47 protein-coding genes, 1 tRNA gene, 5 pseudogenes and 2 riboswitches (2 of these 55 only partly in view) are annotated in these 57,316 nt (G+C 61.3%); of the genes and pseudogenes, 30 read left to right on the forward strand and 23 right to left on the reverse strand.

What is annotated here, in order from left to right; all coding sequences use genetic code 11:
• Positions 1-523: pseudogene (locus tag HCN58_RS00250) on the reverse strand (adenylate/guanylate cyclase domain-containing protein); its annotated part reaches 338 nt to the left of the window's first position; the annotation flags it as partial.
• A gap of 680 nt (positions 524-1,203) precedes the next feature.
• Here HCN58_RS00250 and HCN58_RS35475 point away from each other — a divergent pair.
• A pseudogene (locus tag HCN58_RS35475) lies at positions 1,204-2,376 on the forward strand (serine hydrolase domain-containing protein).
• 249 nt (positions 2,377-2,625) lie between these two features.
• On the opposite strand, the gene HCN58_RS00260 reads toward HCN58_RS35475, so the two are convergent.
• On the reverse strand, positions 2,626-3,402 hold the full coding sequence (locus HCN58_RS00260) for a molybdopterin-dependent oxidoreductase (protein ID WP_171577394.1): 777 nt from the start codon (positions 3,400-3,402) through the stop codon (positions 2,626-2,628).
• Between the two features lie 323 nt (positions 3,403-3,725).
• On the opposite strand from HCN58_RS00260, the gene HCN58_RS00265 reads away from it, so the two are divergent.
• Complete coding sequence (locus HCN58_RS00265; RefSeq protein WP_235983281.1) at positions 3,726-4,346, forward strand: DUF5666 domain-containing protein; 621 nt, start codon at positions 3,726-3,728, stop codon at positions 4,344-4,346.
• A 178-nt stretch (positions 4,347-4,524) separates the two neighbouring features.
• Here HCN58_RS00265 and HCN58_RS35480 read toward each other — a convergent pair.
• The 6 genes and pseudogenes from HCN58_RS35480 to HCN58_RS00295 all read right to left on the reverse strand — a co-directional run.
• Positions 4,525-4,727: pseudogene (locus HCN58_RS35480) on the reverse strand (tyrosine-type recombinase/integrase); the annotation flags it as partial.
• Positions 4,728-5,411: 684 nt separating this feature from the next.
• A complete protein-coding gene (locus HCN58_RS00275; protein WP_171577395.1) occupies positions 5,412-6,557 on the reverse strand; it encodes a mandelate racemase/muconate lactonizing enzyme family protein in 1,146 nt (381 codons plus the stop codon).
• Positions 6,558-6,589: 32 nt separating this feature from the next.
• Positions 6,590-7,579, reverse strand: coding sequence for a Bug family tripartite tricarboxylate transporter substrate binding protein (locus HCN58_RS00280; protein WP_171577396.1), 990 nt, complete (start codon positions 7,577-7,579; stop codon positions 6,590-6,592).
• A 114-nt stretch (positions 7,580-7,693) separates the two neighbouring features.
• The gene (locus HCN58_RS00285) at positions 7,694-8,971 is read right to left on the reverse strand and encodes a lipase family protein (protein WP_171577397.1); all 1,278 of its coding nucleotides are present in this window, start codon (positions 8,969-8,971) and stop codon (positions 7,694-7,696) included.
• Positions 8,972-9,125: 154 nt separating this feature from the next.
• Positions 9,126-10,109 carry a Bug family tripartite tricarboxylate transporter substrate binding protein gene (locus tag HCN58_RS00290; protein WP_171577398.1) on the reverse strand — a complete coding sequence of 328 codons (984 nt, stop codon included), beginning with the start codon at positions 10,107-10,109 and terminating at the stop codon, positions 9,126-9,128.
• Complete coding sequence (locus tag HCN58_RS00295) at positions 10,075-10,791, reverse strand: HD domain-containing protein (protein WP_235983321.1); 717 nt, start codon at positions 10,789-10,791, stop codon at positions 10,075-10,077. The genes HCN58_RS00290 and HCN58_RS00295 overlap by 35 nt, the downstream gene beginning before the upstream one ends.
• A 95-nt stretch (positions 10,792-10,886) precedes the next feature.
• On the opposite strand from HCN58_RS00295, the gene HCN58_RS00300 reads away from it, so the two are divergent.
• Positions 10,887-11,783, forward strand: a complete 897-nt coding sequence (locus HCN58_RS00300) for a LysR substrate-binding domain-containing protein (RefSeq protein ID WP_171577400.1) — start codon at positions 10,887-10,889, stop codon at positions 11,781-11,783.
• Between the two features lie 486 nt (positions 11,784-12,269).
• Here the strand turns inward: HCN58_RS00300 and HCN58_RS00305 are convergent, their stop codons facing one another.
• A complete protein-coding gene (locus tag HCN58_RS00305; RefSeq protein WP_210265816.1) occupies positions 12,270-12,449 on the reverse strand; it encodes a hypothetical protein in 180 nt (59 codons plus the stop codon).
• A 10-nt stretch (positions 12,450-12,459) separates the two neighbouring features.
• Between HCN58_RS00305 and HCN58_RS00310 the strand changes: the two genes are divergently transcribed.
• Positions 12,460-13,098, forward strand: a complete 639-nt coding sequence (locus HCN58_RS00310) for a hypothetical protein (RefSeq protein ID WP_171577401.1) — start codon at positions 12,460-12,462, stop codon at positions 13,096-13,098.
• A 370-nt stretch (positions 13,099-13,468) separates the two neighbouring features.
• On the opposite strand, the gene HCN58_RS00315 is transcribed toward HCN58_RS00310, so the two are convergent.
• Positions 13,469-14,896 carry an FAD-dependent oxidoreductase gene (locus tag HCN58_RS00315; protein WP_171577402.1) on the reverse strand — a complete coding sequence of 476 codons (1,428 nt, stop codon included), beginning with the start codon at positions 14,894-14,896 and terminating at the stop codon, positions 13,469-13,471.
• Positions 14,897-15,213: 317 nt separating this feature from the next.
• On the opposite strand from HCN58_RS00315, the pseudogene HCN58_RS00320 reads away from it, so the two are divergent.
• The 3 genes and pseudogenes from HCN58_RS00320 (at position 15,214) to HCN58_RS00330 (ending at position 18,863) form a co-directional block, all read left to right on the forward strand.
• A pseudogene (locus tag HCN58_RS00320) lies at positions 15,214-16,291 on the forward strand (transposase).
• Positions 16,292-16,919: 628 nt separating this feature from the next.
• Positions 16,920-17,165, forward strand: a complete 246-nt coding sequence (locus tag HCN58_RS00325) for a hypothetical protein (protein WP_171577403.1) — start codon at positions 16,920-16,922, stop codon at positions 17,163-17,165.
• A gap of 486 nt (positions 17,166-17,651) precedes the next feature.
• Complete coding sequence (locus tag HCN58_RS00330) at positions 17,652-18,863, forward strand: ABC transporter substrate-binding protein (protein ID WP_171577404.1); 1,212 nt, start codon at positions 17,652-17,654, stop codon at positions 18,861-18,863.
• A 520-nt stretch (positions 18,864-19,383) separates the two neighbouring features.
• Here HCN58_RS00330 and HCN58_RS00335 read toward each other — a convergent pair.
• On the reverse strand, positions 19,384-19,881 hold the full coding sequence (locus HCN58_RS00335; protein WP_171577966.1) for a hypothetical protein: 498 nt from the start codon (positions 19,879-19,881) through the stop codon (positions 19,384-19,386).
• A gap of 1,212 nt (positions 19,882-21,093) precedes the next feature.
• Entirely contained in the window at positions 21,094-21,405 is a 312-nt protein-coding gene (locus HCN58_RS35250; protein WP_210265818.1) for an SAM domain-containing protein, read from the reverse strand.
• A gap of 440 nt (positions 21,406-21,845) precedes the next feature.
• Here HCN58_RS35250 and HCN58_RS00345 point away from each other — a divergent pair, with 440 nt between their 5' ends.
• Positions 21,846-22,493, forward strand: a complete 648-nt coding sequence (locus HCN58_RS00345; protein ID WP_171577405.1) for a hypothetical protein — start codon at positions 21,846-21,848, stop codon at positions 22,491-22,493.
• A 956-nt stretch (positions 22,494-23,449) separates the two neighbouring features.
• Positions 23,450-23,758, forward strand: coding sequence for a hypothetical protein (locus HCN58_RS00350; RefSeq protein WP_171577406.1), 309 nt, complete (start codon positions 23,450-23,452; stop codon positions 23,756-23,758).
• Between the two features lie 419 nt (positions 23,759-24,177).
• Here the strand turns inward: HCN58_RS00350 and HCN58_RS00355 are convergent, their stop codons facing one another.
• Positions 24,178-24,369 (reverse strand): CsbD family protein, encoded by a 192-nt coding sequence (locus tag HCN58_RS00355; protein ID WP_171577407.1) that lies wholly within the window; start codon positions 24,367-24,369, stop codon positions 24,178-24,180.
• 436 nt (positions 24,370-24,805) lie between these two features.
• Positions 24,806-24,881, reverse strand: a tRNA-Ile gene (locus HCN58_RS00360).
• 171 nt (positions 24,882-25,052) lie between these two features.
• On the opposite strand from HCN58_RS00360, the gene HCN58_RS00365 reads away from it, so the two are divergent.
• The gene (locus HCN58_RS00365) at positions 25,053-26,018 is read left to right on the forward strand and encodes a TAXI family TRAP transporter solute-binding subunit (protein WP_171577408.1); all 966 of its coding nucleotides are present in this window, start codon (positions 25,053-25,055) and stop codon (positions 26,016-26,018) included.
• Between the two features lie 151 nt (positions 26,019-26,169).
• Here HCN58_RS00365 and HCN58_RS00370 read toward each other — a convergent pair whose 3' ends face one another.
• Complete coding sequence (locus HCN58_RS00370; protein WP_171577409.1) at positions 26,170-27,381, reverse strand: ABC transporter substrate-binding protein; 1,212 nt, start codon at positions 27,379-27,381, stop codon at positions 26,170-26,172.
• A gap of 169 nt (positions 27,382-27,550) precedes the next feature.
• Between HCN58_RS00370 and HCN58_RS00375 the strand changes: the two genes are divergently transcribed.
• Both HCN58_RS00375 and HCN58_RS00380 read left to right on the forward strand, forming a co-directional pair.
• A complete protein-coding gene (locus tag HCN58_RS00375; RefSeq protein WP_171577410.1) occupies positions 27,551-28,663 on the forward strand; it encodes a molybdopterin-binding protein in 1,113 nt (370 codons plus the stop codon).
• A 13-nt stretch (positions 28,664-28,676) separates the two neighbouring features.
• On the forward strand, positions 28,677-30,626 hold the full coding sequence (locus HCN58_RS00380; RefSeq protein WP_171577411.1) for a molybdopterin biosynthesis protein: 1,950 nt from the start codon (positions 28,677-28,679) through the stop codon (positions 30,624-30,626).
• Positions 30,627-30,679: 53 nt separating this feature from the next.
• Here HCN58_RS00380 and HCN58_RS00385 read toward each other — a convergent pair whose 3' ends face one another.
• Both HCN58_RS00385 and HCN58_RS00390 read right to left on the reverse strand, forming a co-directional pair.
• Positions 30,680-32,059: a sensor histidine kinase gene (locus HCN58_RS00385; protein ID WP_311966751.1), complete on the reverse strand. Its 1,380-nt coding sequence runs from the start codon at positions 32,057-32,059 to the stop codon at positions 30,680-30,682.
• Complete coding sequence (locus HCN58_RS00390) at positions 32,046-32,738, reverse strand: response regulator transcription factor (RefSeq protein WP_171577412.1); 693 nt, start codon at positions 32,736-32,738, stop codon at positions 32,046-32,048. Before HCN58_RS00390 ends, HCN58_RS00385 begins: the two co-directional genes overlap by 14 nt.
• A 446-nt stretch (positions 32,739-33,184) precedes the next feature.
• Between HCN58_RS00390 and HCN58_RS37005 the strand changes: the two genes are divergently transcribed.
• Together HCN58_RS37005 and HCN58_RS00400 are read left to right on the forward strand one after the other, a co-directional pair.
• The gene (locus HCN58_RS37005; protein WP_171577413.1) at positions 33,185-33,628 is read left to right on the forward strand and encodes a hypothetical protein; all 444 of its coding nucleotides are present in this window, start codon (positions 33,185-33,187) and stop codon (positions 33,626-33,628) included.
• Between the two features lie 73 nt (positions 33,629-33,701).
• Entirely contained in the window at positions 33,702-34,832 is a 1,131-nt protein-coding gene (locus HCN58_RS00400; RefSeq protein WP_171577414.1) for an FAD-dependent monooxygenase, read from the forward strand.
• 338 nt (positions 34,833-35,170) lie between these two features.
• On the opposite strand, the gene mobA is transcribed toward HCN58_RS00400, so the two are convergent.
• On the reverse strand, positions 35,171-35,788 hold the full coding sequence (gene mobA / locus HCN58_RS00405; RefSeq protein ID WP_311966752.1) for a molybdenum cofactor guanylyltransferase MobA: 618 nt from the start codon (positions 35,786-35,788) through the stop codon (positions 35,171-35,173).
• A gap of 37 nt (positions 35,789-35,825) precedes the next feature.
• Positions 35,826-36,716: a formate dehydrogenase accessory sulfurtransferase FdhD gene (fdhD, locus tag HCN58_RS00410; protein ID WP_171577415.1), complete on the reverse strand. Its 891-nt coding sequence runs from the start codon at positions 36,714-36,716 to the stop codon at positions 35,826-35,828.
• A gap of 193 nt (positions 36,717-36,909) precedes the next feature.
• Between fdhD and mobB the strand changes: the two genes are divergently transcribed.
• From mobB to HCN58_RS00425, 3 genes are read left to right on the forward strand one after another with little or no spacing between them, the layout of a single operon-like run.
• Positions 36,910-37,437 carry a molybdopterin-guanine dinucleotide biosynthesis protein B gene (gene mobB, locus HCN58_RS00415; protein ID WP_171577416.1) on the forward strand — a complete coding sequence of 176 codons (528 nt, stop codon included), beginning with the start codon at positions 36,910-36,912 and terminating at the stop codon, positions 37,435-37,437.
• Positions 37,438-37,445: 8 nt separating this feature from the next.
• Positions 37,446-38,702, forward strand: coding sequence for a molybdopterin molybdotransferase MoeA (locus HCN58_RS00420; protein ID WP_171577417.1), 1,257 nt, complete (start codon positions 37,446-37,448; stop codon positions 38,700-38,702).
• A 41-nt stretch (positions 38,703-38,743) separates the two neighbouring features.
• The gene (locus HCN58_RS00425) at positions 38,744-38,974 is read left to right on the forward strand and encodes a sulfurtransferase TusA family protein (protein ID WP_171577969.1); all 231 of its coding nucleotides are present in this window, start codon (positions 38,744-38,746) and stop codon (positions 38,972-38,974) included.
• Positions 38,975-38,996: 22 nt separating this feature from the next.
• Here the strand turns inward: HCN58_RS00425 and HCN58_RS00430 are convergent, their stop codons facing one another.
• A complete protein-coding gene (locus HCN58_RS00430) occupies positions 38,997-39,434 on the reverse strand; it encodes an EamA family transporter (protein ID WP_171577418.1) in 438 nt (145 codons plus the stop codon).
• A gap of 84 nt (positions 39,435-39,518) precedes the next feature.
• A riboswitch (Fluoride riboswitch) is annotated at positions 39,519-39,577 on the forward strand.
• Positions 39,578-40,440: 863 nt separating this feature from the next.
• Here HCN58_RS00430 and crcB (HCN58_RS00435) point away from each other — a divergent pair.
• From crcB (HCN58_RS00435) to HCN58_RS00470, 9 genes are all read left to right on the forward strand, one after another.
• On the forward strand, positions 40,441-40,839 hold the full coding sequence (gene crcB, locus HCN58_RS00435) for a fluoride efflux transporter CrcB (protein WP_235983284.1): 399 nt from the start codon (positions 40,441-40,443) through the stop codon (positions 40,837-40,839).
• 16 nt (positions 40,840-40,855) lie between these two features.
• On the forward strand, positions 40,856-41,287 hold the full coding sequence (gene crcB, locus HCN58_RS00440) for a fluoride efflux transporter CrcB (protein WP_171577419.1): 432 nt from the start codon (positions 40,856-40,858) through the stop codon (positions 41,285-41,287).
• Positions 41,288-41,289: 2 nt separating this feature from the next.
• Entirely contained in the window at positions 41,290-41,631 is a 342-nt protein-coding gene (locus HCN58_RS00445) for a DUF190 domain-containing protein (protein WP_171577420.1), read from the forward strand.
• A 68-nt stretch (positions 41,632-41,699) separates the two neighbouring features.
• Positions 41,700-41,762, forward strand: a riboswitch (Fluoride riboswitch).
• Positions 41,763-41,855: 93 nt separating this feature from the next.
• Positions 41,856-42,344 (forward strand): cation:proton antiporter domain-containing protein, encoded by a 489-nt coding sequence (locus HCN58_RS35255; protein WP_210265819.1) that lies wholly within the window; start codon positions 41,856-41,858, stop codon positions 42,342-42,344.
• Positions 42,345-42,351: 7 nt separating this feature from the next.
• Positions 42,352-43,065 (forward strand): cation:proton antiporter, encoded by a 714-nt coding sequence (locus tag HCN58_RS35260; protein ID WP_210265820.1) that lies wholly within the window; start codon positions 42,352-42,354, stop codon positions 43,063-43,065.
• Between the two features lie 15 nt (positions 43,066-43,080).
• Positions 43,081-43,335, forward strand: coding sequence for a universal stress protein (locus tag HCN58_RS37320; protein WP_171577421.1), 255 nt, complete (start codon positions 43,081-43,083; stop codon positions 43,333-43,335).
• The gene (locus HCN58_RS36690; protein WP_171577422.1) at positions 43,317-43,499 is read left to right on the forward strand and encodes a universal stress protein; all 183 of its coding nucleotides are present in this window, start codon (positions 43,317-43,319) and stop codon (positions 43,497-43,499) included. The genes HCN58_RS37320 and HCN58_RS36690 overlap by 19 nt, the downstream gene beginning before the upstream one ends.
• Before the next feature lie 205 nt (positions 43,500-43,704).
• Entirely contained in the window at positions 43,705-45,138 is a 1,434-nt protein-coding gene (locus tag HCN58_RS00465; protein WP_171577423.1) for a sigma-54-dependent transcriptional regulator, read from the forward strand.
• Positions 45,131-47,155 (forward strand): sensor histidine kinase, encoded by a 2,025-nt coding sequence (locus tag HCN58_RS00470; protein ID WP_171577424.1) that lies wholly within the window; start codon positions 45,131-45,133, stop codon positions 47,153-47,155. Before HCN58_RS00465 ends, HCN58_RS00470 begins: the two co-directional genes overlap by 8 nt.
• A gap of 208 nt (positions 47,156-47,363) precedes the next feature.
• On the opposite strand, the gene HCN58_RS00475 is transcribed toward HCN58_RS00470, so the two are convergent.
• Positions 47,364-47,684 (reverse strand): hypothetical protein, encoded by a 321-nt coding sequence (locus tag HCN58_RS00475; RefSeq protein ID WP_311966763.1) that lies wholly within the window; start codon positions 47,682-47,684, stop codon positions 47,364-47,366.
• Here HCN58_RS00475 and HCN58_RS00480 point away from each other — a divergent pair.
• The 4 genes and pseudogenes from HCN58_RS00480 to HCN58_RS00495 all read left to right on the forward strand — a co-directional run.
• The gene (locus HCN58_RS00480) at positions 47,590-49,218 is read left to right on the forward strand and encodes an OFA family MFS transporter (RefSeq protein WP_311966762.1); all 1,629 of its coding nucleotides are present in this window, start codon (positions 47,590-47,592) and stop codon (positions 49,216-49,218) included. The two genes, HCN58_RS00475 and HCN58_RS00480, sit on opposite strands and share 95 nt — an antisense overlap.
• Before the next feature lie 324 nt (positions 49,219-49,542).
• Positions 49,543-51,261 carry an NADH-ubiquinone oxidoreductase-F iron-sulfur binding region domain-containing protein gene (locus HCN58_RS00485; RefSeq protein ID WP_171577427.1) on the forward strand — a complete coding sequence of 573 codons (1,719 nt, stop codon included), beginning with the start codon at positions 49,543-49,545 and terminating at the stop codon, positions 51,259-51,261.
• Entirely contained in the window at positions 51,258-54,023 is a 2,766-nt protein-coding gene (gene fdhF, locus HCN58_RS00490; protein WP_171577428.1) for a formate dehydrogenase subunit alpha, read from the forward strand. Before HCN58_RS00485 ends, fdhF begins: the two co-directional genes overlap by 4 nt.
• Positions 54,024-54,431: 408 nt before the next feature.
• Positions 54,432-54,596: pseudogene (locus tag HCN58_RS00495) on the forward strand (winged helix-turn-helix domain-containing protein); the annotation flags it as partial.
• A 289-nt stretch (positions 54,597-54,885) separates the two neighbouring features.
• Here the strand turns inward: HCN58_RS00495 and HCN58_RS00500 are convergent.
• Complete coding sequence (locus tag HCN58_RS00500) at positions 54,886-56,493, reverse strand: AMP-binding protein (RefSeq protein ID WP_171577429.1); 1,608 nt, start codon at positions 56,491-56,493, stop codon at positions 54,886-54,888.
• A gap of 244 nt (positions 56,494-56,737) precedes the next feature.
• A protein-coding gene (gene ku / locus HCN58_RS00505) for a non-homologous end joining protein Ku (protein WP_171577430.1) crosses the window boundary here: on the reverse strand, positions 56,738-57,316 show its 3' portion. The gene runs 306 nt beyond the window's last position; the window shows 579 of its 885 coding nt (coding positions 307-885); its start codon lies beyond the right edge, outside the window; the stop codon is at positions 56,738-56,740.

Consider the following 57,316-nt stretch of genomic DNA (forward strand, 5'->3'; position numbering starts at 1 on the left):
CATAGGTCCGGACCGGAAGGGTGATGTTTTTGAGGTTCTGCTCGCCCAGATCAGCGAACTCAATGCCGGCTTTGCCTCGGACGTGATCATACGCGGAAGACGAGATGCAGATACCACCTGGCTCTGCGATGCCTTCAAGCCGCGCCGCAATGTTTACACCGTCCCCAAAGATGTCATGCGGCTCGACAATTACGTCGCCTATATTGATGCCCACCCGGAAGGCAATGCGATTGTCTTCCGCCTCATCGATCGTAAGTTCGTGAGTGCGGGTCTGGAACTGCATCACAGCTCGAACCGCCTCTACCGCGCTCGCAAACTCCGCCAAGAACCCATCACCTGTGTTCTTCACGATCCGGCCACCGTGCTCTGCGATTGCGGGGTAGACAGCCTCCATTAGGAGCGCCCTCAGCTTGGCGTGCGTAGCCTCTTCGTCATGGTGCATGAGCCGCGAATAGCCCGCCACGTCGGCGGCCAATATCGCCGACAATCTACGCTCGATCCGGGGCGGCCGCTCTTGCACCATGACCTGCAGACCTTTCGACCTGCACGTTCTACGATAAATCCGGCCGCCGCGCCACGACCGCTGAAGCGGGATGACAAGTTGGCGTGGATCGTCCGAAGATGACAATGGTGGCGGCTCCATCAATCGGAACGGCCCCAACTAGTTGTCCCGTTGAGCCCTAAAGAACCCGGGCGTTCTCATAAGACATCTTCGCCCATTGCTCAGCTATCCCAGATGAGGTGATGGCGCCTGTTGGCCCAAAACGCACTTGCCGAGGCGAGCTGATGATGTCGGCTCTCGAGTGCAAAACTGACATCCCGTCCTGGCGCCAACAACTACCGAATTTGACCCAAACCCGACATTGCCGCCGCGGACATCAAGGTTGCGGCCGCGCCCCGTGGCCGTGGGAAACATCGACGACAGGCAATTCGAGCCTGATCATTTTCATCCGGAAGCATATTCCAAGGCGACGACGTCCGATAAGATCATCGCCGGGTCGGGCGAACTCGGCCCTCGTAAAAAGCGGTCCCAGGAGGAGCGTCATGTGTAGGTGGAAAATACTGGCGACGACGGCGCTGGCCGCGATGCTGGTCACTGCAACAGCGGTGCGGCCAGTCTCGGCGCGCGAACTCCAGCCCCTCGCCACGGCAACGCCTGAACAGGTCGGCATGTCGGTGGAGCGCCTTGGGCGCATCACCACAATGCTCAAAAAAGAGATTGCCGACGGCAAGCTGCCGGGTGCGGTGGTCATGGTCGCCCGCAAGGGCAAGATCGTCTATTCGGACGCGATAGGCTTCCAAGACAAGGGCGCGGAAACGCCCATGAAGCTCGATTCGATCTTCCGCATCTATTCAATGACCAAGCCGCTTGTCTCGGTAGCGGCTATGATGCTGGTCGAAGATGGCGTCATCCAGCTCACCGATCCCATCTCCAAATTCCTGCCGGCCTTCAAAGACATGCAAGTGAGCGTGGCAAGCACAGGCGCCGATGGCAAGATCACTTACACGAATGTACCGGCGGCCAAGCCGATCACCGTGCAGGACCTTCTGCGGCATAGCGCGGGTCTCGCCTATGCCGAGATCACCAAGAACGAACCGGTAAAGGCAGCCTACGTCGAGGCCAAGTTCTCCCAGCCGGGCGTGCACGAGTAGGACTCCCGGGACATGACGCCAGCCGAGCAAGTCGCCCGCATGGCAAAGATACCCCTCATTCACCAGCCAACCACGATGTGGGAGTACAGCATGGCCGTCGATATTCTCGGCCGCGTGATTGAGGCAGCGTCGGGCAAGCGGCTTGCCGTTTTCTTGGACGAACGACTGTTCAGGCCGCTCAAAATGGTGGACTCGGGCTTCTGGGTGCCGTCATCGAAGATCTCGCGCGTCGCGCAACCGCTGCCGGTCGACTTGGCTTCAGGCTTGAAGACGAGCGTCCTTGATGTGTCGGCAGAGCCGAAGAATGATTCCGGCGGCGCTGGCGCAGTTTCGACCGCCACGGACTATTTGCGATTCAGCCAGATGCTCCTGAATGGCGGCGAGCTGGACGGCGTACGCCTATTGAGCCGCTCGACCATCAAGCTGATGACGTCAGACCATCTCGGCATGCGCATAGCGGCGCCCTTCCAGCCGGGTGAGCTTCTGCTGGGAACTCCCGGCTACACGTTCGGCCTTGGCTTTGCAGTGCGTCAGGGCGACGGCGTAGCTGGTGTGCCCGGCTCGGCGGGCGAGTTCATGTGGGCAGGTTACGCTGGCACCTTTTTCTGGGTCGATCCCCAGGAAGAGATCGTCGGTGTCTACATGACACAGGCCCCGAGCCCAATTCGCGCCTATTACCGCAAGATGTTCAAGGCCCTCGTCTATCAGGCGCTCGTGGACTGAGCCGGTCACCCTGATGCAAGGCAACGGTTACTCGCTGCCTCGCTACTCAACTGGCCCTTTCGCGGGCAGAAAGACCTTGCCCCAGCGTGACAAGGCAGAAGACAGTACGACGGTACGTCGTCGAAGCCGTGAATTAAGCTGGGCCGGCCTGCGGCAGACGGTTGGCGAAGACTGCGCCTACCGAAGCCGCTTCACTCGCCGGCTCGTCTTCGATGCTTGCCCATCACAGGCGTTGACGGCCTCTTCGGTTTAAAGCCCGCTAAACCAGTTGTAACCTTCATCCTCCCAGTACCCGCCGGTGTAGTTGTTGAGCACGGCAAGCCCGATGACGTGCTTTGGATTTTTGAAGCCGAGCTTGGTCGGAATGCGCAGGCGCATCGGAAAGCCGTATTTCGGCGGCAGGACCTCTCCATCGTACTTGAAGGTCATCTGCGTCTGCGGATGCAGCGCCGTGGCCATATCGATGGAGCTCGAATAGCCTTCGGCGCAGGTGAAATGCACGTACTTTGCCCGCGTGTCGGCTCCAATCCGGCGGAGAAATTCGTGCAGCGGCGTTCCTGTCCACTTTCCGATTGCACTCCAGCCCTCGACGCAGACGAGGCGGGTGATCTGCGTCTCCTGGGGCAGTGCGTAGAGCCGATCGAGCATCCATGGCCGTTTGTCGTCGACCAAACCGTCGATCAAGAGCTTGTAATCGTCTTCGTCGATATCGGGCGCATTCTCCTCGCGATAATACGCATTGAACGGGAAAGGACGTGTGATCGCGGCTTCTGGATAGGACGGTGCCAGTCGGTTCGGGTTGAATAGCCACGCCTGCACGCGATCATTGAAGCGAGACACGATGCGTAGCGCATTCTCAACTGACGGCCCATCAATGATGTCGCATCCTGTTAGAAAGGCGAGTGCGCCAGCGCCTGCGCCAGCCCGCAGGAAGGCGCGACGGGTTGGCTCGGGCAGGAGTTTGGCAACGTCCTTGGCCAGCAGTTCGGCGTCGATCCCGGGAACCGATGATCTCGAATGAGACATCTCTGGTCTCCTCAGCGGCCGCATATTCCAAATCCTATCACCGCAAGCATCACTACGGCGTTGATCTGGGCACCAGCACATCAAGCGGATGAACCGGCTCTTTCGCCTTTGCCAAGCCTGGCCCGCCGAGGGTTGCTTCTCCGCGCTTCCTGGTTCCCGCATGGGGCAACTGTGGTAATCTAGGTCTTGGCAGCTATCAATGCCGCAGGGATCAGCGGAGTTCCTCGAAACCCCTAGCGCGCGAGGATGGAATTGACCCGGGTCGTCTAGGGTCATTCCGGCAGCTGTCCAAACCAGTGCTCCAAATCATCAGGGAGGAAGCGATGTCTCGCACCATAGCGTATTCGCTGCGAATGATTGGTTTTGCCGCTGTGCTGGCGGCGCCCGTAGCATGGGCTCAGGAGGCTCCGCCGGTCCGCGTGCGTGGCACCATCGAAGGTGTCATCGATAGCGCTGGCTACGTGGTTAAGACACGCGATGGAGCCGAACTGAAGGTGACGCTTACCGAAAAGCCGCAGATCGCCGGCATCGTCAAGGCGTCGCTTTCCGATATCAAGGAGGGCTCGTTCGTGGGCGTTACCGCCATGCCCAAGGCCGACGGCAGCTTGAGCGCACTCGAAGTCCACATTTTCCCAGAGGCCATGCGCGGATCTGGTGAAGGACACTATCCGTGGGATCTTCGGCCCCAGAGCACGATGACGAACGCGAATGTTGAACAGATCGCTGCTGCTGTTGATGGGCGCACGTTGACCTTGAAATACAAGGACGGGGAGAGGAAAGTCTTCGTCCCCGCCGATGCCCCCATCGTCGCTTACGTCCCAGGGGACAAGAGCGATCTCAAGCCTGGCGCGAAAGTCCTCATCATCGCGACCAAGCAGCCCGATGGAACATTGCAGGGTCGCGCCTGGCGCGTCGGTCGGGATGGACTAACGCCGCCAATGTGACTGCAGCATGAGCGAGAAGCTCCGCGAGTGAGTAGCTCTTTCTTGTGAAGCCCACGACGGCAATACGTGGACACGGATCAAGCGGTAGCGCCGAATAGCGCGAGAGTTGGTACATCCGGTTTTGGCACAAACCGGTGGTTAGAGGTCGGGCAGAGCATGTCCGCTCTGCCCGGGTATTTCAGACATCGACTTCTTCCGCTATTGCCAGGGCATCATCCACTTCGATGCCCAGATATCTGACCGTGCTTGCGATCTTAGTGTGGCCAAGCAAAGCTGGACAGCCCTGAGATTTCCTGTCCGTCGGTAAATCAGGGTAGCTTTTGTGCGTCGTAGGGAGTGCGTCCCACACAGTCTTGGGTCCAGGCTAACGCCGGCGATCCATGGACGGTCTGGACATTCCGTCGGTGTATTTGATGGAGCCGATGTTCTATGAAGAGCATCCGGACAAATACGAACCGATTGCTTCCGTCGCGGCCACATCACGATTCCGGTTTTTGCGCGATTCAATATCGTCAGGACTCGACAACGCCAGCGGCGATCCGGAAGGAACATACGGTCCTCGTATCACTCTCCAGGCATCCGATATGCCCTACCATGGGTCTCACGGTGGAAAGGCTGGGCTCCGGCCAATTGACCCGACGCCAGCGCTCGACCGCGAACCGAATTTTTGTAGTCATGCAAGGAACTGGGGAAAACCAGAGTGGGCGAGAAAGCTTTCGCCTGGAAAAGAGGCGACACGGTCGTTGTACCCACCTGGACAGCCTTCAGCCACCAGGCGGCGTCAGATTCTCAGCTTTTCTGCCTGTCGGACCAGCCGTTAATGCGAGCGTTCAAGTACTATCGCTCCGGGTTCGCCTAAACTGCAGTTATGGTCACCGTTGACGGGCGGTCGATTGCCCCGTTGATTTAGTCAGATCGGTTTGGCCCCGATCTGGGCTTGAGTTGGCTCGGTTTCGACCAATGCATGCGACCCCTGACTGTTATTGATGTCCACTTTGGGCGGCGGGGTGGCCGCCCTTGCGATACCCATTCCGTGCGATACCTTCCAGAGGCAGTGCATCTTTCCTAAAGATGCTCCGACCAGGAGTCAGTGATCCATGGCTCAAGCTGTTCGGGCTGCAAGTCCAGTCCCGCGCCGGGACCTTCCGGTACCGTGAGCATGCCGTGCCGGGTAACTGATGGTGTGCCGGCAAGGCGCAGGAGCGGGTTGTGCATCATGTCGTACTCCACGAATGGATATGCGGCGCAGGCTCCGCCGCGGCGCGGATCAAGCACAGCCGACATTTGAAGCGAGGCGTGGAAATTTACGGCCGTGCCAAACACATGGGGCATGATGGGCAGATCATAGGCTTGCGCGAGCGCCCAAATTTGCCGAAAGCCGCTGTAACCTCCGCATATCGAAAGATCGGGTTGAAGAATATCGAAGGTACCTGCGGCCAGAAAATCACGAAAGGCACGCACGCTTCCGAGTGCTTCTCCGCCAGCCGTGGCGACCCTGGCGGCGCGCGCAAAGGATTGATAGCCCGGGATGTCCTCCGGTTGAACGGGTTCTTCAATCCAGAGCAGGTCGGCTTCTTCCATGAACCTTGCCGCGCGGATGGCGGCTGCTGCGGTATAGCCCTGGTTGATGTCGACCATGATGCCGATGTCAGGGCCTACCTGCTTGCGAAGCGCGTTTGCCATGATGCCATCGGCTCTCGGCTCAACGCCGCCCCGGGGCTTGACGGCTTTGAAGTTCAGGGAAAGATACTGATCGACCTCGCGTTGATATTCCCGATAGGGATCGGGCTGCATTCGCACGAATGGCCCGCTTGCGTAAGCAAACACCTCGTTGCGTACCGCCCCGCCCATCAGCGCCGCTACGCTGATTCCATGCATTTGCGCAGCAAGATCGTGCAAGGCGATGTCGATGGCCGATATCGCCATCATCGACGCGCCGCGCCGATCATACCCGATGGAGGCGCACATCGATTGAAAGTGGCGGCCATACTCGGCGGGCGACTTGCCCAGGATGAGTCCGGCCAACCGGGCGCGGATGAAGGCGCCGGCGGCGTGCGGGGAATTGCCTGCCTCTCCCCAGCCGGAAAGGCCGCGATCTGTGCGTATCTGGATAAGCAATGCGTCCCGCTTCCGGAACACGTTGAGTGCGTTTCCCATCGGCTCGGCCAGCGGGAAGCTAAGATTGAAACCACGAATGTCGATAATTTTCATAACAGCTCACTGGGTCCACGTGAGGGCAGGGGTCAGCCCGGCTGAATATTTCCCTTCTCGACGATGCGGGTCCATTTTGCGATCTCGTCATCGATGCGTGCCGCAAAGTCCGACGGCGAGCTGCCAACAGAAATAAAGCCGAGTTCCGTTATCCTGAATCGGAGTGCCTCAGTTTTGAAGGCCTTGCCGGCAACCTCGGCAAGCTTGTCGATGATTGGAGGCGGCAGCGCGGCCGGCCCGACGATGCCGAAGATTGGCGTGGCGTCGACCGCCGGCAAGCCGGCCTCGGCCATTGTGGGGACGTCCGGCAACTGTGCGACGCGGTCGCCTCCTGTAACGGCCAGGGCGCGAACCAGACCCTGACGTACCTGCTGTCCGATTGCCGCAACGGTGGCAAACGTCATTTGTACCTGGCCGCCAATCAGATCGGTAATGGCCGGCCCGCCGCCTCGATAAGGCACATGAAAAATATCGATCTCGGCTGCTTGTCGCAGTTGCTCTCCGGCCAAATGAATGGCGGTTCCAAGTCCGGCCGAGGCGAAGTTGATCTTGCCCGGCTGAGCTTTGGCGAGCGCTACAAATTCCTGCAGGCTATTGGCGGCCACAGAGGGATGCACGACGAGAACGAGAGGGGAAGTCGCCAAAAGCGAGATCGGCGCAAAGTCTTTCTTGGTGTTGTAGGGAAGCTTCGTGCGAAACAGGCCAGGGTTAATAACAAACGCGCTGTCGATAATTCCGATCGTCTGGCCGTCGGGGGAAGCGGTTGCGACCGCTTGCGTGCCGACCATGCTGGCGCCGCCACCGCGATTATCCACAATGAAATGCTGGCCCATGTCGCGTTCGAATTCCGGTGCCATCAGCCGCGCAATAATGTCGGAGGCACCTCCCGCGGCATACGGAACGATGATCTTTACAGGTCGTTGCGGATAAGTCTGCGCCTTGGTTGTTCGCAGGAACGGCGAAACAGAAAGCGCGGTTGCCAGCCCCGAGCCGACGATCGTTCTTCGCGTAAATGGCCGCATTGTGCTTCTCCATTGCCCAGGTCTGCTCCCTTGAGCAGCGCGGCGGCTTGAGCCGGACCCGTGGCCCGCGGGTCAAGACCGAACTAGACTATCGCGTGGTTTTCCGGCGTCTCATCAATCGTTGAATTTGAAACCGGGTAAGGGGTCGCCCGGCGGTCCCGGATCGGAAATCGAAGCGCAATTGGACTGCATCGGATTCCCCGCCAGGGCGGCCTGAACGAATGCAAGCTCGTCGGAGTAGGCTGCGTGGACCGTTCCGTTATGGCTCACGCCGGCATAGGCTTTCCAAACCACATGGCTCCCGGCGGCGCAGAGTGCTGCAACCGCGGCATATTGGCGCTGCGGTTGGATCGACTTGTCGGCCAGGCCTGTGGCGAGAAAGACCGGTACCGGCATTCGAACCGGACTCATTTCTATAGCGGCGCTTAGACGATCCGCGATCTCTGGATCTTTCAGGCTGTTTGCCAAAGTCAGGCCGTTGCTGCGAACGACCTGCGCAAGCTCCGCGTTGCATCCCTCTCGGGCGGCCTGCAGCAGTGGCTTCCCCCCTTCAGTAACGAGGTCGTCCGGCCTTATTGCGTCGCTCCCAAGAGCACCGCCGATCATCATGAGAATGGTGATTTGCGGCGGAAGTGAACGCGCAAAACTGTGCTCGCTTGAAGACTTCTTGGCCGCCGCCGGAAACTGGGAAACGACTCCTGTTGCGATCGATGCCTTGATGTTGAGGTCGGGGGCGTAGGAAGCCGCGAGACGCGTTGCGCCGAGCGAGGCGCCGGAGCCTTGCGACTGACCCGTAATGATGATGGCGTTGGCGATCTGTCCGTTCGAATGGTCGAGCGCTGCTCTTGCGGCATCGAGCACCGAGCGTCCTTCTGCTTGCCAGTTGAGATAAGGATGCGGGCCGGGACCGCCAAGACCTTGGTAGTCAGTCGCAACGACGGCAAAACCTTGTTCCAGCCAATTGTTGATGTACTCGCCGTCGCGCGGTCGATGCCTGCTCCAGGATGGGGCGCACCTGTCGGAGACGCCGAGCGTGCCGTGCGCCCAGGCAACAAGCGGCCATCCGCCTTGCGGCGCGGCTCGCTTCGGAAGATAAAGCGTGCCGCTTACCGGAATGATGCCGGATCGCCATCTTGCATCTGTCGAAGTGTACAGGATTCTCCTGGCCGTTGCGGCCGCAACGATCTCAGGCTGATCGGGTATCCCCTCTTCGCGGAGCATGAGACCTGGCTTTTCGGGCAAAGCGCCGGTCCAGCGGTAGAACGGCGACAGATCCTGGTCACCAACGATCGGCCCCTGAGGTAGCGACTCCGTTGCGGCGTGCAGCACGCCCGGATGGGCCGAGGCGCAGAGAGCGAGTGCCGCGACGCTCACACTTGCAAATGCTTTCATCGTTCCGTTCCTCCGCTTTTTTTGGTGCAGCTCGAGAGGCTGCGCTCCTTTGTGACTCGTCGCGTTGCTCTCTTCAGCACTAAGCCCTGCGCGCGTGGCGAGCTACGCATGTCCTCTCGCAGTCGAAAGCCGCGTTGGCAGTCAATCGAGAATCCTATTCCACCTGCAGCCCGATCCGGCGGATGACATCTCCCCACTTGTCCGATTCCGCCTTGAGCAGCGCAGCCGCTTGAGCCGGGCTCGTAGCCCGCGGCTCGAGGCCGACCTTGGCGAACTGAGCCACCGCGTCGGGCTTCTGCAGCACGGCATTGAGTGCGGTGTTGATCTTGCCGACGGTTTCGTCCGGCATCGCTGCCGGACCGTAGAAGGCGAACCATGTTTCGACCTGATAGTTGGGCAGGCCTGCCTCGGCCGAATTCGGCACGTCCGGCAGCAGCGGCGTACGCTGCCGCGACGGGACGACCAACGGTCGCAATTTCCCATCGGCGATGTAGGGCGCCGAGTTGCCGATGGCGTCGACCATTACCTGCAGCCTTTCGCCGAGCACATCGGTCAGCGCCGGTCCGTTGCCGCTATAGGGAACATGGAGCATCTCGAAGCCCGCCATGTTCTTCAGCAACTCGCCGGCAAGATGCAGAATGACGCCGGTCGCGGAACCGTAGGCGAGCTTGGTTGGGTTCGCCTTGCCGTAGGCGATGAGTTCCTGCAGGTTGTTGACAGGCACGCTCGGATTGACCGAGACCACCAGAGGTCCGGTGCCGATCAACCCCAGCGAAGTGAAGTCGTTGATCCCGTCATAGGGTGCGAGCTTGCGCAGATGCGGATTCACCGCGTGGGTAGATACACCGCCGAGCAGCAGCGTGTAGCCGTCGGGTACCGACTTTGCGACGAATTGCGATCCGATGATCGCGCCCGCGCCCGGCCGGTTCTCGATGACGATCGACTGCCCCAGCCGGTCGCGCATACGCTCTGCGATGAAACGCGCGACGACATCGCTGCTCCCGCCGGCCGCATAGGGCACGATCAGCTTGATGATCCGGCTGGGATAATCGCCCTGCGCGCGGGCAAGCCAGGGAGTTGCGAGCGCGCCGAGCAGGCCAAGGCTAGCCCGCCGCGTCAGCCCTCTCGCCGTTGTCATCCTGTCTCTCCCGGTCTTTCGCCGTCCGCAAGGCACGCGGCGTTATTTTTCTGCTTTCGAGCAGGCCCGCCGTTTCCGCCTTGAGCAGGCCGAAACCGCCTGCAATCGACCACCACATGTGATCGGCGCGGTGGACGATCAAGCATTCGAGGCTGCGCTGCATCAGGTCGCCCTCGTAGGAATGGCCGAGTGCGATGTGCGCGATTTCTTCGGGTAGCCCCACTGCGATGCAGACGTGGGCGCCGTAGACCGGATGGCGCAGTGCGGGCGAACCGGCCTGCGACTTGTCCGCTTCCCATCGTCTGCGGTTGGCGGGATCGAACTCCCAGGCCTTGCCGACATCGTGCAGCAGTGCACCCGCCAGAACGATGTCGTGGTCAACAATGGCTTCGGGGAATTCCTGCGCAAACTCGTCTGCGATCGCTATTGAGATTCGGGCCACGCTGCGCAGATGTACCGCCTGGCTGCCGCGCTTCAGCGCGAAGACGCCGGGCATCGCCTCTCCGGGAATGGCGGTGACGCGCGGAAAATCCGTTTCCGCCAATGCATAGGCCCAAGCCTCGACCGCCTTGTGGCGCAGTTCCTCATCATGAATCTGCGCAAGTTCAGGCAGATCCTCGAGCACCGTCGCGCGCAGCGCGTCCGTTACGGGGCGGGGTAGGCGTCGGTCAAGGAAATACATGGACAACCATTATTCGTCTCAACCGAATGTTGCCGCCGCCCACAACATAGTTTCAAATACCGATTTGATCATAGTTTATGCCCTGGAGTTATATAATGGCGATCAGCGTACGGGAGATGGACGTGTTCCGATGCGTGATGCAATCGGGCTCGGTGACCAACGCGGCCATTACCTTGAACATTTCCCAACCGGCGGTCAGCCGTATGCTGCAGCAGGCGGAGGAACGTCTCGGTTTCAGGCTGTTCGAGCGCGAGAAGAAACGGCTGAAACCGACGACCGAGGCGCAGACGCTCTTTGCGGAAGTCGTGAACGTGTTCGCGGCAATCGAGCACACCCAGCGGTTGGCGGCTGAGCTGCGCGACGGTCAGGTGGGGCTCCTGACGCTTGCGACCGTGACCGGGTTCGGTCACACCGTTGTGCCGCAAGCGGTCCGACGTTTTCGCGCCGAACGGCCGAACGTCTCCGTTGTCATTCAAACGTTGACGGGGCCGGAGGTCGTCACCCGCGTCGCCCAAGGGCGAGCTGATCTCGGTCTGACTGTCGGCCCGATTGGGGATCCGTCCCTTGAAAGTACCATTCTCTGCACGACCAAGCTCGGCTGCGTGCTGCCGGTCGGTCACCGGCTTGCGGCTAAGGCTGCATTGAGCGCGCCCGATCTTGCGGACGAGCCGGTGATCTGTCCGGGTCCGCATTTGTCGATCGGGGCCGCGATTGTCATTGCCTTTGCCGAGGCCAATCTACGCTTGCGCATCGCCGTCGAGGCGTCGCAGTCGAATATCGCCTGCGAGCTGGTACGTGCCGGTGCCGGCATCGCGATCCTGGACGGCCTCGGGCTGCTCAGTGCGCGATCTAATGATCTCGTCACGCGTCCATTCGCACCTAGCCTGCAAAGTGTCGCGCGGTTGCTGAAAGGCACAAAACGGCCGGCTTCTCGTCTGGTGGAAGAGTTTGCCGGCGTCGTGCAGAGGGTTACGGTCGAGAGCGGCTTGTAACGAAGCAGAATCTCATCTGGTTGACGGAAGCAATTGCATCGCAATCTCAATCGCATAAAAGTTCGCAGCTTTGTTCTGAGTGGCGCTCCAGCGAGGATACGACTGCGAAGCGAAGCTAGATTCTCCAGGCTTCGGGCGCGGTAGCCGCGATAGCAAATCTGGCTTGGGACCAGCGAACGGCGCGGTCGAACTCAAGGTACGTGCTTTTGAAGCACCGTCACCGCTGCGAGAACTGTTCTCCCGAGAACGCCGCAATGAATTTGCAACGAATTGGGTGCAACGACCGTGACGGAAGCGCCTGCCAAAGGCAATAAAGATCAATAACTTAGATGTTCACTGCGTTCGGGAAGCAGGGATCAAATCGCAACTTGGACCGAATGTCGGTATCCGTGGTTGCGCCTCCAGGATTTTAACCTGCTCGGTAGCTTTCGAAGCCGTAGTTAGATCGTGCAACTCTCAGTCGCCTTTCCGTCAGGCCCCGTGCGTTCAGCCGAACGTGAATGCAAATGCTTCCACGCCAGAGCCGAGAAACTCGATCTCGAACTGTCGATCCATCACGGTCTTCGGCTGACTTACCAGTGGGTACAGGCGCTGTTCGGCCACTTCGCCGTTGCCTTGCTCGTCAACGTCGATTTCCGGGCTTTGGCTTGGCTTTGAATCATGCAAAGCACCACAAATGTCGGCCGCCGCACCCCGGTTTTCAATTATTGTGCTGCCGTTTGCGAACCTGAGCGGCGATCCAGCACAGGATTATGTGCCGGACGTTATTACAGAGGGACTCACGACTGCATTGTCGCGCATCAAAAGCGCCGTCGTCATCGCGCGCAGCACGGCTTTTACCTACAAGGGAAAATCGGTCGATGTAAGACAAGTGGGCAAGAACCTTGATGTACGCTACGCGCTGGAGGGAAGCATGCAGTACAGCGGAGGTAAGGTGTGGGTGAATGCCCAACTGATTGACGCCGAAACCGGTGCTCATCTTTGGGCTGACCAGTTCGACGCAGATAGAGCTGACCTGTTCGATATGCAGGATGAAAATGTCACTCGTCTGTCACGTGTGTTGTCCATCCAGCTTGTCGATGTTGACATTGCGCGGGTCAAGCGGACCCGTTTCGGAAACATGGATGCTCAGGACCTGGCCATGCAGTGCCTTTCCGGCGTAACCAGATCGGGGCCTGATGACGCTGCGGCCAAACGGTTACCTGGTGCTCGGCATCGCGAACAACTTTCTAGCTCGGCCAGACCGGTCATTGGAGGTGGCAGACAAGGCAATTCGCCTCAGCCCGCGCGATCCCTACTTGCCGGGCTTCTATGAGATAAAGGACGAAGCCTATTTTTATAAGGCTAGAGGATAACGCGATTGAATGGCTGCGGCGCCAAATGGCGGCTGCCCCGCGGGGCGATCCCTACCGGTTGTTTTTGTTTGCGTCCGCCCTTGCCCTGAACGGACAGGTGGCTGAGGCACGAGATGCCCTGGCGCGGTATTTGTCGAACAGTAACACTCAGAGCAAGATTATTGCCCCAGTCTCGAGCGCAGCAGCAATCGCTTGCGAACAGTCCAAAATGGCTGGCCTACAACGAGCGCATTTTTGAACGCTTGCGAATAGCCCGGGACGGCTGAGGAATGTGTCTGGCGACTTTTCAATGGTCGAACTGCCATTGGCGAATTAGCATTCCCGAATACGTCACCGATTTACGCCGGCCCTTGCGGGAATTGATACGCGATCCACTGGCATCGGGAACTTGCGCAGCACGCGCGCGATGACCGACGGACGAAACAGTGCGGCTGGCGGGTCGATCATGTGCATGACGCGATAGAAGGCGAGCGCGAGAGAGGTGTCGTGGGCGCACCTTTCGTGAAGCCGGCCGGTGTACCAATGAATGAACGCCATCCCAAGGGGACGTTCCCCCACAGCCTCCTCATGACGGAAATCCTCAGCTGTAGTCGGCCCCCACGCGCTGTCGATGATGTCCACGACCTTGCCGTGAAAGCGCGCGGGCAAACCATCTAGATCGGTTCGCTCCCGCAGGACTTCGTCGAGCACGATTGCCTCGCGCGCGCTCACCGTCATCCCCTGACCGTAGATCGGATTGAAGCTGCAGAATGCGTCTCCCATGACCAAGAGGCGCTCGGGAAACGGCTTCACACGATCGTAGTGACGGCGAATGTTGGTATGGAATTTGTAGGTTGCGATCGGCGTCAGCGGCTCTGCAGTTGCAAGAGCCCGATAGACATCTGGCACCGCGAGAGTCCGTGCAAACTCCAGATATCCTGCTTCGTCGGTCGGCGGGTACACGCCGTGACAGCCGCCGAGCGTGACCAGCCAGCGATTGCCCTCGACCGGAAAGACTGCCGCGAACTTCTTGTCCGGAGCGCGGGGCGAGACCAGCAAGACTTTCCAATCTGTCCTCTCCGGCCCCGGACGATAGAGCCGTGACGCGTACATAACGTCAACCTTCACGCTCGATTCGGCCGGCTTGCCATAACTGAGGGCCTCGAGCCAGTGGGGAGTGCGCGAGCCGCGCCCGCTGGCATCGACGATCAGGTCGGCGATCAAGACCGAGCCATCGTCTGCCTGCGGCCGGATTCGGACGCCGGTCACCCGCTTGCGATCAGGGTCGAAGGCAAGTCCGTCGACGGCGGCCTCCAGGATGCGCACATTCGGCCGCCCGCGCACGCGCTCGGCGATTTGGCATTCCAGGTACGGCCGCGTGAACAGAATGCCGCCGATGCCGCTGTCGAAACGCACCTTCCAAACCCCAAAATGATGCCAGTGAAAATCGCGGCCCATATCACCGGGGACAGCGCCGCCGGCCAGAAGTGCGGGGACCAGGTCGGGAAAGAGCTGTGACAAAATCTCTTGGCCCTTTGCGAGCAAGCCATGCACGTGTTGGCCTTGCGGTACACCTTTACGCGGCTTCGGCTCCGTCGCGACTCCGTCGCGCTCGATCAGCGTGACAGTCTCGAAGTGATCGGCCAGGACGCGGGCCGCGAGCAGGCCGGCCAGACCTCCGCCGACGACGACGGCGTGGTGTCTTGCGCAGGAAGGGTTCCTATGAGCCATCGCACTCTCGTTTATCAGCTGCCGACGAGCACGGATGAGCGGCAGCAACAGTGGCCTCGCCAAAATCGCTAGGCGACCCCGTGATGACAGATGGAGCTTAAGCGCGACCGGTTGGGGCGCGTATGAGGCACCTCACATCATCAGAATATTCAAAGAGGGAACTCGCAGATGACGTACGGCGGGATTGTGAGTTCCGCCGCACATCATGTCCGCTCTACCCAGGGACGACATGATCGCGTGGGTCACCAACGTCTGCTTCGAGGCGTAGAGCCGACCAAGTCGAGCGCGGCCGTTCGCTTTTGACCCAGGCTGTGTGAAAACTCCTTCGATGCTATGATTCTCTTGCTGAATCGGCGGGGGAAGCGATGCAGGGTTTCGTTCAAGTGGCGGATCGCCAGCAGACGATGCTGTTGCCGGAATGCCTCGATGATTGGGTCGACGAGAGCAATTCTATTCGCGCGGCCGATGTTTTGTGGATGCGTTGGAACTGCGCGACCTCGGGTTCGATAGCGTTGATCCTGCGGCGACCGGCCGGCCGGCGTACCATCCTTCGCCGATGCTCGGCTATCTCAACCGGGTCCAATCGAGCCGGCGGGTGGAGCGCGAGGCTGGCCGCAATCTCGAGGCGATGTGGCTGACCGGACGGCTCACGCCGGATCACAAAACCATCGCCGACTTCCGCAAGGACAATGGCCCAGCGATCAAGAAGGTTTGCGCGCAATTCGTCGAGTTGTGCCGCAAGATGGGCCGACTGATGAAGGCCAGCTTTGCCATCGACGGCAGCAAGTCAAGGCCGTGAACAGTCGCGACAACAACTTCACGCAAGGCAAGATCCAGCGCCGCCAGAAGCAGATCGAAGAGAGCGTGGCGCGCTACATGAGCCAACTGGACACCGGCGACCGCCAGACTGCCGCAGGAGAAGAGCCGTCGGAAACGGTGCAACTGACCAAGACGCGGCTTAAGGAAAAGCTGGCGAAGCTCGAAGAAGAAGTGGAACGACTGGCCGCGATTGAAAAGGCATTGCTCGCCTCGCCCGACAACCAGATATCGCTGACCGATCCCGATTGCCGCTCGACGGCAACGAGCGGGCGCGGCTCAGGCATGGTCGCCTACACCGTACAAAGTGCGGTCGACACCACGAACCATCTGATTGTCGCGCACGAGGTCACCAACGTCGGCACCGATCGATCGCAACTGGCGAGGATGGCGCAGGCGGCGAAAGCCGCGCTGCGCAGCGATAACCCGCAAGCCATGCGTGTGCGTCGCGAAACCGTCGAGCATCCGTTCGCCACACTGAAGATGCGGATGGGTGCGACATACTTTCTAATGAAGCGGTTGCCCAATGTCGCGACTGAAATGGCGCTGAACGTACTCGCCTACAACCTCACGCGCGTAATAAACATCGTCGGCATCAAGCCGCTCCTGGTAGCAATCCGGGCGTGAAGAGCTCGTGCCGTTATGCGCATCGTGTGACCGTTCAGGTTCGCTCAGCGTAGCCCGAGGTTGCGCCCGGGTTGACTCCAGACTCGATACACCAAAAATCCGCTCAGACCGTCGTGTCGACGCGGATCGTCCCCGGTTGCATGCAGTTTTTGGACGGAAAAACGTTTTCACACAGCCTGGACCCGAAGCGGACATGCCGACCCTTCCGATTAGTGTCTGCTTCGACCGGACATGGCGAAGTAAACCGCCACTTCCGCCAACTGACCATAGCCTGAAATTTTCGAACCCAGCCGGCTCCGCTGGCGTACGAAAATTACTAGCCCGCAACAAATTCCGCACCTCGTGACATAAAACATTTGACGCGCTGAATTTTCTCTGTGTTTAGATCATGACACTCGTCGCGGGTGAAATTGCCTGCACTCTTGAGGACCGTAATGCGCAACGCACGCACACACATCGCAGAGACCGCCGCCCGCGTCTGGCCACTTATTCGGCTGGCCGATTGGTCGTGCAGGTCCGTGATGACGTGGGGCCCGAATTTTCAGCTCGAGACGGGGCTGATCCGCAAAGCAAGAGTGTAACTCTCGGCGCAGGGCCGCTCCCTCCGCCGAACTGGCAGGAGGGCAAGATGAACGCCCGCAACGACGTCAAGAGACGATCCGATCAGAGCTTGGACGCGAGGCTTGTGGTGGCAGCGGTTCAACTGCGATTTGCCGCGCGGGTTGATGTTCTCGTGGCTCGCTGGCTCGAGCGCTGCGCCACGAACGCCGAGGCCGCACAGCGGTTGTTCAAGACCGATCGGAAGCCCACACGTCAGTTCGGGATGGGCGTGAGCCTTGCCGTCTCATCTCCACGTTGGGATGAGTCCCCATGACGGGGGCAGGCGGCGGGGGTGGGGATAGCTCCAAGATATGGACAGAGGCTGCCCGCATGGCAGCCTCCCTTACTCTATTGCAGTCACCAGTGACCTGATGCGTCCTCAAGCAAGGCACTTCCTCTAGCGCGCGGTTCAATGTCGACTCTCGGACCGGACCTGAACGACTGATCTGACGATTCTGCTTACGCGGGCAAAACAGATCTTCCGGTTGAACCTCTCGAATTCCGAGTTTGGCCCAAATGCGAAGTGCCGGTGGCATTGAGCAAGGTCCGCTTTCAGGGGTAATCCGGAAGACATTTGCTCTCACTGAGTTCTTCTCAGTTTGACCCACACCGGATATCGCGCCCTGTCGCTGCCATGCCGCGCTGTTGCAGGGCGCGGAAGCAAAAGCCGGCGCCCCGCTTTGCAGTGACGCCCTTCCCCTGTACCATCATCCCAAGACGACCGGCATTCAGCGGTCGCTACGGCAAGGGGAGGGTTTTCATGCGTCGCAACATTATCGCCGCGCTCGCGCTCCTGTTGTGGGGAGCGGGGCTGACCGCCTCCGCGGTCGCGCAGCAACCGGTTAAGCTCGGTGTCCTCAACGACCAGACGGGACTGTACGCGGATCTGAGCGGCATGGGCTCAGTCCACGCCGCGCGCATGGCGGTCGAGGATTACGGCGGCAAGGTGCTGGGCCGGCCGATCGAAGTCATCTTCGCCGACCACCAGAACAAGCCCGACATCGGCGCCAACATCGCGCGGCAGTGGATCGAGACCGAGGGCGTCAACCTCATCCTCGACATTCCCAATTCGGCCGTGGGGCTCGCCGTGCGCGAGGTGACGCGCACGCACGACGCCGTTGACATCAACACCGGCGCCGCCACGTCGGATCTTTCCGGAAAAGCCTGTTCCCCGCACGGCGTGCACTGGAGCTTCGACACCTACGGGCTTGCGGCGACGATCGGTCAGGCGTTGGTGAAGCAGGGTGGGGATAGCTGGTTTTTCATCACCGCCGACTACGCATTCGGGCATGCCCTTGAGCGCGACACCTCAGCGTTCGTCGCGGCCGCCGGTGGAAAGGTGGTGGGGGCCGTGCGCCATCCGCTCAATACCGCCGATTTCTCGTCTTTTCTGCTGCAGGCGCAAGCCTCGAAAGCGAAGATCGTCGCTCTCTCGAACGCTGGCGGCGACACCATCAACGCGATCAAACAGGCCGGGGAATTCGGCTTGGGCCGCAGCAGCGATCAGCGCGTGGCTGCGCTCCTGCTGCAGTTTCCCGACACCCACGCCCTTGGCCTCGAAGCGGCGCAGGGCCTGACTGCGAGCGAGACTTTCTTCTGGGACCTCGACGACGCGACCCGCGCCTGGACCAAACGCCTCCTCGCCCGCAACGGCGGGAAGCCGCCAAGCATGATCCATGCCGGGACCTACGGGGCGACATTGCATTACCTCAAGGCGATGGCGGCAGCTGGCACGACCAATGCGACCAAGGTCGTCGCCAAGATGAAGGAACTGCCGATTGACGACTTCTACACCAAGGGCACCGTGCGCGAGGATGGGCGTGTGATGCGGCCTTATTATCTGCTGCAGGTGAAGAAGCCCTCTGAATCGAGATATCCGTTCGATTATCTCAGGCTTCTTGCCACGGTGCCGGCTGAGAAAGCGGCGCGGCCGCTGAGCGAGAGCGCTTGCCCGATGGTGAAGCACCGCTGAGATCGGTCGCGGCGACGTGTCGGCGGCTCGCACGCCGTCGGGCGCCGCTATCATCGATTGTTCTCCGACCTCGAGGGGCCGATCGATGAAGCTTCGGTGTCCGTTCCGCTCGCGCACAAACGGGTTCTGTGGCGAGCGGCCTGCGCCCGGACCAGAGATGGATTTGCGGGTTCGCCTGCGCTCCGCTCGGCGCCCCTGGAATGGCCGGCTCTCGACCAGAGCGGTTCGGGAATGACCGGTTCTGGGCCCGTAGCCGACGTTGCGGCAGGGTTCACCAGCTTCCGCTTTCCGGTGCCCAGCGGATGTGGACCAAGGTAGGTCAACAAGAGCTTGGTTTTGACCCATATCGGAAGTCGGCCTATCGGCACCGATATGACGCCCATTCCGGGCATCGACCTTTTCCAGTATCGGACGTTCATCCGATGTCATGGCTGTTCGGCAGGGGTCTTCGAGACCATAGCCAGCCAGGCATTTTTCATGCCGCCGATGGAGCCCCTCGGCCTGGCGCCAACCGCAGTCGTCAAGACTGCCGAAACGCCACCGCAGCGGATTTTTTCATCTCGGTTACATACTGGCGGGCGGCTTTGCTTATTGCGCGAATAGCTTGCCAAGCCTCGGTGGCTTCCAGCCATGCCTTTGCTTGGCTGAATTTTGTGTACGCCCAGAGAAAGGCTGGAATTTTCATCAGCTTGTCCCGGGTAAGCCTGAACAGGCGCTCGACCAGCACGAGCTTTAGAAGCTCGCCGACGATCAACGTCACAACGCTGCTCACCATCTGACCGGTAGCAGCCAGATAGGCCGCCACCGGTTTGACCGGCTCCAGCATGATCACCGGTACCGAAAACAGCGCCAGCGACGGGTAGGGCCGCAACGACCTGATCCAGGCGCGCAATCGCCTCAGCACGACATGCTTGGCAAGCCAGTCCGAGATCGGCTTGGCGATGGCCATGAAAGCCGCGTCCACCAGGAAATACAGGGTGGCCAGGACATAAGTGGCCGGTTTCAAGATTCGCTTCACTGCCAATTCTCCTGGCACATTCAAACCCCCGAGAGTTCGGATGGTTTCACTTGCCAGTGCGGCGCGGGGTCTCATTTGACGGAAAGGTAGCGCCAGGCATGGCCCTGCGATCCGAGTCCGCTTGCTTGGGAGCAGGGCTATGAGACCGTCCGGTTCTCGAGATAGGCCGGAAGCGGCTCGCCGAGTTGCGAACGGCGCTTTTTGCACCGAGACCGCTGGCACCGAGCTGTAACTCCCGCCGTTCCGAAGCGCTCGACGCCTCTACTCTACCTATCCAAGAACTTTACCAACCGCCGTGAAAGTGACGTCGGTGGCCCCATCCGTGACGCCAAACCGGTCCGGCGTACGCATACACAGGAGGTGCCGCATACACGCGCGGTGCCGCATAGACAGGATATTCATCAACCACCACTCGCGGCGGCGCTACAATGACTGGCCGGCGAACGACGACCGTCTCGGTAGCGATCGGAGCCGGCTCCGCGACAACGACAGGCGGCGCCGTTCTGTACTCGTAGATGTGAGTTTCCCGCTCATAGCTTGGAACGTTGCTATAGGGAGCCACCGGCAGATCGGCGGCCGCTGCCGGCGAGGCAAGAGCTAATGCACTTGCCGCACCCAAGATCGCGTTACGAATGTACATTGTTCCCTCCTTTGGTTCCCTTGTTTGTCGCCCTGTGCAGCAACGCGGAAATCCCCCTGTTAGGTTCATGAATGCGTGTTCGTCCATGACATCCTAGATGGCAAAATTCTAAAGGGCGGGAAGGCCGTTGATCTGCCGTTCGAGCGGCTAATTAAGATCGAGTTGATCATCAACTCAAAGCCAATGGCAATGCGCGCAAATTTCCACTGCGCTGCTCGCGTGCGCCGAGGAAGTGATCGACGGAGCCGTCCGCTTCTGGGCCTCATAGCGGACCGGCTCATCGTTATGCGTCATGTCCGCTGTCTGTACTAATCCTGACATTGGTATTGCCCAGGCTCAATCATCGATCCCTCCCTCAAGCCTTAGGCTTGGCTGGAGGGCTCCAAAAGAGCGAGGTGCGAATTCGCTCACTCAATCCAATATCAATGAATGAGTAGCGCTTGACCGCCGAGGCACGGGTGCTGCGCTTAACTACAGAACTCCGGCACGTCCCATTGGCAGTTCGTGGAAGAATACAGCACTTTCGGTGCAGCAAAGAGTAGGCGCCAATGATGTCGCGCGGCTCCTCAGGGTCAAGCCGCCCGGACAAGGCCGTGGAGCCGACGAGGTCGACGAACATGACCGTAAGCTGGCGGCGTTCCGCGCCGTCCGAGGTTTTCGACGGCATTGAAGCAGCAGAGGGTTCGAATGCGGCCTGCGCCGCGGAAGTGGGCTCGCTGATGGCTGCAAGGATTTTCCGCCCGGTGCCCGAGCGGAATACCAATGTCCTTGAGGTCTTGGTCAGTCAGATGGGGAAGTACCGAGAGATCATTTTCATTTTCGGCAAAACGCTGCGCGTATTGCTCGAAACCGAGTGCATGGAGCCAGTGCGCAATCGACTGCATTGCGGCCACCTATTCTTTCGGTGTGGCCTTAAGCAACCAGCATTATATCCCGATCTTTTCTCGATGGCACCTCATCTGCCCGGTCATTGGTTGACCTTCCGACCCCAATACCGCCGTGCGAGTTTGACCCAACCCGTGAAAGACAGCGACGTTACGGCCGGCGGCGCGTTCACGGCGGCAATGTCCGGTGTTGAACCCAAGGCGGACATTCGCATCAGCGGGACAAGGTTTCACTGAACTGCTATAATGGCGCTCAATCTCCCGAGCCGGGAGGTGCGTCGTGAGCAGTGAGCGCGTGAAGCGGCGCTTAGCGGCTGTGTTGGCGGCGGATGTTGCCGGCTATAGCCGTTTGATGGGCCGCGACGAAGAAGGCACACTCGCGCAGCTCAAGTCGTTCCGGAAGGCGCGCGGCGCGAGCGGAGCGGAGTGGCAGGATGGCAATGCGATATCTCAAGCTGGCAATCCTAGTTTTGGCATATGCGCTGATATCATCGCTCGCGTTTGCGCAAACCTGTTGCCCCGCCGGCTGCGCGCCGGAGGCCAATCGGTGCGTGACCACGGGTCCGCTGTGGACCAGATGCATTCCCATCGCCTGCGCCGCGGATTCTCAAAAATCTTCCGCCGGGTCCTCTGGCCGCACGCGCGAGCACCGAAAAAGCGCGGTGCTCGCCCGCCCGCTGCGCACAGCGCATACTTACGTGGCCCCACGTCAGATCCCCCCGCATTGCCCATTGATGAATCCAACCCAAGCACAGGTCGACGAGGCCGCCAATCAATGCGTTAACGCGTTGACCCGAAGTGCGCAGTTGCGGGATTGCTTTTTCGAGGACGATGCCGGCAGGGCCGAAGACAAACGAACTGGCCTGAGCTGCCCCGATCGTCAAGCTGCGCTGGCTAAGCAGTGTCTAAAACGCTGCGCCGACTACGCATCAGATACGACCCACTTGGTGTGCAGCGGCAGTTATCCGAACACCGTCTGGCATATCTCCTTTGGAGATATTTCGGGCGAAACTGGCAATTCCGCGCGTGTAGACCTCTGCGGGCCTCCGCTAAGAAGCATCTTCGCGAAAAAGCCGCCACCGGGTTGAGAGTGATGTCGGAAGGCGCAGGGGCAGCAACCTAGTCCTTCAAGAAGTCCGCCGCCGACTTGCGTAAGTCTCGGACGCCGCGCATCTGCAAAACAATGGCAGATTTGCCGGAGGGTTGGGCCCTATGCGATCTGACTGACCCTACCGAGGCCGCCCGTTTACTCGGATGGGCCGATGGCTTTCGCAGTCTAATTTGCGCGTTGGTATTGACTACGAACCGCCGACTGAAGCTCTAGGTGTGGAAAGTGACCTCTGCGAATGCTGAAAGTTGAGGCCGCAGCCAGCCGATGATATCGACGCATTTCTTAGCTGGGTGCGACAGCGGAAAATGACGTCCTCAACCCTCGAAGGCCTGATCGCGCGATCGCGTGAAAGGAGAGCGTCTAGCAGGCGCTTATTCTCCCCTTTCGGCCCGACCCGCGAATATCTGCTGTTGGCCCGGAGCCGAAGTAGAGACCACCATCCGTCAGCTTGCGGAGGCAGAGCGGACTAAGGGCACAGCGGAGGGAATGTCGCTTTTTCACCCGCAACGGACATCCGATCTGAATGACCTCCGACGCTGACCGTCACGTTCCTCATTAACAGCGCGAGTAAGGAAGTATAGCGATCCAAAATTACACGTCCGCAAAGGCACCAATTTTTTGCAATCGTTTCTCTGATAGGGTGGCATAACACCGGTGGAGTTTTCATGCAGCCTCGACAGGCGACGTTATTCATTAGGCGTTGGGCCGGCAACGGCGTAGCGTTGTTGCCGCGGCCAAGCGATTTAGCATGTCTGCGAGCTGCCAAAACGGGTGACGCACCGAAGTCTCCGCTTCAATCAAATGGCAGCCCAGACAAAAATCTATTTTGAAAAATGGATTCACGAATTGCATCGTGAAACCCGCGCCGTGAGCGCAGTCTGCTGATCGCGTCATGCCCAGCAGGGGACTTTTGAGAAAAAATAAGGAGCCAAAATGACAGAGCTTCGAATCGATGCAGGCAAAGCAGAACGAATAATTACGCAAATCTTGCGCGACGAAAAGGGCATACCCTCAGCCGATGCAGCCGCCGTGGCTGCAGGTATTTGTCGGCGGCTTAAGACGGCGATGCCGACGAGCCCATCATTGGATCGCTATCGGATTATTGCGAGAGAGCCTCCAGATGGCGACGATTTCGCGATTACAGTGGCCAAAAAGCTCACTGAACGGAAGAGTGAGCTTTGGAACGCGAGCGAACTTTGGGAGCTTGTTTACAATCAAGGTCGCCATCTTCGGGCGAACTAGTCACAGACCAAGTTCAATGCCTACTGCTGCTCGGGTCCAATTGCCCGAACGCATCACCCACCGGCCGCAACGCCTCGATTTGCTCGCGATGTAGCTCCAAGCGTTGGCCTACGTTGCTGCACTCCTGTATGGTAGTGCTTCCGCGCAGGCGCACCACGACCCGGACATCAGGCTGCAAGCGCTTCCAGCAAGGCCAATAATTGCTGTCAATCAGGTATGGGTGGCGATCATCCGCGGCAGGCATCGTTCCGTTCATCCAACGGACATAGCGGGCACGTCCCACGGAAGCCCCTTCTTAGGAGACTTCGCCGACACCGCTCGACTAGCGGGGGGTAATTTCGCGCCGTGGCTCAGCCAGAACGCTTAGTGGCAAAGAAAAAGCCGCCCAGAGGCGGTTAGTTCTTGGTCATCCTTCTTGCTTATTTTTTGAGGGCGTCAGCGGCGTGACGCGCTGCATCCTTCACATCGCCGGCGGCGTTGTGGGCGGATCCTTTGCCCTTATCGATCTTGCCTTCGGTTTCCATGTCCTTATCACCACTGAGCTTACCCGCACCTTCTTTGATGGCGCCTTTTGCCTTGTCGGCAGCGCCCTTGACGTGTTCGCGATCCATCATCGTGTTCCTTTGCTGCTGGGATATGGGACAACGAAAGAGTTGCGCGGTGGTTCCTCGGAGAAGAGTAACAAGCGCCGGCCTTGCACACGACGACTTCTGAGTTTGGCCCCAAACGGACCCGCTGCCGCAGTTCCTGCATGTCAGCCTGTCAACGGATGAACGGACTTGTGTCAGACAGGGCCCGAGGTCCGAGTTTGAACCAATTGTATGGTCCGGCCTGCGGTGCAAAAAGATTTCGACGATCCGGCAGATCCGGTCTTGCATCAATGTATCAAGCAGGTCGGGACATCGTCTCCTCCGTCCTGACGCTCGCGAAGGCCTCCTTGTTGAGGGCCGCCCAGGCGATCCGGGTGAGCTTTTTTGGAAATCGATTCTCGATTTGTTGGAATCGACTCGCTCTTAATTTGGCGCGACACACACACATTGATTCGACTGGTGGGCCCGGCAGGACTCGAACCTGCAACCAGACCGTTATGAGCGGCCGGCTCTAACCATTGAGCTACAGGCCCCGCCGCGGAGCGGCCGCGGGAAGGGCGGCCGGCAACGGTGCCGCCATCGTTTACAGGCATGACAGCGATACGGCAATGCCGACCTTCTGGGCCGAAAACACGCTTTCACAAGCTCTCGCGCCTGCCTAAAACCTTCCGTGCATCATCGTCACCGAACGTTTGAGGCCAACAATGAAACTCGCTGGGATCGCCTGGGCCGGCCTGCTCCTGTTGGCCGGCGCCGCCGCGGCGCAGGATGGAGGCAAGGCCATTACCAAGATCAATATCAGCCTTGGAACCGCGACGCCGGGCGGCGGCTTTCCGGTTTATGGCAATGCATTTGCGGAAGTGATGAATGCCGCCGATCCGGCGCTGTCGATCGAGCCGCGCAACACCAAAGGCTCGAACGAAAACATCCCACTCCTGGAATCCGGCCAGCTCGATATCGCGCTGGTGGCGGGGGAGCCCGCCTACGAAGCCTTCATGGGGATCAGCCGGCCGGCGACAAAGCTGAAAATCCTGACCGCCATGTATTCCAGCCCCGGCATGTTCGTGGTGCGGGCCGACAGCCCCTACAAGACGATCAGGGATCTGGTCGGCCAGTCGGTCGCCTTCGGCGCGAAGGGCTCGGGCCTGCCGATCCTGTCGCGCTACATCCTCGACGGCATCGGGCTGAAGCAGGACGAAGACTTCAAATCGATCTATCTCGACCGCGCCGGCGACGGCCCCGTCATGGTGCAGGACGGCCGCGCCGCGGCGCTGTGGGGGGCGGGCATTGGCTGGCCGGGGTTTGCCGCGGTGGCACAGGCGCCGGGCGGCGCGCGATTTATCGCGCCCGACGCCGGCGAGATCGCACGCGTTCGCGCCAAGCACACGTTTCTTAAACCGCTGACGGTGCCTGCCAACGGCTATCCGAACCAGCCGGCGGCGATCGATTCCATCGGCTCATGGAGTTTTGTGCTGGCGCGCGAAAGCCTGTCCGACGACGTCGCCTACCGGTTGGCGCGCACGCTGCATGGGCACGAGGCCGCGCTGTGCAAAAAGCTTGCTCAGGCTTGCGAGACGACGGCTGCGAACACGGTTGCCGCCGCGCCGAATGCGGGACTCATTCATCCCGGCGTAATGAAGTATTTTAGGGAGGTGGGGGTGGTGAAATAGCGCCGCTTTCCGTTCCCCGCATGCAGCGCAGCACGAAGTGATGCGCTGCTGAGCCGGGGCCCATTTTCCCGCAAATTGGCCGGCGTGGGTCCCGGCTCTGCGGTGCACCGCAAGGGCGCTGCACCGCGTCCGGGATGCGTCGTCGCGGTGATTACTTCTTCGCCATCGCGCACGCCGGGTCGGGCGGGCCGAAGGCTTCATCGCCGGGGATCTTGGTGAGGATCTGATAATAGTCCCACGGATATTTCGATTCCTCGGGCTTCTTGACCTGCACCAGCCACAGGTCATGCACCATCAGATTATCCTCGCGCAGTTTGCCGTTGCGGGAGAAGAAATCCTCGACCGGCTTCTCGCGCATCTTCGCCGCCACTTTCAGCGGCTCGTCGGTGCCGGCTTCCTTGATGGCGTTGAGATAGCTCATCACCGAGGAGTACACGCCGGCTTGCCACATTGTCGGCATCCGGTTCATCTTGGCGAAATAGCGCTTCGACCATTCGCGGGTCTTGTCGTCCATGTCCCAGTAGAACGACGTCGTCAGCAACAGGCCTTGCGCGGCTGGTAACCCAAGCGAATGGATGTCGGTGATCAGCGCGAGCAGCGCCGCCATCTGCTGGCCGCCCTTGAACACGCCGAACTCGGCGCCGGTCTTGATCTCGTTCATGTTGTTCGGCGGACCGGCTGCGATGCCAATGATCTTGGCTTTCGAAGCCTGGGCCTGCAACACGAAGGACGACAGGTCCGGCGTGGCGAGCGGTGGCCGCACCGAGCCCAGCACCTTACCGCCATTGGCGGTTACGACGCTCGAAGCGTCCCGCTCCAGCGAATGACCGAACGCATAGTCGTCGGTGATGAAGAACCAGCTATCGCCGCCGCGCTTCACCACCGCTTGCGCGGTGCCGACCGCGAGCGAACGGGTGTCGATCACCCATTGTATCGCGTACGGCGAACAGGATTTGCCGTGGAAGTCCGCAGTGAGGGTCGAATGCGTGATAAACAGCTTCTTCTTCTCATTGGCGATGCCTTGCACCGCCAGCCCCACTGCAGATACCGGCACGTCGACGATCAGGTCGACCTGATCGACATCGTACCAGCGCCGCGCGATACCGCCGCCGATATCCGGCTTGAGCTGGTGGTCGCCGACGATGATGCTGATCGGCTTGCCCAGCACCTTTCCGCCGAAATCGTCGATCGCCATTTGCGCCGCGGTAACTGAACCCTGGCCGGTCGGCGTCGCCGCCGGGCCGTTCATGTCGGTGAGGACACCGATCTTGACCACATCGTCGGAAATTTGCGCGAGTGCCGCAGTCGACGCCAGCGTCGCGGCCATGAGCACGGCTAGCCTGGATAGTTTCCTCGCGAACATCCCTGTTTTCTCCCCTGGAATCGGCGCGTTGGCCGTTGGTTTGCAGGCGGTTGATCCGCCGATTGGTCTCATTTGCAACTATTTTGTCCCGGCGTCAATGTGGCCGAAGGGCTCGCCTGCGAGCGGTTGTTCTGTTTATTTCCGGCCCGATTCAGGGCATAGGCGAGCCATGACTTCGCCGCAGCGCCTGCCAACCTCACTTACGCCGCTTGATTTGGCACTCGACGCCCTGCTGCAGGGCGTGGAACCGGTCGCGCCGGTAGAGCTTACGCTTGTCGAGGCGCTATCTTGCATTGCCGCCGAGATGCAGCCGCTTAAGGCGTATCCGCCGCGCGATATCGCCGCAGCGGACGGCTACGTATTTTGCGCACGCGATCTCGTCGGCGCGTCGTCGTATTCGCCGTTTCCGTTGTCGGCGCCGCCGGTCTGGGTCGAGGCCGGCGAGCCCATGCCGGACGGTTGCGACTGCGTGCTGGATTCCGATTCTCTCGACCTGTCCGGTCCGCTGCCGCAGGTGTTGGCGGAGGCGATCCCGGGGCAGGGCGTGCGCCGAGCCGGGAGCGATATCGCGGCGGGCAGTCTGGTCGCCGAGGCCGGGCGGTGCGTGTTGCCGCGCAATCTCCTAATCGCGCGTGCTGCCGGAATGGAGCATTTGAAGGTCCGCCGCCCGCGGCTCGGCGTCGTCAATGTCCCCGGGGCCAGCGTGACGGCGGAGCTGATCGCCGAGAGCGCACGCGCCGCTGGCGCCGAAGTCATCTCCTTCACCGCTGCGGGACGCGATGCCGGATCGATTGCAGCGGCATTGGACCACAGCGCATGCGATCTGCTTGTGATCGTCGGCGGCTCCGGCGTCGGGCGCACCGACGCCGCGGCGACGGCGTTGGCCGCGCGTGGCAAAATTCTCGCCCACGGCATTGCCCTGCAGCCCGGCCGCACCGCGGCCGTCGGGCGCATCGGCAAGATGCCCGTCGTCGTTCTGCCGGGCGCGCCGGATCAGGCGGTTGCGGCATGGTGGACGCTGGCGCTTCCCGTACTCGATCGGCTATCGGGCCGGAACTGCCGAGAAACTGTCAATTTGCCGCTGGCGCGCAAGATTGCATCTCAGGTCGGCGTCGCCGAGACCGTGTTGTTGGAGCGGAAGCAGGATAGGTGGATCACGCTCGCTGCGGGTGAATTGTCGCTAGAGGCAATTGCCCGTGCCGAAGCCTGGCTCCTGGTGCCCGGCGGCTCGGAAGGATTTGCGGCGGGCGCGTCGGTCGATGCCTATATGTTGCGGGATTGATATGAGTGCGGGAATGACCAACACGCCATCGCCCAGAGATCGCGACAATAGCGAGCAGGACCAGTTCCTGACGATCCTGTCGCGCGAGGATGCGCTGGCCCGTTTCGAAGCCGCCTTGTTTCCGCGCGCCGTGCCGGGCGAGCAACGGCCGCTTGCCGACGCGCTCGGCTGCGCGCTCGCTGAGGACGTAACAGCGCCGATCGATGTGCCGCCATTCGATCGCTCCAACGTCGATGGCTTTGCCGTGCGTTCCGCCGATCTCGCATCTGCCGGCGAGGCTTCGCCGGCGCGCGTGATGCTGAACGACGAGGTGATCGCCTGCGGCACCGCGCCGACGCGGCCGGTCTTGTCGGGAACGGCCACGCCGATCGCGACCGGCGGTCCGGTGCCGCGCGGGGCAGACGCCGTCGTCATGGTCGAGCACACGCAGCCGGCGGGGCATCGCGCAATCGACATCCGCCGCGCGGCTTCGCCCGGTCAATTCGTGTCCTATGCCGGTTCCGATATCGCTCGCGGGGAAGCGCTGCTGCGCGCCGGCACCATCATCGGATCGCGCGAGATCGGCATACTGGCGGCCTGCGGCATCGCGGATGTTGCCGTCGCGCGGCGGCCGCGCGTTGCGATCATGTCCACCGGCGATGAACTGGTGCAGCCTGGCCATGCCCTGCGGCCGGCTGCGATCTACGATACCAACGGCGCGATCGTCACGGCGGCGATTACAGAGAATGGCGGCGAGGCAAAGTTTCTCGGCGCCGTCGCCGATGATGAGGCGCAACTCGAATCCGCGATGCGCGAGGCGCTCGCGACCAGCGACATGCTGGTGCTGTCAGGCGGCACTTCAAAGGGCGCGGGCGATGTCTCCCATCGCATCATCAGCCGGCTCGGCAAACCCGGCATTATCGCCCATGGCGTGGCGCTCAAGCCCGGCAAGCCGCTGTGCCTTGCAGTATGCGACCGCAAGCCCGTGATCATCCTGCCGGGATTTCCGACCTCGGCGATGTTCACCTTTCACGACATGATCGTGCCGGTGCTGCGGCGCATGGCCGGCCTGCCGCCGCGTTCGGACGCCAAGGTCAATGCACGCGTGCCCGTGCGGATCGCCTCCGAACTCGGCCGCACCGAATTCGTGATGGTATCGCTGGTTGAAGGCGCGGATGGGCTGATTGCGTATCCCACAGGCAAGGGCTCCGGCGCCATCACCTCTTTTGCCCAGGCCGACGGCTTTCTGCGCATCGATGTGCTGGCCGATCAGATGCCGGCCGGCAGCGAGGCCGAGGTGACGCTGTTCACGCCGCATGTGCGGGTGCCTGATCTCGTCATCGTCGGCAGCCACTGCACCGGGCTCGACCTGGTCACGGCGCCGCTGTCGCATGCCGGGCTCACCGTGCGCTCGATCGCCGTCGGCAGCCTCGGCGGGCTCTCGGCCGCCAAGCGCGGCGAATGCGACTTTGCCCCGATCCATTTGTTCGACGAGAAAACCGGGACCTACAACACGCCCTATCTCACTGAAGGGCTCGAACTGGTGCCGGGCTGGCGGCGCATGCAGGGAATCGTATTCCGCAAAGGCGACCAGCGTTTCGAAGGTCTTAACGCAGAGGGCGCAGTCCGCGCCGCGCTGGCCGATCCGGCCTGCATCATGGTCAATCGCAACCAGGGGGCTGGCACGCGCATCCTGATCGACCGGCTGCTCGGCGGCGCGCGCCCGGACGGCTACTGGAATCAGCCGCGCTCGCACAATGCGGTGGCCGCGGCGGTCGCGCAGCAGCGCGCCGATTGGGGCATGACCATTGCGCCGGTCGCGCATGCGTCAAACCTGGGTTTCATTCCCTTTGCCGAGGAGCATTATGACTTCGCGCTGGTGAAGGCGCGCAAGCAGAGGCCGGCCGTGCAGGCCTTTCTCGACGCGCTGGCGTCAAAGGTGGGCCGCGCGGCGCTGGCGCACGCAGGCTTTCGACCGGCGTGAGATCGCCGGTATGAGCATGGAGCAGCGCGTGAGGTAGGCCCGCGCAGACGTAGCTAGCCGGTCGGCGTTGAAAACCAGAGTTTGAACTGCAGACCCGGCGAGTTATCAAGCATTTCGATCCGCGCGCCGTGAAGGTTGGCGACGGCAGCCACCAGGCTTAGCCCCAGCCCGTTGCCGGGTGTGTAGCGACCGTGTTCCAATCTGTAAAAGCGCTTGAAAACATGCTGATGCTGATCAGCGGGAATTCCGGGCCCGTCGTCAGAGATCGAAATGACCGAATTGCCATCAATGTTTTCGTTCGCCACGATGACTTTCCCGCCGGCGCGACCATGCTTGATCGCATTGTCGACAAGATTGGCGATGGCATCAAAGATCAGATCACGATCGCCGATCACCAGCACCTCACGGTCGCCGATAACGAAGAGACGGGTGCCGTCCTGTTCGGCCGCTGCATCGTACAACTCGACAACCTCACCGGCGATTTCGGCCAGATTCACGGTGCGAAAGGCGCCCCTTCGTGCCTGTGTCTGAATTTGTGCAATCCGTGTGATTGACGAGAATATACGCAAGACAGCATCAAGGTCGGCGATCGTGTCGCCGATCAGCGATTGATCATCCTCGCCAATGCGCTGACCGTGGTAGGCCTTCTCCAGGCGTCCGCGCATTCGCGTCAGCGGTGTCCGCAGGTCATGCGCAACGTTGTCGCTCACTTGCTTGATCTCCCCCATCAATGTTTCGATGCGGTCCAGCATCAGGTTGAGGTTCTCAGCAACGCGATCCCATTCGTCATGGGTGCCGCGGAGCGGGATACGCTTGTCCAGACCACTGAGCATGATGGCTTGACTGGTGGCGTTGATGGCTTCAATCCGCCCCACTGTGCGGCGCGTCACCAAGATGCTGGCGACGCCCGCGACCAAGAACATCAACGCAATGCTCGAGATCACGGCTGCCTTGATTTGATCGCTAAAACTGTCGAGATCGCTTATATCCTTTGCCATCAGCAGGCGATCGCCGCCTGGAAGCGTTTCGACCCTTCCCCGCAGCAGCGGCCGTTTTGCCGTGCTGGGCAACGGCTCCGGCGCGCGAAACTCGGTCCATCCGCTGGCCGCCGCGCCCGCCGATGGCCATACCTTGAGGTTGCCTGCCAGCGCGGCCAATTTGGGATCGACGAGGATGTACACGTTGTCCGCGAAGTCCTTGTCGGCCGTGCGTTGTTTAATCAGGTCGATCAGACCATCGCGCCCCGATCGCTCGTAAGCGCTCCGAAGGCTCGAATACTCGGCCATGATGGCGCGGTCCGATCGGCTGCGCACATAGGAAGCGGTGGAAAGATAGACGTAACTGAAAATAGCCGAGGCGATCAGGCCGAAGGTCCCGATGCCGATCAGCGCCTGCTTGAAAGTCGATGACGTGAGGGTCTTAGCCAGGAGCACGGAGACAATACCCGACGCCGCGAACAGTATGTATCAACGGATAGGCCTGCTGGCCGTCGACTTTGCGACGCACGCGTCCAACATACACGTCGATAATATTTGTTGAGGGATCGAAATGAAGATCCCAAACGTGCTGCAGCAACATTGCCCGCGATACGACGCGGCCTTCGTTGCGCACCAGATACTCCAGAAGTTGGAATTCCCTGGGAAGAAGCGAAATGTCCTTGCCGCGTCGGCTGGCGCTTCGCGACATCAGGTCGAGCGCGAGATCGCCGACTCGCAGGATGGTTTCCTTGACGATGGTTTCGCTGCGCCGGCCAAGCGCCTCGAGGCGCGCCAGCAGTTCGACGAAAGAAAACGGCTTGACCAGATAGTCGTCGCCGCCGGCCCGCAAGCCGCGCACCTTGTCGTCGACTTCTCCGAGCGCGCTAATGATCAGGAAGGGGGCGGCGATGCCGTCGTCACGCAATTGACGCATGACCGCGATGCCGTCGATGTCTGGAAGCATGCGATCAATCGTGATCACGGCATAGCCGCAAGCCGCGCAGCGGCCCAGCGCTTCGTTGCCGCTGGCTGCCAAATCGACCTGGTAACCACTGGTCGTGAGCTGTTCCACGAGTTGGCCGGCGGTTTCCGGGTCGTCCTCGACGACCAGAATACGGCGATGACCTCCCGTCATGGTCTTCCGCCTCCGCAGGACTGGCCAAGGTCGAATTCGCTTTGGCAAATCGGAAGCCGTAAAATCGAGCTATATCAGAAGCCAACCCATGCGTAATCTGAAGGTTGCGTGATGAGGTCCGCAAAGGGGTGTGGTGGTCGCCACCGGCAGATCCAGTTTTGCTTCGCCGGAACACTTCCGAGTGACGACCGTCACCAGCCCTTGCGCGCTGCCTGCGCCGTCGCAACAGGGCCCCGTATGGTCGCATCAGTACCTCCCTCGCAACGCGCCAAATCAGACGGTCGCGGCGGTCTCAGTCGCGATACGGTTCGGCGGCGCTAGTAGCCGTAGTCGCCGCAGACATCGACCCACCGCACTCCGTAGGCCGTCCACACCCGCCGCCAGCAACCGTTGTAGGAGGCGTAGACGTAAGGCACGCCGACAAAAGCAAAGCGGTGGAAGCGGTGATGGAAGAAGCGGTGATGGAAGCCGTGGTGATGGAATGCGGTCGAAAATCGGGGCGCGAATCCGGCATGTGCAAAATGCGCACCCGCGAACCGGCTGCCGCCGAAATGCATGCCTCCGCCCATGCCGCCGAAGCGCATACCGCCACCGCCGAAGTGCATGCCACCGCCGCCGTGCATCATGCCACCGCCGCCGTGCATCCCGCCACCACCGCCATGCATGCCGCCGCCACCGCCGCCGTGGCCACCGCCGCCTCGCGCAAGCGCCGGTGGCGACACGGCAAGCGCCGTGGCAAGCGCACCCGCGATGAGGCAATTAAGGAGCTTGTTGTTCATCCTAATCCCTCCATGGTTGAATTACAGCGACGCATAGCGTCGCCGGAAGAAAACAATCCAGCAGACCCAAACGGTCCAACGATTTCAAATGACAAATACGACAGTTTCTGACAGGGAAGTTAGTTTCCGCCTCGAAGGAAAGCTGCATTAGCGCGAGAACGAGAAAGCGGGGAGACGTGAATCGTTGAAACGGTCTCTGTCAGTTGCGATCATCGGCGCCGGCATGGGTGGGCTCGCGACCGCCGCGACGCTGCGGCGATTGGGTATCGACGTCACCGTCTACGAACAGGCTGCGCAGTTCGCGCGGATCGGCGCCGGCATCCAGATCGGCTGCAATGCCATGAAGGTACTGCGCGCCCTGGGGCTGGAGGCGAGGCTGCGCGCGCAATCCTTCTATCCGCGTTCCTGGAACAACCGCGACTGGCGCACCGGCGACATCAAGTTCGACATGATTTTCGGCGAGAGCGCCGAGCAGAAGTTCGGCGCGCCCTATCTCCTGGCGCATCGCGGCGACCTGCATGCGGTGCTCGCCAGCGCCGTTCCCGATGCATGCATCAGGCTCAACCACAAACTGGTCGGGCTTGACGAAACGAGCGAGGGCGTCCGGCTCGCCTTCGCTAACGGCGCAACCGTTACAGCCGACGCCGTGATCGGCGCCGACGGCGTTCACTCGGTCGTGAGAGATATCCTGTTCGGCGCTTCGCCGGTGAATTTCACCGGGCGAATCGCCTACCGCACCACCTATCCCGCCACGCAGCTCGGCGGCGAAAAGATCGACGATTGCACCAAATGGTGGGGCGAGGACCGCCATATCGTCATCTATTACGTCAAGCCGGACCGCAGCGAGATCTATCTCGTCACCAGCCAGCCCGAGTCGGATTTCCGGATCGAATCATGGTCGGCGAAAGGCGATGTCAGGGAATTGCGCAAGGCGTTTGCCGGCTTCCATCACCAGGTCGAACGGGTGCTGGCCGCGTGCCCCGACGTCCACAAATGGGCGATCGTCGACCGCAATTCGCTGGAGCGATGGGCGGATCGCAACGTCACGCTGCTCGGCGACGCCTGCCATCCGATGACGCCGTATATGGCGCAGGGCGCGGCGATGGCGATCGAGGACGCGGCGGTGCTGTCGCGCTGTCTCGACGGCGTCGAGCGGGAAGGTGTTGCGAATGCATTCCGCCGTTTCGAGGCGACGCGCAAGGCGCGAACCGCGCGCATCCAAGCAACCTCGCGCGCGAATACCTGGCTGAGCGGCAAGACCGATACCGACTGGGTCTACGGCTACGACGCCTGGAGCGTGCCGCTGGCGGGATAGAGTACGGCGCTATTTGCGGGGTAGTAGAGGAAGTGGTTGCGCTGCTCGGCCTCGGCCAGCGCGCGCGTCGCGGCCGGTGTCCGAATTTTCAATTCCGCCGGGACCGCGACAAGCGTGCTGCTGCCGGTACCCAGCGGGTGAACCGCTCGGCGTCCGAAATGAACAGCGCAACATCCAGGGCGAACGTGATCGCCCGAACGATGAAAGCCAGGACACCTCAAAGGAGCTCGCTCATCTGTGTTTCTCGTTAATCTGGCGGGTGGTTGCCCGCTTGGGATAACCAGTGGTCGCTACCGGCCGCGACTGGATTCGACCCGGAACTGCGGCCATCTGGCCGCTTAATCCCCACCCAGCGCCGCGAACCGTTCCGCCTCCGCGATGTCGTCCATGGTGTTGGCGTTAAAGAAAGGGTCGAGCGGCGTGATAGGCCATGTCACAGTGGCGAGCCTGTAGCGTGCGGTCCAGCGGTCGATTTTCCTGATGTCCTCAACGACCAGCGCGTGGCGCAGCTGTTCGCGCAAGCCGACCCTCCATAACCCGATGACCGGATGCGACTGGCCATCGGAGGCGGCAACGGCCAAGTCGGCATTCTCCGCTTCGAGCGCGCCATAGAGGCGCGACACCAGATCGCGCGGCAGGAATGGACAATCCGCGGCGGCGCTGAGAACAAATTTTACATCAGGCCGGCTGGCCGCGGCCCAGTCGAGTGCCGCGAGGATACCAGCGAGCGGTCCTGGAAAATCGGCCACGCCATCGGCAATGACAGGCAGGCCGAACGCTGCAAACCGCGCTGGGTCACCATTGGCGTTGAGGATCAGGCCGTCGCATTGCGGCGCAAGTCGCTCGATCACGCGGTCGAGGATGGTGCGGCCGGCGATGGTGCGCATCGGCTTGTCGCCGCCACCCATCCGCCGCGCCAACCCGCCGGCGAGCAGTACGCCCGGAATTCCAGGCACGCCTCTTGGCGTTGTCCGCGCGTCTCTTGACGTCGCCTTACTCGTCACGTTCTTCGCCCTTGCGCTTGTGCCGCGCGGATTCTTCCTCGATATAGTCGAGGTTCTGGTCGAACACGATCCGCTCCTGTCCGGATAACGCAATGAAGCGCTTGCCGCGTGTACGCCCGACCAGCGTTAGCCCGACCTGTCGCGCCAGTTCGACACCCCACGCGGTGAAGCCCGAGCGCGAGACCAGAATGGGAATTCCCATCCGTACCGTCTTGATCACCATCTCCGAGGTAAGCCGGCCCGTGGTGTAAAGGATCTTGTCGGCGGGATCGACGCCGTGGCGATAGATCCACCCCGCAATCTTGTCGACCGCGTTATGGCGACCGACGTCTTCGGTGTAGCAGACGGGAGTGCCTTCCTTGCACAGCACGCAGCCATGGATTGCGCCGGCCTCCAAATAGAGCGAGGGCATGGTGTTGATCGTGCGCGTCATCTGATAGAGCCAGGAGGTGCGCAGCTCGGCCTTCGGCAACGCCACGCTTTCCACCGCTTCAAGCAGGTCGCCGAACGCGGTGCCCTGCGCGCAGCCGGACGTCTGCGTGCGCTTCTTAAGCTTCGCTTCGAAATTGGTGTGGTGCTCGGTGCGCACCACCACCACCTGGAGATCGTCGTCATACTCGACCTCGGTGACGACGTCGTCGTATTTCAGCATGTTCTGATTCAGGAGATAGCCGAGCGCCAGATATTCCGGGTAATCGCCGATCGTCATCATGGTGACGATCTCCTGCGCGTTCAGATATAGCGTCAGCGGCCGTTCGACCGGCACCCGGATCTCGACCGCTGCACCCGTCTGGTCGGTCCCGGCAACGCGCTCCGTCAGCCGCGGATCCTCAGGATTCGGCACGATCAGGGGGGCAGGGGCTTTTTCCATCTTCATCATAGGACGCAGGTTAGCATGACATTACCTGTAGGCTGATATAAGCACCGGAGTTAACAAGTCACGGTTTACTCCGTCATGGCCGGGCTTGTCCCGGCCATCCAGGCCTTTCTTGCTGCGGTAGCGGCAAGATGTGGATGCCCGGGTCAAGCCCGGGCATGACGATCCTGCAAGGAATGCAGGCTCGGAGAGCAAGATGAAAGTGATAGGCCTCGCGGGATGGAGCGGCGCCGGCAAGACCACCTTGCTGACGCGGGCGATCCCGCAGTTCTCAAAACAGGGCCTGCGTGTGTCTGTCATCAAGCACGCCCATCACGCCTTCGACGTCGACGTCCCCGGCAAGGATTCCTGGCGGCATCGCGAGGCCGGTGCGGCGGAAGTTCTTGTATCGTCCGGCCGGCGCTGGGCGTTGATGCATGAGCTGCGCGGGGCGCATGAACCACGATTGCCGGAACTGCTGGCGAAGCTATCGGCGGTCGATCTTGTCGTCGTCGAGGGTTTCAAGCGCGAGCCGCACCGCAAGATCGAGATCTACCGCGCTGCGAATGAAAAACCGCTGCTGTTCCCCGATGATCCCGGCATCGTCGGCATAGCGACCGATACGGCGGTTGAAACCGAGCTGCCGACCGCCCATCTCGACGATATCGAGGCCGTGGCGGCGATGATGTTGCGGTCTGCGATCTCGCTCGAAGACGTGCTGGCCAAATGCGAAGCTGAGGGCTGATCAAGCACATGGCGCAACTGTCCGACGATTGCTTTGCCTTCGGCGGCCCGATGATGTCGGTCGATGAGGCCATTGGTCTCATTGCCACGCGGGTGACGCCGGTCGTGGATATCGAGACGGTTGCGCTCGCTCGCGCCGATGGCCGCATTTTGGCGCACGAAATTCTGGCACCGCTGCCGCTGCCGCCCTTCACCAATTCCGCCGTCGACGGCTATGCGGTTGCGAGCCGCGATCTCCCGCAGCAGGAAGAGCAGACGTTTCCGGTCACCGGCCGCGTTCAAGCGGGCAGCTCCGCATCTGCCCCGCTCACGCCGGGACATGCCATGCGCATCTTCACCGGTGCGCCGATGCCCGAAGGCGCCGATACCGTCTTCATGCAGGAAGACGTCCGCGTCGAAGGCGACAAGGTGGTGCTTCCCCCAGGCCTCAAGGCCGGCGCCAACGTACGCCCCGCGGGCGAGGACATCGCGTCAGGCTTCGCGGCGCTGCACGCCGGCCAGCGACTGCGTCCGCAGGATGTCGCGCTTGCCGCGGCGTTCGGGTTCATCGAGCTCGAGGTCGTCAGGCGCATTCGCGTCGCCGTGTTCTCCACCGGCAACGAACTGGCCTCGCCGGGCGAGACGCGCGGGGCTGCGCAATTGTTCGATTCCAACCGTTTCATGCTGATGGCGATGCTGTCGCGGCTCGGCTGCGAGATCAGCGACCTCGGCATCATTCGGGATGAGCGTGCCTCACTGGCCCGCGCGCTGCAGGAAGTCGCCGGTAGCCACGATTTGATCCTCACCACCGGTGGTGTTTCGACCGGCGAGGAGGACCATGTCAAGGCGAGCGTCGAAAGTGTGGGCAGGCTCGTGCTGTGGCGGATGGCGATCAAGCCGGGACGCCCCGTCGCTATGGGCATCATCGGCGGCACCCCGTTTATCGGATTGCCCGGCAATCCGGTGGCGAGTTTTGTCACTTTCGTTCACGTGGTGCGTCCGACCATTCTGGCGCTATCCGGCGCTCGGCCGGAACCGCTTCTGCCGATGCCGGTTCGCGCCGCCTTCAGCTACAAGAAGAAGATTTCGCGCCGTGAATATGTCCGCGTCAGCTTGCGCATGGGTGCCGACGGCGCGCTCGAAGCGGTAAAATTTCCGCGCGAAGGCGCGGGCCTGTTGTCGTCGCTGGCGGACACCGATGGGCTGGTCGAACTCGGCGAAGACGTCACGCAGGTATCGCCCGGCCAGACAGTCGGGTTCCTATCCTATGCAAGCCTGATCAACTGATGTCCGTTGACGATGCGGGCCCCCTTCGCCATGGTCGGCGCATGACGACGACAAAACTTGATCTCGCCGGGCTGAAATGCCCGCTGCCGGCGTTGAAGACGCGCAAGGCACTGAAGACGCTGCCGCCCGGCGACAGGCTGGAAGTGCTCTGCACCGATCCGCTGTCGGTGATCGACATTCCGAACCTCATTCGCGAGACCGGCGACAAGGTCGAGATCACCGAGCGCAGCCAGGACCGCATCGTGTTTCTGATAGAAAAAGCGGAGCAATAACCAGGCGGGACTGCCAAGTCTACTAAGACTTGTAGGCGACCAGGACCGCGCCAGCAGCGATCAGGGCGACGCCGAGCCAGTTCGGTATCGAGAGACGCTCGCCCAGAAAAACAACTCCGAAAACTGCAACGAGCACAACGCTCATTTTATCAATTGGCGCCACGCGAGCCGCGTCGCCCAATTTCAGGGCGCGGAAATAGCAGATCCAGGATCCCCCCGTTGCGAGCCCCGAAAGCACGAGGAACGAATAGCTTCTCGCGGACACGGTATTGGGTGACTGCCACTGTCCCGTGCCCGCGAGAATGATCCCAAGCACGCACAGAATGACGATGGTCCTGATGAAGGTCGCGAAATCGGAGTTTACATTTTCCACGCCCACTTTTGCGAATATGGCGGTGAGCGCGGCAAATGCGGCAGACAGAACGGCCCAGAATTGCCAAGACAGAAGAGCGGATTTCATTGCATGGCCTCGCATTGATGGTCGATTTGGTGGTTCATGGCTGCTGAGGGGGTATTGCGCCGACTCGCCGCCTCCACTAAGTTTTCCCGCGATGGGGATGGGGTCCCCACAACCGCCGCAAGGCTGATGACTCCGACCAGGCGCTTTGCGTCGGTAGGAGCATGTCTGAACTCCTCCACTATAGGCAACTGGTTTGAACGGCTCGCGCTGCTCGGAAGAGCGGCAGCATGAGGTATTCGACGGTGCGTTACGGCTGGAGGACGCATGACTTCGTTTGGCATTTTCCATTTTCGGAGCGGTAATTAACGTGCGCCCGATCGGAAACGCGCGCACGATCGGCGACATAGAATTTGGTGTCGACGTCCCCTCCTTGGGAGCCGACCGGGTAGCATGGACTTCACACGGCATCTGTCCGCGCGACAGGCACCGGTTCGACGGACAGGCCCATTCCAACGTATTCGAGATTTTGCAAATCGCCTCGCTGGGCACGCGATGAATGGCATGTCGCGATTGTCAGCGAGTCTTGGCGATTTGCCGGAAGCAAGAGCGAGGCACATCCGACAAAGTCTCTGCGCGTTATCCAAGGCCGTTCTGCGGATGTACTTTCCTGGATGAACAAGAATCGTTCTGCGAAACTCGATAAGACAAGCTCATTGAGGCACACAGCCTGAGAGACTCTATGTGGACGGGAGCGGCAAATGACCGAAGAACAGGTGCGACTTGTGAGGCTACACAAGCGTTGGGCCGATCGAGATACATTGTCGTGGCTCGGCGTCGTGGCTCCGCTTTGCGCTGCTGTTTGTTACGGGTCTTCAGTTCGTTCTCGATCGCGCCGGAATCGAAGCAACCGAGCGGACTGGTATCACGCTCTTGCTCGCCCTCATTGTGATTCTGGCCGCGATCTGGCAGGCCGTTGGCCTGGAAATTGCTAGAATTCATGTGATTGTGAGAGGCATAGACTTGGAGTGATGAACGTGCCCGCTCAATTTCGGCCAAGGCGGCTCGGATGTACGCGCCTATGGTAAGTGCATTACTTTCCGTCGTCGTGGGCAGCGCGCTGGGAGGCGTTGCGCGCTATTTCGTTTCGGGAATCGTGGCCAGGCGGGTCGGCGAGACCTTTCCGTGGGGTACGCTGTCGGTCAACGTTAGTGGCGCCTTCCTGATCGGCATTTTTGCGGCATTAGCTCGAAACAATGCATCGCTATTTGCTGCGCCAAACCCGTGGCTGTTCGCAGTGACCGGCTTTCTTGGTTGCTACACGACTGTCTCCTCATTCAGTTTGCAGACGCTGGCGTTGGCGCGAGACGGCGAGGGGGGACGCGCCATTGGCTATGTCGCGATATCCGTCGCGCTATCGATTGGTGCCGTTGCCGTCGGTTTTGCAATAGTCAATCTGACGAGATGAGGTGGGATTTGCGACAATGACCGATGGCAAGGCCGCTCCCAATCGCTGGAATACCGCGATCCTCTATGGATATATTGCAACCGGCAGCGTAGTCGGCGGTGTCGCCCGCTATCTTCTTTCGCTTGTCATTCAGTTCGGTACGGAATTTCCGTGGGCCACCCTTTTCGTCAACGTCACCGGCTCGTTCATCATCGGATTCTACAGCACCTTCAGTGGCCCCGACGGACGGTTGTTCGCAAGCGCCCGACAACGGCAGTTCGTCATGACCGGATTTTGCGGGGGCTACACGACTTTCTCAACCTTCAGCCTGGAAACATTCAGGCTGCTGCAAGCCGGCATGGTACAGACTGCGTATACAAATATCGCCATCTCGATCGCGACCTGGCTGGTGGCCGCGTGGCTGGGACATCTGCTGGCAAATCGACTCAATAGTTTGAAGAGGAGCTAACAATGCAAATCCCAAAGCAAGCGCTGCTGCTCCGCATTTTCATTGGTGAGGATGACAAATTCGGCGGATCACCATTGTACGAGGCCATCGTGCTCAAGGCACGCGAATCGCACCTCGCCGGAGCAACCGTCCTTCGCGGCCCGATGGGCTTCGGTGCATCCAGCCGACTTCATACCACGAAGATCCTGCGTCTTTCGGAAGATCTGCCTCTGGTGATTGAGATCGTCGACAGCGAGGATAAGATCAATGCCTTCCTCCCAACGCTGGACGGTATGATGACCAGCGGCCTCATAACGCTGGAAAAAGTTCAGGTTCTTCAATACGGAGCCAAAGCGACGAGCTGATCGCATAGCGTTCGGCATTTGACCGGAAACTATTTGGCCTTGTCATTGTTTGCGCCAGAGGTAGCATCGTCATTTCAGGGGATGGAGTCCCCCCCAAAATCGCCATTCCGGCTGATGACTCCTGCGAACGCGCCAACGCGCGAGCAGGAGTATGTCATGGTTGGACATCGGCCGGCTGCCGCCAATTCCGTAATCCGTCGAGCTCTTCGTCTGTGGAGGGCGTCATGACAAGCGTTTGGGCATTGGCCCCCTTATGGCTCGGCCTCGCGCTGGTCGCGAGCCTGTTGTCGATCTGGCTGAGGATATCGACCGCGCTTTCCGAAATCGTCGTGGGCACCATCGCCCAACTGGTAACTGGCGCGATGATCGGGCAGGCCGTGCTGGGCACCGACGAATCCTGGATCAAGTTTCTGTCAGGCATCGGTGCGATCGTGTTGACGTTTCTGGCGGGCGCCGAGCTCGATCCTGCCGTCTTCAAGTTGAAATGGAGAGAGGCTGCTGCCGTTGGCTTGGCAGTTTTTTCTTCCCGTTCATCGGTTGCGCTGCGGCCGCCCATCACATCCTTGGCTGCAGCCGATGCCGAGCTGGCTTGCCGGCGTTGCCATGTCGACCACCTCGGTAACCGTGGTCTACGCTGTCATGCTCGAGTTTGGCTTCAATCGAACGGAATATGGATAGACCGTTCTGGCCGCCTGCTTCGTTACCGATCTTGAGACCCTGGTGGCACTGGGACTGATCTTCGCGCCATTCCTGTTAAAGACTGTTATTTTTCTGACGACAGGGTCCATCGTATTCCTGGTGCTGCCATGGCTGACGCCGCGTTTTTTCAAGCTGTACGGAAATCGCCCTTCCGAACTCGAAACCAAGTTCCTGCTGCTTTGTCTGTTTGGAATGGGTGCGCTGGCTGCGTGGGCAGACAGTGAGGCGGTGTTGCCTGCCTATCTCATTGGCATGGTGCTGGCTGGAACCGTCGGGAAGGATCACGCGCTGATCCGGCGGCTGAGGACGCTGACGTTCGGCTTTCTAACGCCCTTCTACTTCATTCGGGCGGGATCTCTCGTCTCGATACCCTCCCTGATAGCAGCTCCGGCTGCTTTCCTTTTCTTCCTGGTGGTCAAGATCGGCACCAAGATCGTCGGTATCTCACCCGTCACGAAACTCTTCGCCGCACCGGATCGGGAGGCGATGTACACGACGCTGCTGATGTCGACCGGGCTGACCTTCGGCACGATTTCCGCCCTGTTCGGCCTTTCGCACGGCATTATCGATCAGGCGCAGTACTCGGTCCTGGTTGCGACCGTGATCGGCAGTGCGGTCATCCCCACGTTAATCGCAAACGCATTCTATCTGCCACGACACCTGGTGCCCAGGTTCGGATCGGAAGAGGAGCAAGCAGCGGAGCGGCCGACGGCGCTGGCCGCTTCCGATCGGTAGCAGAAAGTATGGGCGATGTTCAAAACGGTTCTGCATGCCGATGATGGATCGGACGCGGCGTTCAGGGCATTGGCCCTCGCAATCGCCGTGACACGGCAGAATGCTGGTTCGCTTCACCTCGTTTGCGTCGAAGAAATTCCGCCGATGCCGGAATACCTGGAAGAGATCAGGGAAGCAAAGGGGATCGCCGCACGCCGATTTCATCCGGTCGTGGAACGGGCTCGTCGTTTGGCGCAACAGGCGGGCTCGGGATGCATGTTCACGTCGTGAGCGGCCATCCGGTGCGGATGATTATGGACCTCGTTCCACAGATCGGCGCAGACCTGCTGGTGATCGGCGCTACCGGTCACTCGGCCCTGTATGAGCGAATGATCGGAAGCCGCGCCGATCGAATCGTTCAGATGGCAGCATGTCCGGTCCTGGTTATGAAATAAATTGCGGCGAACTGCGGCGCGACCCTACGACGAGGTCCAGATTACGGAGAGGGCGGAAAGCGGCACTCTTGATAAGATAGCCAAATCGGCCGATAGAGAAGGAAAATGCTTGAGCGATCCTGCGGTAAACCCTCGCCCGTCAATTAGACGAGTTCACCACAGCGTGCGATTGCCGGGTGCGACAATCGGTCATACAAGTCCCGGCATGAACTTCCCGACATCGAAGGCGAGCGCAGCGGCATCTCCTGCCACAGTCAATGAACCGGCGGCCAGGTCAGGCAAGCCGGCCGGCGGTTCCGAGTTCAGCGCGCTGGCGCAGGCATCGATCCTGATCGTCGATGACGAGCCCGGCATGCGCAATTTTCTCGTCCGCACGCTAGGGCCGAGCTGCAAGCATGTGGAAGAGGCCGCCGACACCGACGAAGCCTCGCGCAAGCTCGACAAGAGCCGGTTCGACGTCGTCATCCTCGACAACATTATGCCGGGCAAGAACGGCGTCGATTGGTTGGCCGAGCAGCGGGCCGTCGGGTTCTTCGCCGACGCCATCCTGATTACAGCCTATGCCGATCTCGATACCGCGATCCAGGCGCTACGCGCAGGTGCGGTCGACTTCGTGCTAAAGCCGTTCCGCTCGAACCAGATACTCAATGCGGTGGCGCGCTGCCTCGACCGCGTCCGGCTGCAGCGCGAGAATTACGTTTTGCGCTATGCGCTGCGCGCTTCATCCGATCGCACCTTCTTGCGCGACAATCTGATCGGGGAGTCGCCGGCGGCCCGCAGCGTGCGGGAAACCATTGCCCGCGTTGCCCGCCTGCCGACATCGATCCTGCTCACCGGCGAATCCGGCACCGGCAAAGAAGTCGCCGCGCGCTCGATTCACTCCTTGTCGGACCGCGCAGACAAGCCCTTCGTCCCCGTCAATTGCGCGGCGATTCCGCCCGAGATGATCGAGGCCGAGTTGTTCGGGCACATCAAGGGTGCCTTCACCGGCGCGGACAGCGGTCGGGAGGGCCTGTTCCTTTATGCGCATGGCGGCACGCTGTTCCTCGACGAAATCGGCGAATTGCCGCTACCGATGCAGAGCAAACTGCTCCGTGTTCTGGAGGACCGCCGTGTCCGTCCCGTCGGCTCCGAGCGTGAAGTGCCGGTCGATCTTCGCTTGATCTTTGCGACCAACGCTGATCTGCAGAAGGCAGTAGAGAAGGGACGGTTTCGCGCCGACCTCTATTACCGCCTGAATGTTATGCAGATTCATCTGCCGCTATTGAAGGATCGCGGCGACGACGTGCAGGAGCTCGCCACCATCTTCATGAACAAGCTCTCGACGCAGCTCGGCATGCCGCCGGTACCGATCGATAGCGCCGTGCGGGCCGCACTGGCGAGTTACGACTGGCCTGGCAACGTGCGTGAGCTGCGCAATTTAATCGAGCGCACGTTGATCCTCGGCGCGTTTCCGGACGATTTCGCCGGGCCACGGAACGAGGGGCAGGTCGGCACCGCAGACAGTCTGGCAGACTTGGAGCGCCGGCACATTCTTTCGGTGCTGAAGGAGACCTGCGGCAACCGCGAGGAAGCGGCGCGGCGGCTCGGCATCTCGCGCAAGACCATCGACCGCAAACTCGCGTTATGGAATGGCTGACCGGGCGGGCCGCATCGAGGGGCCGGTGCGCGGGCGCTCCGTCCGCTTCCGGCTGCTCGCCATTGCGCTGCTGCCGATGCTGGTCATCCTGCCGCTTCTGCTTGGCGTCGCCATCTATCGCTGGAACGCGCGGTTCGACGCTACGCTGATCTCCAAGGTGAACGGCGATCTCACCATCGCCCACCAATACCTCGCTCGCATTCTGGAAAAAACCGGCGTTCAGATCCGCGGGCTGAGCCTCTCGTTCCGCTTCCGCGAGGTCGAAGAGCGCGAAACGCTCGCCGCCGTGGAGACCTTGCTCGAACAGTCCCGCAAGGAGATGGGTCTCGACTTCCTCTATTTGATGGATGCCGGTGGAAAGGTTGTCGCCTCGTCACCCGCGCTTAAGGGCATGCCAAGGGCCGACTGGCCGATCATCACATCGGCGCTATCAGGCGAATCCCCGTCGACGGGCATCGACATCTTCACCAACGACGAACTTGCGGCGATTTCGCCAGCGCTTGCCCAGCGCGCGGGTCTCGACCTGGTGCCGACCCCAAACGCGGCGCCGACCGATCGCAGCACGGAAACCCATGGCATGGTGGTGCATGCGGCCAGCCGCGCAACGGCGCCCGGAGGCGGGCCTGCCGCGCTGGTTGGCGGGATTCTGCTGAACCAGAATCTGGAATTCATCGATACCATCAACGACCTCGTCTATCGGGCGGCCAGCCTGCCCGAGGGCAGCCAGGGAACGGCAACGCTGTTTCTCGACGATGTGCGGATCTCGACCAATGTCCGCCTGTTCGAGGGACGACGCGCGCTGGGAACGCGGGTGTCGGGGGCGGTGCGCTCTGCGGTGATGGGGGAGGGGCGCACCTGGCTGGACAGCGCCTTCGTCGTCAACGACTGGTATATCTCGGCCTATGAGCCGCTCGTCGACACCTACGGCAAGCGCGTCGGCATGCTTTATGTAGGATTTCTGCAGAAGCCGTTCAACGACGCGAAGCTCGAGACGCTCCTGATCATTGCGCTCGCGTTCATCGCGATCACGGCGGCAAGCGTGCCGATCTTCCTGCGCTGGGCGCAGTCGATCTTCATGCCGCTCGAACGCGTCACGGCGACGATCGGCGAAGTCGAGAGCGGTAATCTCTCCGCGCGGACCAAGTTGCCGGCATCGGGCGACGAGATCGGCCGGGTGGCGGTTCACCTCGATACGCTGCTGGACCAGATTCAGGAGCGCGATCGCCAGTTGCGTGAGTGGAACGAGGAATTGAACACGCGGGTACGCGAGCGCACCCGCGACCTCGAATTTGCCAATCTGAAGCTCGAGGCGACTACCAAGCAGCTCATCATGTCCGAAAAGCTCGCCGCGATCGGCGAGATCACGGCCGGCGTGGCGCATGAGATCAACAATCCCATCGCGGTGATGCAGGGCAATCTCGATGTCATCCGCAGCGTGATCGGCGCTGACGTCGAAAAAGCCAAGGTCGAGTTTCGCCTGGTTGACGAGCAGATCCATCGGATCAGCCAGATCGTCACCAAGCTCCTGCAGTTCGCCCGGCCGGAAGAATATGCCGGCTATGTCGAGCGGCATGCGCCCGGAAGCGTGGTGGCGGACTGCCTGCCGCTGGTGCAGCATCTCCTGAACAAGACCGAAATCGGGGTCGTGCGGGAAGATCGGGCGAGCCGTCTGGTCCTGATGAACCGCACCGAGCTGCAGCAGGTCGTGATCAACCTGATCGTCAACGCAATCCACGCCATGCCGGACGGTGGCAGCCTGACCCTTTGTTCATACGACGCTGACCGCGACGGCGTGCCTGGCATTGTCATCGAGGTGGCGGACACCGGGATCGGCATGGGCGCCGACGTCGTGGAAAAGGTCTTCGATCCCTTTTTTACAACGAAGCGCCGCGACGGCACCGGCCTTGGTCTCTCCATTAGTCAGACGCTGATCAAGCGCCAGCGTGGCCAGATTACAGTGGAAAGCCAAGTCGGCCGAGGGAGCACGTTCCGCGTTTGGCTTCCGGAGGCCAGCTAAGCCCGATTGACTTGGACATTTTGTCCGGCAGGTCCGGACATTTTGTCTTGAGCAGCAGGAGAGTCATCCGCAAGTCATTGATTTCCGGCATCGTGCGATTTGGCACATGGATTGCTCACTCCTTTTCAACAAATTGAAAGGGAGGGCCAACGACCAGCGGCGCATAGTCGAATTGAGCTGTTGCCCGGGCAATCATGCCGGCAAAATCTCACCTCAATTGGCCGGCATTGCTGCGCGCATAGTCAAAAGCATCAGGGTGGATGTTCTCGAATGCGCGTGTCGATTCCGCGCGTTCCGGAATCGCATGGAACAGCAGGATGGGGCTGCTCCACTGCGTAGCTGAAGATGACGGATCGAAGACGGTAAAACAAACGCCCAGTTCAAGTGGGTTGCAGGGGAAAATAGCGATGACAACAATCAGCAGCGCCGGGAGCATCCCCGGTGCAGGAACGGGATTCCTTGATAAAGAGCGCACGATCGCGACCGCCGGCTTCAATCGCTGGTTGGTTCCACCGGCGGCGCTTTGCATTCATCTCTGCATCGGCATGGCCTATGGTTTCAGCGTGTTCTGGCTGCCTCTGTCGCGCGCGATCGGCGTGACCGCGCCGAAGGCCTGCCCCGACATGACCCTGGTGCAGGAATTGTTCACCACCACCTGCGACTGGAAGGTCGCCAGCATGGGCTGGATGTACACGCTGTTCTTCGTGCTGCTCGGCGTCTCCGCCGCGATCTGGGGCGGTTGGCTGGAGCGTGTCGGACCGCGCAAGGCGGGTTTTGTGTCGGCGCTGTGCTGGTGCGGTGGTCTGGTGCTCGGCGCGATCGGCATCATCACCCATCAATTGTGGCTGTTGTGGCTAGGCTCCGGCGTCATCGGAGGCATCGGGCTCGGTCTCGGCTACATCTCGCCGGTGTCGACGCTGGTAAAATGGTTTCCGGATCGCCGCGGCATGGCGACCGGCATGGCCATAATGGGTTTTGGCGGCGGCGCCATGATCGGCGCGCCGCTGGCGAACCTCTTGATGAACTATTTCAAGTCGCCGACCTCGGTCGGCGCCTGGGAAACTTTCATCGCCATGGGCGCGATCTATTTCGTGTTCATGATGATCGGCGCCTTCCGCTATCGTATTCCGCCGGCGGGCTGGCGGCCCGAGGGCTGGACGCCGCCGGCCAAGGCCAATGCGATGATCTCGCAGAACCACGTCCACCTGAAGGACGCGCACAAGACGCCGCAGTTCTGGCTGATCTGGTGGGTGCTCTGCCTCAATGTCTCCGCCGGCATCGGCGTGATCGGTATGGCCTCGCCGATGTTGCAGGAAATCTTCGCCGGCAAGCTGATCGGCTTGCCCGACATCGGCTTCAACCAGCTTGACGCCACGCAGAAGGCGACGATTGCGGGTATCGCGGCCGGCTTCGCCGGGCTGCTCTCGCTGTTCAACATCGGCGGCCGGTTCTTCTGGGCCTCGCTGTCGGACAAGATGGGCCGCAAGAACACCTATTATACGTTCTTCATCCTGGGCATCGTCCTCTACGCGCTGGCGCCGACCTTCGCCGCGATGGGCTCGAAGCTTCTGTTCGTGCTCGGCTTCGGCATCATCCTGTCGATGTATGGCGGCGGCTTCGCCACCGTGCCGGCCTATCTCGCCGACATGTTCGGCACGCAGTTCGTGGGTGCCATTCATGGCCGTCTGCTGACGGCGTGGTCGACCGCGGGTATCATCGGCCCTGTCGTGGTGAACTATATCCGCGAGTTCCAGCTCGCGGCCGGCGTTCCGCGTGACCAGCTTTACAACACCACGATGTACATCCTGTGTGCGATGCTGATCGCCGGCCTGATCTGCAACTACCTGATCAAGCCGGTTGACGCGAAATGGCACATGAGCGATGCCGAGGTTGCCAAGCTGCAAGCGGCGACGGCGAGCGCGGGTCAATCGGGACCGTCAGGCTCCTATGGCATCGGGTTCGGCGGGCTCGACGCCAAGGCCGCGCTGTTCTGGGCTTTCGTCGGCATTCCGCTGGCCTGGGGCGTGTGGAAGACGCTGGAAAGCGCCGTCAAGATACTCTGATCATCCCAGCGTCGCGGGGCGAGCGTCCCGCGACGCCATTTCATATGCGATGTTCCCTGCGATGTCGAACTCAAATCGAGCCATCGGAAATCTAGATCAATGCGCATTCGCAATCGCAGCATGAGACGGCTTTATTGATCTCCGGAGCAAATTCGCGTTCTCATCCAGCGATCAGGCAAAGCGCGCCAAATGTGGTGGCTCCAAGCGCCGACAGGATCGAAAGCTCGCGGCCTGTGTTGCCTTAAATATCTGATAAACTTCTTGGCATCTGGCATGCCACGAACTAGAGTTGGCCGGCAGATTGGCAGGAACGAGACCGTTTCGATGGATCACGACGTACACGACCTACAAAAAGTCCGCTCGTTCGAACATCCGGGCGCGGGACGGAAGCGGGCCAAGGCGACACCCAAGGGCCGCCAGGTCGATCCCACCGCCGCGCACGAAATCGAGCTCCTGCTCGGCGACCGGCCGCGGCGGCGCGATCTCCTGATCGAGCATCTGCACCTGATCCAGGACAAGTATCGCCAGATATCGGCGGCGCATCTGGCAGCACTTGCCGATGAGATGAAACTGTCGTTTGCGGAAGTGTTCGAGACCGCGACCTTCTACGCGCATTTCGACGTGGTGAAGGAAGGCGCGGCCGATATCGCGCCGTTGACCATCCGCGTCTGCGATTCGCTAACCTGCGCCATGATGGGCGCGGAAAAGCTGCTGCACGAATTGCAGGACAGTGCCGGCCCGGGCATCCGCGTGGTGCGCGCGCCCTGCGTCGGCCGCTGCGATACCGCGCCGGCTGCCGAAGTCGGCCATCACTTCGTCGATCATGCCACCGTGACGAACGTGCTCGCCACTGCCAAGGCCGGCGACACGCATGCGCATCTGCCCAAATATACCGAGTATGACGCTTATGTCGCAGGCGGCGGCTACAAGCTGCTCAATAGCCTGCAGTCGGGCGAACTGAGCAGGGAAGATCTGCTGAAGGCGCTCGATGACGCTTCGCTGCGCGGGCTCGGCGGCGCGGGCTTTCCGACGGGACGCAAATGGCGCGCGGTGCTGGGCGAGCCCGGCCCGCGGCTGATGGCGATCAATGGCGACGAGGGCGAGCCCGGCACGTTCAAGGATCGCTACTACCTCGAAACCGATCCGCATCGCTTCATCGAGGGCATGCTGATCGGCGCGCATGTCGTTGAAGCGACCGACGTCTATATCTATTTGCGCGACGAATATCCGGCGTCACGCGAAATCCTCACCCGCGAAATCGCAAAATTGCCGCCGGGCGGTCCCGTGCTGCATATGCGACGCGGCGCCGGCGCCTATATCTGCGGCGAGGAATCCTCACTGCTTGAGTCGATCGAGGGCAAGCGCGGCTTGCCCAGGCACAAGCCGCCTTATCCGTTCCAGGTCGGCCTGTTCGGCCTGCCGACGCTGATCAACAATATCGAGACGCTGTGGTGGGTGCGCGACATCGTCGAGAAGGGCGCCAGTTGGTGGAAGAGCCACGGCCGCAACGACCGTCACGGCCTGCGCAGCTATTCGGTGTCGGGCCGCGTGAAAAATCCCGGCATGAAGTTGGCGCCGGCCGGCATCACCGTGCGCGAACTGATCGACGAGTTCTGCGGCGGCATGGCGGACGGACACATTTTCCACGCCTATCTGCCGGGCGGCGCGTCGGGCGGCATTTTGCCGGCTTCGATGGACAACATCCCGCTCGATTTCGGCACGCTGGAAAAATACGGCTGCTTCATCGGCTCGGCAGCCGTCGTTATCCTATCCGAGCAGGACAGCGTGAAGGGCGCGGCGCTGAACCTGATGAAATTCTTCGAGGATGAAAGCTGCGGCCAGTGTACGCCGTGCCGGGTCGGCACGCAGAAGGCCGCGCTCCTGATGCAGCGGCCGGTCTGGAACCGCGAATTGCTCGACCAGTTGAGCCAGGCGATGCGCGACGCCTCGATCTGCGGGCTCGGACAAGCCGCCTCGAATCCACTGACCTCAGTGATTAAATATTTTCCGGAAGAATTCGTGCCGAAAGAGGCCGCGGAATGACGAAGATTCAGTTCGAACTCGACGGCCAACAGGTCGAGGCCAACGCCGGCGAGACCATCTGGCAGGTCGCAAAACGCCACCAGAAGGAAATCCCGCATCTCTGCTATTCGCCGGAGCCCGACTACCGGCCCGACGGCAATTGCCGCGCCTGCATGGTCGAGATCGAGGGCGAGCGCGTGCTGGCGGCGTCCTGTAAACGGACGCCAAGCGTCGGCATGAAGGTGAAGACCGAGAGCGCCCGCGCGGTCGCAGCGCAGAAGATGGTCATGGAATTGCTGGTCGCCGACCAGCCGGCGCGCGAGACCTCGCACGATCCCGACTCGAAATTCTGGCACTGGGCCGAAAAGGTCGAGGTGACCGAGAGCCGCTTTCCCGCGGCTGAACGCTGGGCGGGCGACACCAGCCATCCCGCCATGAGCGTCAATCTCGACGCCTGCATCCAGTGCGGCCTGTGCGTGCGCGCCTGCCGCGAGGTGCAGGTCAACGACGTCATCGGCATGGCCTATCGCAACGCCGGTGCCAAGATCGTGTTCGACTTCGACGATCCCATGGGTGAATCGACTTGCGTCGCGTGCGGCGAGTGCGTGCAGGCGTGCCCAACCGGCGCACTTATGCCCTCGGTGATGCTGGACGAGAAGCAGACCCGCGTCACCTATGCTGACAGACAAGTGGATTCGCTCTGCCCGTTCTGCGGCGTCGGCTGCCAGGTCACCTATCAGGTCAAGGACGAGAAGGTCATTTACGCCGAGGGCCGTGACGGGCCGGCCAACCATAACCGGCTCTGCGTCAAGGGCCGCTTTGGATTTGATTACATCCACCACCCGCACCGGCTGACCAAGCCGCTGGTGCGGCTGCCGAATGCGAAGAAGGATGCCAACGATCAGGTCGATCCAGCCAATCCGTTCACGCATTTCCGCGAAGCATCCTGGGAAGAGGCGCTGGATATCGCGGCAAAAGGACTCGTGAAAATTCGTGACGAGAAGGGCGTCAAGGCGCTGGCCGGTTTCGGCTCCGCAAAAGGCTCCAACGAAGAAGCGTATCTGTTCCAAAAGCTGGTGCGCACCGGCTTCGGCTCCAACAATGTCGATCACTGCACGCGACTGTGCCACGCCTCCTCGGTGGCGGCGCTGATGGAAGGGCTGAACTCGGGCGCGGTGTCGGCACCGTTTGCCGCGGCGATGGACGCTGAAGTCATCATCGTGATCGGCGCCAACCCCACCGTGAACCATCCGGTGGCGGCGACCTACCTCAAGAACGCCGCCAAGCGCGGCGCCAAGCTGATCGTGATGGATCCGCGCAAGCAGGCGCTGTCGCGCCACGCCTGGAAGCATCTCGCCTTCAAGCCCGGCAGTGACGTCGCGATGCTGAACGCGATGCTGCACACCATCATCACCGAAGGGCTGACGGACCAGCAATACATCGCGGGCTATACCGAAGGCTTTGACGAGCTTGCCGAGCGCATCAAGGAATTCCCGCCAGAGAAGATGGAAGCGATCTGCGGTATCCCTGCGGAGACGCTGAAGGAAGTGGCGCGGGTCTACGCACGTTCGCGCGCCTCGATCATCTTCTGGGGCATGGGCATCAGCCAGCACATCCACGGCACCGACAATGCGCGCTGCCTGATCGCACTGGCGCTGACCACAGGCCAGGTCGGCCGTCCCGGCACCGGGCTACATCCGCTGCGCGGCCAGAACAACGTGCAGGGCGCTTCCGACGCCGGCCTGATTCCGATGTTTTTGCCGGATTACCAGCCGGTCGGACGCACCGATCTGCGCGAGCCGTTCGAAAAGCTCTGGCACCAGGACCTCGATCCAGTGCGCGGCCTCACCGTCGTCGAGATCATGAACGCGATCCACGCCGGCGAGATCACGGGCATGTATATCGAGGGCGAAAACCCCGCAATGTCGGATCCCGACCTGCAGCACGCGCGCGAAGCGCTGGCGATGCTCGATCATCTGGTAGTACAGGATCTCTTCGTCACGGAGACGGCGTTCCACGCCGACGTAATCCTCCCGGCCTCGGCTTTTGCGGAAAAGAGCGGCACGTTCACCAACACCGATCGCCGCGTGCAGCTCGCGCGCGAGGTGATCCGGCCGCCGGGCGATGCGCGACAGGATCTCTGGATCATCCAGGAAATCGGCAAGCGCATGGGTCTTCCCTGGAACTACAACGGCCCGGCCGATGTCTTCACCGAGATGACGCAGGTGATGCCGTCGCTGAACAACATCACCTGGGAGCGGTTGGTGCGCGAGGGCGCGGTGACCTATCCGGTCGACGACCCGAACAAGCCCGGCAACGAGATCATCTTCACTACGGGCTTCCCGACCGAGAGCGGCCGCGGCAAGATCGTGCCGGCGAAGGTGGTGCCGCCAGACGAGATACCCGACGCCGAATATCCGATGGTGCTGTCCACGGGCCGCGTGCTCGAACACTGGCATACGGGATCGATGACCCGCCGCGCCAGCGTGCTCGACCAGATCGAGCCCGAGGCGGTGGCGTTCATGTCGCCAAAGGACATGCGACGCTTAAGCGTCTGGCCCGGCGATTTCATTAAGCTGGAAACCCGCCGTGGCGCCGTCGAGGTCAAGGTGCGCTCCGACCGCGACGTGCCGGAGAACATGGTGTTCATGCCGTTCTGCTACGCGGAAGCGGCAGCGAACCTGTTGACCAACCCCGCGCTCGATCCGTTCGGCAAGATCCCTGAATTCAAGTTCTGCGCAGTCCGTGCCGAAAAGGTGGCGCTGCAATCGGCGGCGGAGTAGCAATCAACCGTAGGCCGGATGAGCGAACCGATATCCGGGGCAGGTTGTTGATAGAGTCCCGGATGTCGCTGCGCTCCATACGGGCTACAAACCTCACGCAAAATTGTCGCTGCAAACCCGCTCGTGAAGCGGCCTGACATCCTGCGGCACGGGCGGGACGCTGGTCCGGCTCCACGGCGGGCTGATACGCTGCGCTTCGACAAGAGTGCCAAGAACCGCCAGCGCCAGATCGGTATGACGAGCTCGACGGACTGATCGAGCCAGTCCGGCAGTTCGCGCTGCCGCGACAACGCGCAGCACCATTCGCGCTCATCATAGGCGATCCGCCGAATCTGCCATTGCGGTAATTCCAGATCGATCAGCGCCAGCGCGGCATCAATCCAGGCGTGAGATTGGATCAATTGCTCGACGCGGGCGCTCCTCTTGAAGGAGCTGTGGGACGAACTGACCGATGCGCAATACCTGCGTGTCTATGTCCGCCAGCTCCGCCAGAAGATCGAAGCCGACTCCGAGCGCCCGCAATTCGTGTTGACCGAGACGGGGATCGGGTATCGGCTGCGGGCGCCGGATTGAACAGACCTCCGATAGGTCAGTTTCGTGCGTACGGCTTGTTGCGGGTCGGCTTGCCGCTGGCAGCGTGAGACTGAAGTGGTATGTTTCTCCGCAGGTATCTGACCCGGGCCGGCCCCGCCCGGGTGAATCAGAGCAGGAGGACGCAACGCCATGGCTGAGAGCGCGCGCGTTAGCGCTGCTGATCCGGGGCCCACATGCTGCAGCGGTGGGTCCCGGCTCTGCGGCGCAGCGCTGCACGCTGCACCGCGTCCGGGACACGGATAGTGACGCGATCAAAAGTATTCACGAACTAGATCGCCGCCATCTCGCCCTTGGTGCAGGCTTCCCGCAGCTTGAACTTCTGGATCTTGCCCGATCCGGTCAGCGGGAACGCATCTACGACGTACCAGTGTTTTGGCGTTTTGTGCGGGGCGAGGGAAGCACGCATGTAGGCGATCAGTTCTTCCTTGTCGATCGCGGCGCCGGGCGCCGGGCGGATGAAGGCTGCGACCTCTTCGCCCCATTTCTCGTGGGGCTGCCCGATCACGGCGACTTCGCCGACCTTGGGATGTTTGAACAGCAATTCCTCCAACTCGCGCGGATAGATGTTTTCGCCGCCGCGGATGATCATGTCCTTCAGACGGCCCTCCACCGTGCAATAGCCGCGCGCGTCCATCGCGCAGAGATCGCCGGTGTGCAGCCAGCCGTCGGCATCGATCGCAGCCGCCGTCGCATCAGGCATTTCGAAGTAGCCGATCATCACGTGATAGCCGCGGGTGCAAAATTCGCCGATCGTGCCGATCGGCACGGTCTCGCCGGTATTGGGATCGATGATCTTGGTTTCCATGTTGGGCAGCGGCAGGCCGATGGTGCTGGCCTTGTCCTCGACGCTGTCGGTGGTGCGGGTCTGCGCCGCGACCGGCGAGCATTCGGTCTGGCCGAAAACAATCGTAAAGGGCGCGCCGAGCTTTTCCTCCAATAGCCGCACCAGCGAGGCAGGCACCGTGGAGCCGCCGGAGCAGATCGCCTTGACCGATGACAGATCGGTCGCCGCGAATGTCGGATGCTCCAGCATCGCGACCAGCATGGTGGGCACGCCGAGCATCGCATTGCCGCGATAGGTCCCGAGCATTTCCAGCACCAGTCCGGGCTCGAAGGCCTCGACCAGCACCTGGGTCGCGGCTTTCGATACCGCGCCGATCACGCAGCAGACGCAGCCGCCGGTATGGAACAACGGCATCGTGGTGACGAAGACGTCGCCGGCGTCGACGCCCATCCGGTCGGCGGAATCCGCGCCGTTGTTCAGCAACCCGCGATGTCGGAGCAGGGCGCCTTTCGGAAAGCCGGTCGTGCCCGACGTGTATTGGATCATGACGGGGTCATCCGGAGTGACGGGCGGCAGTTTGATGCCTTCGTCGTCGCCTGCCGCAATGAAGGCATTCCAGTTATCGAAGCAGATGATCTCGCGCAGCTCGGGGCAGTTCGGCGCCACCGCCTGAACCGTTTCCAGCATCGGATTGCCGCGGAAGCCGTTGATAACGAAGATGCCGGCCGAGCGCGACTGCTTCAGCACATATTCGACCTCCCGGGCGCGGAAGGCCGGGTTGACCGTGACGAGGATCATGCCCGCCATGCCGGCGCCGAATTCGAGCATCACCCATTCCGGGATGTTCTGTGCCCAGACGGCAATGCGCTCGCCGGGCTTGAAGCGTGATAGCAACGCGCGGGCGGTGCGCTGGGCCTCCCGGTAGAACGCCGCATAAGTCCATTGCCGCCGCTGCGCCGGGTCAGGCACGCCCGCGATCAGGGCGAGGCGATCGGGCGCTGCCTCAGCCGCCCTGCGCAAGAGATCGCCGAACGTCATTTCCCGCACCGCAGGCGTGGTCGGTCCTGCGACGTGCGACTTCGTCAATGCCATCAAATCCTCCCCGTCTGGCGCGCTATTGTTGGTAGCGTCAGTTCCCACGGAGAAAATGCCTTCCGGTTTCGTGTATTGCAAGCTGGACTGAGGCGAACGTGCCCTAGAATCGAAGCGTTAGGCGAAGAAGCCGCGGCAGCAATCCCGTCATTGCGAGCGAAGCGAAGCAATCCATCGCTCCACGCGCGCGGAGAGGTGGATTGCTTCGTCGCCGACGCTCCTCGCAATGACGGATAAACCTGCGCTAGCTCGCCTTGCGGTGCCTGGCTGCGGACCGGTGCGCTTTCCTTGCTGTCCGGCGTGCCGGCGCCCGCCGCGAGGCCGGGGCATGCGCGCGCCGCTTCGTCGCCGGCTTGCCCTTCAGGCTCGCCTTCAGCGCGTCCATCAGGTTGATGACGTTGTCCGGCTTCTCTTCGGGCTCGGCGACCTTGATCGGCTTGCCGGAAGCCTTGCGCCGCACCAGCGCCTTCAACGCGTTCTCATATTCGTCCTTGAATTTTGAGGGATCGAAATGCGCCGCCTTGGTCTGCAGGATATGGCCCGCGAGTTCGATCATGTCCTTCGTGATCTTCGGGTTCTTAATATCCTCGAAGAAATCCTCTTCGTCGCGCAGTTCGTAGGGGTACCGCAGCGTAGTGCCGAGCAATCCCTTGCCGAGCGGCTCGATCGCCATCACGTGCTCGCGGTTAGTCAAAACGATGCGCGCCAGCGCCACCCGGTCCTCGTCCTTCATGGCGTCGCGGATCACCGCGAAGGCGTCCACCGCGGCTTTGCCGTCGGGGGCGATGTAGTAGGGGTGGTTGTAATACCGCTTGTCGATCTC

The organism is Bradyrhizobium australiense, assembly GCF_013114825.1.
GTDB lineage: Bacteria > Pseudomonadota > Alphaproteobacteria > Rhizobiales > Xanthobacteraceae > Bradyrhizobium > Bradyrhizobium australiense.

What these genes read in the sequence shown, in the direction of transcription:
- HCN58_RS00260 (WP_171577394.1), bottom strand. Translation starts at nt 3,402, where the DNA reads ATGTCTCATTCGAGATCATCGGTTCCCGGGATCGACGCCGAACTGCTG.
- HCN58_RS00265 (WP_235983281.1), top strand. Translation starts at nt 3,726, where the DNA reads ATGTCTCGCACCATAGCGTATTCGCTGCGAATGATTGGTTTTGCCGCT.
- HCN58_RS00275 (WP_171577395.1), bottom strand. Translation starts at nt 6,557, where the DNA reads ATGAAAATTATCGACATTCGTGGTTTCAATCTTAGCTTCCCGCTGGCC.
- HCN58_RS00280 (WP_171577396.1), bottom strand. Translation starts at nt 7,579, where the DNA reads ATGCGGCCATTTACGCGAAGAACGATCGTCGGCTCGGGGCTGGCAACC.
- HCN58_RS00285 (WP_171577397.1), bottom strand. Translation starts at nt 8,971, where the DNA reads ATGAAAGCATTTGCAAGTGTGAGCGTCGCGGCACTCGCTCTCTGCGCC.
- HCN58_RS00290 (WP_171577398.1), bottom strand. Translation starts at nt 10,109, where the DNA reads ATGACAACGGCGAGAGGGCTGACGCGGCGGGCTAGCCTTGGCCTGCTC.
- HCN58_RS00295 (WP_235983321.1), bottom strand. Translation starts at nt 10,791, where the DNA reads ATGTATTTCCTTGACCGACGCCTACCCCGCCCCGTAACGGACGCGCTG.
- HCN58_RS00300 (WP_171577400.1), top strand. Translation starts at nt 10,887, where the DNA reads ATGGCGATCAGCGTACGGGAGATGGACGTGTTCCGATGCGTGATGCAA.
- HCN58_RS00310 (WP_171577401.1), top strand. Translation starts at nt 12,460, where the DNA reads ATGTCGGCCGCCGCACCCCGGTTTTCAATTATTGTGCTGCCGTTTGCG.
- HCN58_RS00325 (WP_171577403.1), top strand. Translation starts at nt 16,920, where the DNA reads ATGAACGCCCGCAACGACGTCAAGAGACGATCCGATCAGAGCTTGGAC.
- HCN58_RS00330 (WP_171577404.1), top strand. Translation starts at nt 17,652, where the DNA reads ATGCGTCGCAACATTATCGCCGCGCTCGCGCTCCTGTTGTGGGGAGCG.
- HCN58_RS35250 (WP_210265818.1), bottom strand. Translation starts at nt 21,405, where the DNA reads ATGCAGTCGATTGCGCACTGGCTCCATGCACTCGGTTTCGAGCAATAC.
- HCN58_RS00345 (WP_171577405.1), top strand. Translation starts at nt 21,846, where the DNA reads ATGCGATATCTCAAGCTGGCAATCCTAGTTTTGGCATATGCGCTGATA.
- HCN58_RS00350 (WP_171577406.1), top strand. Translation starts at nt 23,450, where the DNA reads ATGACAGAGCTTCGAATCGATGCAGGCAAAGCAGAACGAATAATTACG.
- HCN58_RS00355 (WP_171577407.1), bottom strand. Translation starts at nt 24,369, where the DNA reads ATGGATCGCGAACACGTCAAGGGCGCTGCCGACAAGGCAAAAGGCGCC.
- HCN58_RS00365 (WP_171577408.1), top strand. Translation starts at nt 25,053, where the DNA reads ATGAAACTCGCTGGGATCGCCTGGGCCGGCCTGCTCCTGTTGGCCGGC.
- HCN58_RS00370 (WP_171577409.1), bottom strand. Translation starts at nt 27,381, where the DNA reads ATGTTCGCGAGGAAACTATCCAGGCTAGCCGTGCTCATGGCCGCGACG.
- HCN58_RS00375 (WP_171577410.1), top strand. Translation starts at nt 27,551, where the DNA reads ATGACTTCGCCGCAGCGCCTGCCAACCTCACTTACGCCGCTTGATTTG.
- HCN58_RS00380 (WP_171577411.1), top strand. Translation starts at nt 28,677, where the DNA reads ATGACCAACACGCCATCGCCCAGAGATCGCGACAATAGCGAGCAGGAC.
- HCN58_RS00390 (WP_171577412.1), bottom strand. Translation starts at nt 32,738, where the DNA reads ATGACGGGAGGTCATCGCCGTATTCTGGTCGTCGAGGACGACCCGGAA.
- HCN58_RS37005 (WP_171577413.1), top strand. Translation starts at nt 33,185, where the DNA reads ATGGAAGAAGCGGTGATGGAAGCCGTGGTGATGGAATGCGGTCGAAAA.
- fdhD (WP_171577415.1), bottom strand. Translation starts at nt 36,716, where the DNA reads ATGATGAAGATGGAAAAAGCCCCTGCCCCCCTGATCGTGCCGAATCCT.
- mobB (WP_171577416.1), top strand. Translation starts at nt 36,910, where the DNA reads ATGAAAGTGATAGGCCTCGCGGGATGGAGCGGCGCCGGCAAGACCACC.
- HCN58_RS00420 (WP_171577417.1), top strand. Translation starts at nt 37,446, where the DNA reads ATGGCGCAACTGTCCGACGATTGCTTTGCCTTCGGCGGCCCGATGATG.
- HCN58_RS00425 (WP_171577969.1), top strand. Translation starts at nt 38,744, where the DNA reads ATGACGACGACAAAACTTGATCTCGCCGGGCTGAAATGCCCGCTGCCG.
- HCN58_RS00430 (WP_171577418.1), bottom strand. Translation starts at nt 39,434, where the DNA reads ATGAAATCCGCTCTTCTGTCTTGGCAATTCTGGGCCGTTCTGTCTGCC.
- crcB (WP_235983284.1), top strand. Translation starts at nt 40,441, where the DNA reads ATGTACGCGCCTATGGTAAGTGCATTACTTTCCGTCGTCGTGGGCAGC.
- crcB (WP_171577419.1), top strand. Translation starts at nt 40,856, where the DNA reads ATGACCGATGGCAAGGCCGCTCCCAATCGCTGGAATACCGCGATCCTC.
- HCN58_RS00445 (WP_171577420.1), top strand. Translation starts at nt 41,290, where the DNA reads ATGCAAATCCCAAAGCAAGCGCTGCTGCTCCGCATTTTCATTGGTGAG.
- HCN58_RS35255 (WP_210265819.1), top strand. Translation starts at nt 41,856, where the DNA reads ATGACAAGCGTTTGGGCATTGGCCCCCTTATGGCTCGGCCTCGCGCTG.
- HCN58_RS37320 (WP_171577421.1), top strand. Translation starts at nt 43,081, where the DNA reads ATGTTCAAAACGGTTCTGCATGCCGATGATGGATCGGACGCGGCGTTC.
- HCN58_RS36690 (WP_171577422.1), top strand. Translation starts at nt 43,317, where the DNA reads ATGCATGTTCACGTCGTGAGCGGCCATCCGGTGCGGATGATTATGGAC.
- HCN58_RS00465 (WP_171577423.1), top strand. Translation starts at nt 43,705, where the DNA reads ATGAACTTCCCGACATCGAAGGCGAGCGCAGCGGCATCTCCTGCCACA.
- HCN58_RS00470 (WP_171577424.1), top strand. Translation starts at nt 45,131, where the DNA reads ATGGCTGACCGGGCGGGCCGCATCGAGGGGCCGGTGCGCGGGCGCTCC.
- HCN58_RS00475 (WP_311966763.1), bottom strand. Translation starts at nt 47,684, where the DNA reads ATGCAAAGCGCCGCCGGTGGAACCAACCAGCGATTGAAGCCGGCGGTC.
- HCN58_RS00485 (WP_171577427.1), top strand. Translation starts at nt 49,543, where the DNA reads ATGGATCACGACGTACACGACCTACAAAAAGTCCGCTCGTTCGAACAT.
- fdhF (WP_171577428.1), top strand. Translation starts at nt 51,258, where the DNA reads ATGACGAAGATTCAGTTCGAACTCGACGGCCAACAGGTCGAGGCCAAC.
- HCN58_RS00500 (WP_171577429.1), bottom strand. Translation starts at nt 56,493, where the DNA reads ATGGCATTGACGAAGTCGCACGTCGCAGGACCGACCACGCCTGCGGTG.